This is a genomic window from Actinopolyspora mortivallis, assembly GCF_003001495.1.
GTDB lineage: Bacteria > Actinomycetota > Actinomycetes > Mycobacteriales > Pseudonocardiaceae > Actinopolyspora > Actinopolyspora mortivallis_A.
Map to the genome: position 1 here is coordinate 1 of NZ_PVSR01000021.1, position 57671 is coordinate 57671.

46 protein-coding genes and 1 pseudogene (1 of these 47 running past the window's edge) are annotated in these 57671 nt (G+C 70.1%); 17 read left to right on the plus strand and 30 right to left on the minus strand.

What is annotated here, in order from left to right; all coding sequences use genetic code 11:
* From CEP50_RS12390 to CEP50_RS12400, 3 genes are all read right to left on the minus strand, one after another.
* Window positions 1-1111 (minus strand): putative T7SS-secreted protein (locus CEP50_RS12390; protein WP_219905453.1); only part of this gene is annotated, 1111 nt, incomplete at its 3' end.
* Entirely contained in the window at window positions 1101-1571 is a 471-nt protein-coding gene (locus tag CEP50_RS12395) for a hypothetical protein (RefSeq protein ID WP_258175185.1), read from the minus strand. The genes CEP50_RS12395 and CEP50_RS12390, both read right to left, overlap by 11 nt.
* On the minus strand, window positions 1564-2043 hold the full coding sequence (locus CEP50_RS12400; protein ID WP_181188357.1) for an SseB family protein: 480 nt from the start codon (window positions 2041-2043) through the stop codon (window positions 1564-1566). The genes CEP50_RS12395 and CEP50_RS12400 overlap by 8 nt, the downstream gene beginning before the upstream one ends.
* Window positions 2044-2257: 214 nt before the next feature.
* Here CEP50_RS12400 and CEP50_RS12405 point away from each other — a divergent pair, with 214 nt between their 5' ends.
* The 5 genes from CEP50_RS12405 (at window position 2258) to CEP50_RS12425 (ending at window position 12481) form a co-directional block, all read left to right on the plus strand.
* A complete protein-coding gene (locus CEP50_RS12405; protein ID WP_106114113.1) occupies window positions 2258-4954 on the plus strand; it encodes a glycosyl hydrolase family 65 protein in 2697 nt (898 codons plus the stop codon).
* 222 nt (window positions 4955-5176) lie between these two features.
* On the plus strand, window positions 5177-6679 hold the full coding sequence (locus tag CEP50_RS12410; protein ID WP_106114114.1) for a cytochrome ubiquinol oxidase subunit I: 1503 nt from the start codon (window positions 5177-5179) through the stop codon (window positions 6677-6679).
* Window positions 6680-6766: 87 nt separating this feature from the next.
* Window positions 6767-7774 (plus strand): cytochrome d ubiquinol oxidase subunit II, encoded by a 1008-nt coding sequence (cydB, locus tag CEP50_RS12415; RefSeq protein ID WP_106114115.1) that lies wholly within the window; start codon window positions 6767-6769, stop codon window positions 7772-7774.
* A 75-nt stretch (window positions 7775-7849) separates the two neighbouring features.
* The gene (gene cydD, locus CEP50_RS12420; RefSeq protein WP_258175187.1) at window positions 7850-11260 is read left to right on the plus strand and encodes a thiol reductant ABC exporter subunit CydD; all 3411 of its coding nucleotides are present in this window, start codon (window positions 7850-7852) and stop codon (window positions 11258-11260) included.
* Between the two features lie 66 nt (window positions 11261-11326).
* The gene (locus CEP50_RS12425; protein WP_106114116.1) at window positions 11327-12481 is read left to right on the plus strand and encodes a GAF domain-containing sensor histidine kinase; all 1155 of its coding nucleotides are present in this window, start codon (window positions 11327-11329) and stop codon (window positions 12479-12481) included.
* Window positions 12482-12494: 13 nt separating this feature from the next.
* Here the strand turns inward: CEP50_RS12425 and CEP50_RS12430 are convergent, their stop codons facing one another.
* The 3 genes from CEP50_RS12430 to CEP50_RS12440 form a co-directional block, all read right to left on the minus strand.
* Window positions 12495-13127 (minus strand): response regulator, encoded by a 633-nt coding sequence (locus CEP50_RS12430; protein WP_106114117.1) that lies wholly within the window; start codon window positions 13125-13127, stop codon window positions 12495-12497.
* A gap of 50 nt (window positions 13128-13177) precedes the next feature.
* A complete protein-coding gene (locus tag CEP50_RS12435) occupies window positions 13178-13696 on the minus strand; it encodes a DoxX family protein (RefSeq protein WP_106114118.1) in 519 nt (172 codons plus the stop codon).
* A gap of 269 nt (window positions 13697-13965) precedes the next feature.
* Window positions 13966-14571, minus strand: coding sequence for a macro domain-containing protein (locus tag CEP50_RS12440; RefSeq protein ID WP_106114119.1), 606 nt, complete (start codon window positions 14569-14571; stop codon window positions 13966-13968).
* 142 nt (window positions 14572-14713) lie between these two features.
* Here CEP50_RS12440 and pheA point away from each other — a divergent pair, with 142 nt between their 5' ends.
* Window positions 14714-15637, plus strand: a complete 924-nt coding sequence (pheA, locus tag CEP50_RS12445; RefSeq protein WP_106114120.1) for a prephenate dehydratase — start codon at window positions 14714-14716, stop codon at window positions 15635-15637.
* 9 nt (window positions 15638-15646) lie between these two features.
* On the opposite strand, the gene CEP50_RS12450 is transcribed toward pheA, so the two are convergent.
* Window positions 15647-15997 (minus strand): metallopeptidase family protein, encoded by a 351-nt coding sequence (locus tag CEP50_RS12450; protein WP_106114121.1) that lies wholly within the window; start codon window positions 15995-15997, stop codon window positions 15647-15649.
* A 7-nt stretch (window positions 15998-16004) separates the two neighbouring features.
* The gene (locus CEP50_RS12455; RefSeq protein ID WP_106114122.1) at window positions 16005-17027 is read right to left on the minus strand and encodes a septum formation family protein; all 1023 of its coding nucleotides are present in this window, start codon (window positions 17025-17027) and stop codon (window positions 16005-16007) included.
* Window positions 17028-17156: 129 nt separating this feature from the next.
* Here CEP50_RS12455 and serS point away from each other — a divergent pair, with 129 nt between their 5' ends.
* On the plus strand, window positions 17157-18419 hold the full coding sequence (gene serS, locus CEP50_RS12460) for a serine--tRNA ligase (RefSeq protein ID WP_106114123.1): 1263 nt from the start codon (window positions 17157-17159) through the stop codon (window positions 18417-18419).
* Between the two features lie 64 nt (window positions 18420-18483).
* Here serS and CEP50_RS12465 read toward each other — a convergent pair whose 3' ends face one another.
* Together CEP50_RS12465 and CEP50_RS12470 are read right to left on the minus strand one after the other, a co-directional pair.
* Entirely contained in the window at window positions 18484-19128 is a 645-nt protein-coding gene (locus CEP50_RS12465) for an endonuclease (protein WP_106114124.1), read from the minus strand.
* 95 nt (window positions 19129-19223) lie between these two features.
* Window positions 19224-20117 (minus strand): LLM class flavin-dependent oxidoreductase, encoded by an 894-nt coding sequence (locus CEP50_RS12470; RefSeq protein WP_106114125.1) that lies wholly within the window; start codon window positions 20115-20117, stop codon window positions 19224-19226.
* A 123-nt stretch (window positions 20118-20240) separates the two neighbouring features.
* Here CEP50_RS12470 and CEP50_RS12475 point away from each other — a divergent pair, with 123 nt between their 5' ends.
* Window positions 20241-21053, plus strand: coding sequence for an HAD family hydrolase (locus CEP50_RS12475; protein ID WP_106114126.1), 813 nt, complete (start codon window positions 20241-20243; stop codon window positions 21051-21053).
* A gap of 46 nt (window positions 21054-21099) precedes the next feature.
* Here CEP50_RS12475 and CEP50_RS12480 read toward each other — a convergent pair whose 3' ends face one another.
* Complete coding sequence (locus CEP50_RS12480; protein WP_106114127.1) at window positions 21100-22176, minus strand: peptidoglycan recognition protein family protein; 1077 nt, start codon at window positions 22174-22176, stop codon at window positions 21100-21102.
* 234 nt (window positions 22177-22410) lie between these two features.
* Here CEP50_RS12480 and glf point away from each other — a divergent pair, with 234 nt between their 5' ends.
* The 4 genes from glf (at window position 22411) to CEP50_RS12500 (ending at window position 27661) form a co-directional block, all read left to right on the plus strand.
* Window positions 22411-23598: a UDP-galactopyranose mutase gene (gene glf / locus CEP50_RS12485; protein ID WP_106114128.1), complete on the plus strand. Its 1188-nt coding sequence runs from the start codon at window positions 22411-22413 to the stop codon at window positions 23596-23598.
* A gap of 1 nt (window position 23599) precedes the next feature.
* Window positions 23600-25711 carry a glycosyltransferase gene (locus tag CEP50_RS12490; RefSeq protein ID WP_181188358.1) on the plus strand — a complete coding sequence of 704 codons (2112 nt, stop codon included), beginning with the start codon at window positions 23600-23602 and terminating at the stop codon, window positions 25709-25711.
* A 158-nt stretch (window positions 25712-25869) separates the two neighbouring features.
* Window positions 25870-26457 carry a phosphatase PAP2 family protein gene (locus CEP50_RS12495; protein ID WP_106114129.1) on the plus strand — a complete coding sequence of 196 codons (588 nt, stop codon included), beginning with the start codon at window positions 25870-25872 and terminating at the stop codon, window positions 26455-26457.
* Window positions 26450-27661, plus strand: a complete 1212-nt coding sequence (locus CEP50_RS12500; RefSeq protein WP_106114130.1) for a decaprenyl-phosphate phosphoribosyltransferase — start codon at window positions 26450-26452, stop codon at window positions 27659-27661. The genes CEP50_RS12495 and CEP50_RS12500 overlap by 8 nt, the downstream gene beginning before the upstream one ends.
* 90 nt (window positions 27662-27751) lie before the next feature.
* On the opposite strand, the gene CEP50_RS12505 is transcribed toward CEP50_RS12500, so the two are convergent.
* The gene (locus CEP50_RS12505; protein WP_106114155.1) at window positions 27752-28231 is read right to left on the minus strand and encodes a YbaK/EbsC family protein; all 480 of its coding nucleotides are present in this window, start codon (window positions 28229-28231) and stop codon (window positions 27752-27754) included.
* Window positions 28232-28343: 112 nt separating this feature from the next.
* On the opposite strand from CEP50_RS12505, the gene CEP50_RS12510 reads away from it, so the two are divergent.
* Window positions 28344-28883, plus strand: coding sequence for a nitroreductase family protein (locus tag CEP50_RS12510; protein ID WP_219905455.1), 540 nt, complete (start codon window positions 28344-28346; stop codon window positions 28881-28883).
* A gap of 29 nt (window positions 28884-28912) precedes the next feature.
* Here CEP50_RS12510 and CEP50_RS12515 read toward each other — a convergent pair whose 3' ends face one another.
* From CEP50_RS12515 to CEP50_RS20910, 4 genes and pseudogenes are all read right to left on the minus strand, one after another.
* Window positions 28913-29341: a hypothetical protein gene (locus CEP50_RS12515; protein WP_181188359.1), complete on the minus strand. Its 429-nt coding sequence runs from the start codon at window positions 29339-29341 to the stop codon at window positions 28913-28915.
* 32 nt (window positions 29342-29373) lie between these two features.
* Window positions 29374-29682: a hypothetical protein gene (locus CEP50_RS12520; RefSeq protein ID WP_258175189.1), complete on the minus strand. Its 309-nt coding sequence runs from the start codon at window positions 29680-29682 to the stop codon at window positions 29374-29376.
* A gap of 390 nt (window positions 29683-30072) precedes the next feature.
* Window positions 30073-32976 carry an ALF repeat-containing protein gene (locus tag CEP50_RS12525; protein ID WP_258175190.1) on the minus strand — a complete coding sequence of 968 codons (2904 nt, stop codon included), beginning with the start codon at window positions 32974-32976 and terminating at the stop codon, window positions 30073-30075.
* Window positions 32977-33015: 39 nt separating this feature from the next.
* A pseudogene (locus tag CEP50_RS20910) lies at window positions 33016-33330 on the minus strand (ALF repeat-containing protein); the annotation flags it as partial.
* A gap of 223 nt (window positions 33331-33553) precedes the next feature.
* On the opposite strand from CEP50_RS20910, the gene CEP50_RS12530 reads away from it, so the two are divergent.
* Both CEP50_RS12530 and CEP50_RS12535 read left to right on the plus strand, forming a co-directional pair.
* On the plus strand, window positions 33554-34057 hold the full coding sequence (locus CEP50_RS12530) for a hypothetical protein (RefSeq protein ID WP_146134804.1): 504 nt from the start codon (window positions 33554-33556) through the stop codon (window positions 34055-34057).
* Between the two features lie 41 nt (window positions 34058-34098).
* Window positions 34099-36078, plus strand: a complete 1980-nt coding sequence (locus tag CEP50_RS12535) for an FG-GAP-like repeat-containing protein (RefSeq protein WP_181188361.1) — start codon at window positions 34099-34101, stop codon at window positions 36076-36078.
* 270 nt (window positions 36079-36348) lie between these two features.
* Here CEP50_RS12535 and CEP50_RS12540 read toward each other — a convergent pair whose 3' ends face one another.
* The 6 genes from CEP50_RS12540 to CEP50_RS12565 form a co-directional block, all read right to left on the minus strand.
* Entirely contained in the window at window positions 36349-36930 is a 582-nt protein-coding gene (locus CEP50_RS12540) for a DUF2017 family protein (RefSeq protein ID WP_106114135.1), read from the minus strand.
* A gap of 211 nt (window positions 36931-37141) precedes the next feature.
* A complete protein-coding gene (locus CEP50_RS12545; protein WP_258175191.1) occupies window positions 37142-37966 on the minus strand; it encodes an LGFP repeat-containing protein in 825 nt (274 codons plus the stop codon).
* A 238-nt stretch (window positions 37967-38204) separates the two neighbouring features.
* Window positions 38205-39842, minus strand: coding sequence for a hypothetical protein (locus CEP50_RS12550; protein ID WP_258175192.1), 1638 nt, complete (start codon window positions 39840-39842; stop codon window positions 38205-38207).
* 118 nt (window positions 39843-39960) lie between these two features.
* Window positions 39961-43056, minus strand: a complete 3096-nt coding sequence (locus CEP50_RS12555) for an arabinosyltransferase domain-containing protein (RefSeq protein ID WP_106114138.1) — start codon at window positions 43054-43056, stop codon at window positions 39961-39963.
* A gap of 128 nt (window positions 43057-43184) precedes the next feature.
* The gene (locus CEP50_RS12560) at window positions 43185-43940 is read right to left on the minus strand and encodes a decaprenylphospho-beta-D-erythro-pentofuranosid-2-ulose 2-reductase (RefSeq protein WP_106114139.1); all 756 of its coding nucleotides are present in this window, start codon (window positions 43938-43940) and stop codon (window positions 43185-43187) included.
* Window positions 43937-45304, minus strand: coding sequence for an FAD-binding oxidoreductase (locus CEP50_RS12565; RefSeq protein ID WP_219905456.1), 1368 nt, complete (start codon window positions 45302-45304; stop codon window positions 43937-43939). The genes CEP50_RS12560 and CEP50_RS12565 overlap by 4 nt, the downstream gene beginning before the upstream one ends.
* 272 nt (window positions 45305-45576) lie before the next feature.
* Between CEP50_RS12565 and CEP50_RS12570 the strand changes: the two genes are divergently transcribed.
* The gene (locus tag CEP50_RS12570) at window positions 45577-46026 is read left to right on the plus strand and encodes a GtrA family protein (RefSeq protein ID WP_106114140.1); all 450 of its coding nucleotides are present in this window, start codon (window positions 45577-45579) and stop codon (window positions 46024-46026) included.
* Between the two features lie 148 nt (window positions 46027-46174).
* On the opposite strand, the gene CEP50_RS12575 is transcribed toward CEP50_RS12570, so the two are convergent.
* From CEP50_RS12575 to CEP50_RS12600, 6 genes are all read right to left on the minus strand, one after another.
* A complete protein-coding gene (locus tag CEP50_RS12575) occupies window positions 46175-49537 on the minus strand; it encodes an arabinosyltransferase domain-containing protein (protein WP_258175193.1) in 3363 nt (1120 codons plus the stop codon).
* 209 nt (window positions 49538-49746) lie between these two features.
* A complete protein-coding gene (glfT1, locus tag CEP50_RS12580) occupies window positions 49747-50676 on the minus strand; it encodes a galactofuranosyltransferase GlfT1 (RefSeq protein WP_106114142.1) in 930 nt (309 codons plus the stop codon).
* Entirely contained in the window at window positions 50676-51503 is an 828-nt protein-coding gene (gene wzt, locus CEP50_RS12585) for a galactan export ABC transporter ATP-binding subunit Wzt/RfbE (protein WP_106114143.1), read from the minus strand. Before wzt ends, glfT1 begins: the two co-directional genes overlap by 1 nt.
* Window positions 51504-51518: 15 nt before the next feature.
* The gene (gene wzm / locus CEP50_RS12590; protein ID WP_106114157.1) at window positions 51519-52367 is read right to left on the minus strand and encodes a galactan export ABC transporter permease subunit Wzm/RfbD; all 849 of its coding nucleotides are present in this window, start codon (window positions 52365-52367) and stop codon (window positions 51519-51521) included.
* Between the two features lie 195 nt (window positions 52368-52562).
* On the minus strand, window positions 52563-53135 hold the full coding sequence (locus CEP50_RS12595) for a bacterial proteasome activator family protein (RefSeq protein ID WP_106114144.1): 573 nt from the start codon (window positions 53133-53135) through the stop codon (window positions 52563-52565).
* A gap of 102 nt (window positions 53136-53237) precedes the next feature.
* Window positions 53238-54218: an NAD(P)H-quinone oxidoreductase gene (locus CEP50_RS12600; protein WP_106114158.1), complete on the minus strand. Its 981-nt coding sequence runs from the start codon at window positions 54216-54218 to the stop codon at window positions 53238-53240.
* Between the two features lie 241 nt (window positions 54219-54459).
* On the opposite strand from CEP50_RS12600, the gene CEP50_RS12605 reads away from it, so the two are divergent.
* Entirely contained in the window at window positions 54460-55992 is a 1533-nt protein-coding gene (locus CEP50_RS12605; protein WP_258175194.1) for a M28 family metallopeptidase, read from the plus strand.
* A 107-nt stretch (window positions 55993-56099) separates the two neighbouring features.
* Here the strand turns inward: CEP50_RS12605 and CEP50_RS12610 are convergent, their stop codons facing one another.
* Together CEP50_RS12610 and CEP50_RS12615 are read right to left on the minus strand one after the other, a co-directional pair.
* A complete protein-coding gene (locus tag CEP50_RS12610; protein WP_106114146.1) occupies window positions 56100-56882 on the minus strand; it encodes an ABC transporter permease in 783 nt (260 codons plus the stop codon).
* Window positions 56879-57671 carry the 3' portion of an ABC transporter ATP-binding protein gene (locus CEP50_RS12615; protein WP_106114147.1) on the minus strand. It continues 191 nt past the right edge of the window, so only the last 793 of its 984 coding nucleotides appear in the window; the start codon falls outside the window, past its right edge; it ends in the stop codon at window positions 56879-56881. Before CEP50_RS12615 ends, CEP50_RS12610 begins: the two co-directional genes overlap by 4 nt.

Sequence of the window (57671 nt, forward strand, 5' to 3'; positions counted from 1 at the left end):
GCGGTGTGGGCGGTCCCTGAGAGGAGCGGGAGGGGTTCTGCCCGGGGGTGTTCGGCCCGTGCGGGGTTCCGTCGGGCACGCGGGCACCACCGGTGGGCACGTTGTCGAGTCCGCGTGCCGCTCGGGCGGCCCTGCTCGCCGCCGAGGCGCCCTTCGCGACAAGACCTCCGCCGCCGGCCGCGCTGGAGACCAGCCCCGGAATCATCTCCCCGGTGGCTTTGCCCGGATCGTTCTTCCAGGTGTCGATGCCGATCGAGGTTTTGAGGGTCTGGTACGGGCTCGTCGTGATCGCCTCGGCCGTGTCGTACATCCGTGCGGCGAAGGCGGCCGGGTGGGTCTGGTTCCAAGGATGTGTGGGATTGAACGTCCACAGGCCCTTGGCCATGCCGGACAGGCCGCTTCCGATGCCCTCGACGACGCTGCCGAGCACCCGCCCGGCCTGCTGGAAGCCGTCCACGACGGTCTGGCGGGTGCGGGCGAGCCAACCGGGCTTGTCCGGGGCGGTCTGGCAGGCACTGCTGATCCTGGCGGCGGCGTCGGCGGCCGCGTCGTCCACCTCGCGGCGGGCCCGCTCGATGGTGCTGCGGGCGGCCTCGCGCTGCTCGGCCGTGGGGTCCTCGAACGGCGGGGGCGGCTCAGCACCCTCCTGCCGGGCCTGCTCCACCCGCCGGTTGTGCTCCTCGGCGGCGTCCTTCGCGCGTCGTGCGGCCTCGGCCAGATCCCGCTGGGCGGCCTCCGCCCGCTGCTGCGCCTGGCGCAGCACCTGTTCGTACCGCGACAAAGCGTCACCGGCCTCGGTGAACGCGTCGGCGGCGTCGAACCATTTTCTCGGGGACTGCTCCAGGTACTCGCGTGCCGCCTCGGCGGCCTCGCCCTGCCACCCGCCGGTGTCGATGGCGCGGAAACCACGGCCGGACCGTTCGAACGCGCTGCCCAGCGCGCGGAAGTGCTCGGCCATCTCGGCCAGAGTGTCGGGATCACCGGGGATGATCCCCCGGCGGGCCTGCTTCGCGGCTACGGAGGTGGGGAGGCCGAGGTTGGCTCCCCAGTCGAGGCCGGTCTCGAGGAGCTCGTTCCAGTCCTCACGCAGCGAGGAGGTGTTACTGACCACCGGTCATCTCCCCGAGTCGTTCGCCGGCGCGGGCCAGCGTTTCCGCGTTCCGCGGGGCCGCCACGGCAGTGGGTCCGTCCTGCCGGGCCTGGTCGTAGCTCTTGACGGGATCACCGGTGACGAAGTGCTCCAGCCGTTCGAGGAACCCACCCGCCTGCCGTTCGGCCTCACGGTAGTTCTCGTTGGTCTCGGCCAGCGCGTCGGCGGTTTCCAACCCGTCCTCGACCAGGTACTTCACTCCCCACTCCCACTTCTCGCCGAAGGTGCGCAGGGCCGTTTCGAGCTTCTCGTTCCCGGCCGCGGCGGCGTTGTTGTCGACATAGCCGCGCACGCCCTTCCCGTCCGGGGCGCCGACGTCCCAGGGAACGATCTCGCGCAGTTCCCCCACCGCGTCGCGCACCCCGGTCTCGGCCCGCTTCAGCTCCTCCAGATCCACGGCGAAACGCTGGTTGTCACCCATCGTTTCCTTCCCGGCTGTCCTCGAGACGAACGGCGATCTCCGCCGGAACCACGCCCGGCAGCGGAGGCAGCACCACGGTGTGCTCGGCGGCCGGGTCCAGCAGCACACAGGTGCCCGTGGGCAGCTGCGGCAACACCTCGTCGAGCAGCTCGGCCCCGGACAGCGCGCCGTAGGACAGCGTGTCCTCCCCGCGCTGTCCCAGCACCGCGTACTCGGCCAGCTGCTGGTGACTGGAGAACACCGGCAGGCACCGCACTCCGTCCGGCGAGTCGGCCATCGTGGACACCGTGGGCCGACCGTGCTCGTCGCGCTCGGTCTCGACGAACACCTCGCTGCCGCGCAGCACCTCCACCAGTCGCTGGTCTCCCCGCCCCTGTCGCAGTTGCAGTGCCGCTCGGGCCAGCTCCTCGGCCTGGGTGGGGCTCGTCCGCTCCGGCAGGGGCAGCGTGCCGCTCCAGCCCGCTCCGCGCATGATCGGAATTTTACGGTGTTTCCCCTTTTCGGACGGAGCGGACGTTTCTCCTCGCCCTGTGATTCGCCTCATCACCGTGGCGGAGTTCGGTCCTCCTCCCGGCTTTCCGCACACCCCTCGGACGCGTGGGAATCACCGGACGCGCACCCACAGTGTTGACTGAAACACGTTCAGTGGGTTGTCTGTTGGTCGTCGACAGCGAAGTCCGACCGGGATGGACGACATGGACCTGGCACCGAGACGAACGGGCGGAACGCTCCTGGGGGCGCTGCTGGTGCTCAGCATCGCCGTGATCCCCGCCCCGGCCACGGCCGCCCCACCCGCTCCGTCCGAGGGGCACACCGCGGACTGCCGCGCGGGTGATCCGGCGTGGGAGTTCTCCACCGAGGAGTTCGACCCCACCTACACCAGACACGCCTATGTGGGCAACGGCTACCTCTCCCAACGGGTGCCGCCCACCGGAACCGGCTACGTCGCCACCGGCGGGGAAACCGGATTCCCCCTGGAAACCCCGCGTTTCGACGGGGCCTTCGTCAGCGGGCTCTACGGCAGCGGCCCCAGCGCCCAGACCGACGAGGACAAGCACGCCATCGCGGCGATCCCCACCTGGTCCACACTGACCGTCGACAACGGAACCGCGCGCTACGGGGCCGAGACCCCGGAGGAGCGGATCTCCGATTTCCGCCAGACCCTCAACGTGCGCTGCGGGATACTGCGCACCTCCCTGACCTGGACCACGCCCGACGGGCGGGCGACCGAGCTGACCTACGAGACGGTGGCCGACCGCGCCCACCCGCACGCCGGGGCCGTGCGGCTGCGCATGACCCCGCACTGGAACGGCCGGGCCACCGTCACCGCCGCGATCGACGGGGACGGGGCCCGCCGCATGGAACCCACCGGAGCGGGCGCCGACGGCAGGACCGTGCACGTCGGGTTCCGCACCGACGAGGTCGCCACCACCGGCACGGTCGCCTCGACGCTGCGCGCCGGTGGTGACCTGGCCCGCGCGGAGCCGGAACGCTCAACCAGGATCTCCGGGCTGGACGCCGAGCAGAGCCTGAGCTTTCCCGCCCGGGCCGGGCACACCTACGAGTTCGGCAAGTACGTCGGTGTGGACACCGCGCTCACCGCAGAGAACCACCGGGACTCCGCCGTGGACACCGCGCGGCGGGCCGCCGCCCGCGGCTGGGACCGGCTGTTCGCCGAACACGCCGAGCGGTGGCGCTCGCTGTGGAGCAGCGACATCCGCACCCCGGGTCGCCCGGAGATGCAGCGGTGGCTGCGGGCCAGCAAGTACGCCCTGCTGTCCAGCATCCGGCGCGGCCAGGACAACAGCATCGCCCCCGCCGGGCTGAGCAGTGACAACTACGCGGGGCTGATCTTCTGGGACGCCGAGCTGTGGATGTATCCGGCGCTGCTGGCCCAACACCCCGACATCGCCCGTTCGGTGGTGGCCTACCGGGAACGCACCCTCGACCAGGCCCGGGCCAACGCCGAGGCCGTCGGCCAGCGGGGCGCGTTCTACCCGTGGACCAGCGCCGACAGCGGCAACCTCGACGACGACTGCCACAGCTGGGACCCGCCGCACTGTCTCACCCAGAACCACCTGCAGGGCGACATCGCGCTGGCCACCTGGCAGTACTACCAGGCCAGCGGGGACCAGCGGTGGCTGCGCGAGCACGGCTGGCCGGTGCTGCGTGCCCTCGCCCGCTACTGGGAGGGGCGGGTCACCCGCAACGACGACGGCAGCTACTCCATCCACAACGTCGCCGGACCCGACGAGTACAGCAACGGGGTGGACGACGGGGTGTTCACCAACGCGGGGGCGGCGACCGCGCTGCGCAACGCCACCAGGGCCGCCGAGGTGCTCGGTGAGCCCGCCCCGGCGCGCTGGACCGAGATCGCCGACGGGCTGCGGATCCCCTTCGACGAGGAACGGGGAGTGTTCCTGCAGTACGAGGGCTACGACGGCGGCGAGATCAAGCAGGCCGACACCGTGCTGTTGCAGTACCCGCTGGAATGGCCGATGTCCGAGGAGGTCGCCACCGACACCCTGGAGTACTACGCGCCGCGTACGGACCCGGACGGGCCGGCCATGACCGACGCGGTGCACGCGGTCGACGCGGCGGCCAACGGCCAGCCGGGGTGCGTGACCAACACCTACATCAACCGGGCCATCCGCCCCTTCGTGCGCGCCCCCTTCGCCCAGTTCTCCGAGGCGCGCGGCGAGCGGGCCGGTGACGACGGGGGTTCCCCCGCGCTGAACTTCCTCACCGGCAACGGCGGTTTCCTGCAGACCTTCACCCACGGGCTGACCGGTCTGCGCTGGAGGACCGACGCGGTGCGGATGGACCCCACGCTGCCGCCGCAGTTCCCGCGCGGTGTGGAGCTGACCGGGCTGCACTGGCAGGGCAGGACCTTCGACGTGCGGATCGGGCCGGAGCGCACCCGGGTGTCGTTGCGCCACGGGGATCCGTTCACCGTGCGCACCCCGGACGGTGAGCACACGGTCGGGCGGGATGCTCCCGCCACGGTCGAGACGCGGCGTCCCGACCTGGCCCCCACCGACAACCTCGCCCGCTGCCGACCGGCCACCGCCGCCGACGCCGAACCCGGCAAGTACGCCGAGGCCGCCGTGGACGGCAGCACGGCGACCACCTGGACCCCGGCGAGCCGTCGCTCCGAGCTCACCGTGGAACTGGACCGGCCCTCCTGGGTCGGCCGGGTGCACGCCGAGTGGACCGAAACCGCCCCGAAGGAGCACCGGGTGCTGGTCTCGCTGGACGGCAGGCACTTCACCGAGTTCCACCCGGGGGGACCCGGTCGGCTCGCCCGCTACGTGCGGGTGGAGGTGACCAGCCCGCCGGAGGCCCACGCTGGGATCCGGGAGCTGCGGGTCACCGCCCGCTGAAAGCGGGATCCGGTCCCGCCGACAACCGGCGGCCCGGGGTCGGTTCCGGGCGGAACCGACCCCGGGCGGAGCCTGGCACGCGGGCCGAAGGCGTGATACAACGAGTGGTCGCGTCGTGGGTCACACCGGGACCTAGGTCCCGGTGACCTCGGGACCTTCCTCCTCACACCGAAGGACCAACGAACCTGGGAACCCGCCTTCCCCACGGGGAACCTGGACGGCGTGGATCTTCTCGATATCGCCAGGTGGCAGTTCGGGATCACGACGGTCTACCACTTCCTGATGGTCCCGCTGACGATCGGACTCGCGATCACCGTCGCGGGGATGCAGACCGCGTGGTACCGCACGGGCAACGAGCGGTATCTGAAGATGACCAAGTTCTGGGGCAAACTCATGATGGTCAACTTCGCCATGGGCGTGGTGACCGGCATCGTGCAGGAGTTCCAGTTCGGCATGGCCTGGAGCCAGTACTCCCGGTTCGTGGGGGACGTCTTCGGCGCCCCGCTGGCGATGGAGGGCATCGTCGCCTTCTTCGTGGAGTCCGTGTTCCTCGGGCTGTGGATCTTCGGTTGGGACCGGCTGTCCAAGCGGGCGCACCTGGCCTGCGCCTGGGCGTTCTCCCTGGCCACGGTGGCCTCGGCCTTCTTCATCCTGGCCGCCAACTCCTGGATGCAGCATCCCGTGGGGGTGGAGCTCGTCGACGGGCGGCCCCGGTTGACCTCCATCTGGGCCGTGCTCACCAACAGCACCCTGCTCGCCGCGTTCCCGCACACGATCTTCGGCTGCTTCGCCGTGTCCGGAACGTTCGTGCTCGGCATCGCGGCCTGGAAGGTGTGGAAACGCGACCGCGCGGGTGTGCCGCACGACGAAGACCGCCGGGTCTGGCACACCTCGATGCGGGCCGGGGCCTGGATCGCCCTGGTCGCCTTCGTCGGGCTGGCCGTGTCCGGCGACATCCAGGGCAAGCTGATGTTCTCGCAGCAGCCGATGAAGATGGCCTCGGCCGAGGCGCTGTGCCACACCGAACAGCCCGCCAGTTTCTCGGTGTTCGCCTACGGCGACGTCAGCCGCCCCAACTGCGAGAGCGTCAAGAGCCTCACCGTCCCCTACCTGCTGTCCTACCTGGCCCACGGTGACTTCGACACCGAGGTCAAGGGGGTTCAGCAGCTGCAACGGGAGTACGAGCAGCAGTACGGCACCCACTACCCAGACGACCCCCGGCTGGGTGAGCTGGCAGGGGAGCCGGTCGACTACCGGCCGAACCTCCCGGTGACCTACTGGGGGTTCCGCTTCATGATCGGGTTCGGCGCCGTCTCGGCGCTGGCCGCGGTGGCCGTGCTCTGGTTCACCCGGAAGGGGCGTTTCCCCACGGGACGCTGGTGGGGGCCGCTGGCGCTGGCCTCGATCTCCGCGCCCTTCCTGGCCAACGTCTTCGGCTGGGTGTTCACCGAGATGGGCAGACAGCCCTTCGTGGTGGTTCCCAACCCCAACCCGTCCGGAGTGGACGGGGTGTGGATGTACACAGCCCAGGCGGTTTCCTCCGGGGTGCGCCCCGGGGAGATGGTCACCTCGCTGGTCGCGCTGACCTCCGTGTACGCGGTGCTGCTCGTGGTCGAGGTCTTCCTGATGGTGCGCTACGCGCGCGGCGGGTTCGAGGCGGTGATGCCGCCGAAGGACCACGACGACTCGGACGAGGACGGGGAGGTGCTGTCCTTCGCCTACTGAGCCCTCCCGCGCCTCTTCCCGGAGGCGCTTCCCGTGCCGGACCCCCCGAGACCGCCCCTTCAGCTCCACCGACGCCGGAGGATCCCGATGGACCTGCCTACCCTGTGGTTCTGCGTCATCGCCCTGCTCTGGCTGGGCTACCTGTTCCTCGAGGGCTTCGACTTCGGCGTGGGGATGCTGCTGCCGGTCCTCGGGCGCGGGGAGCGGGAACGCCGCGTGCTGATCAACACCATCGGCCCGGTGTGGGACGGCAACGAGGTGTGGCTGATCGTGGCCGGCGGCTCCATGTTCGCCGCCTTCCCCGGCTGGTACGCCTCCCTGTTCAGCACCGTCTACCTGCCGCTCACGGTGCTGCTGATCGTGCTCATCGGACGGGGAGTGGCCTTCGAGTACCGCGGCAAGGTGGACAGCCCGACCTGGCGGCGCTGCTGGGACGTGGTCATCGTGCTCGCCTCCTGGACCGCCCCGCTGATGGTGGGGCTGATGCTGTCGGCCACCGTGTTCGGGTTGCCGCTGGACGCCAACGGCGACCGGATCGGAAGCCCGCTGGTGGTGCTCTCCTGGCCCAACCTCCTCGGGGCCCTCGCGGTGCTGGCCTTCTCCCTGCTGCACGGGGCCGCCTTCCTCGCGCTGAAGACCGAGGGGGTGGTGCGTCAGCGCGCCCAGCGCTTCGCCCGCACGCTGGGGGCTCCGCTGCTCGTCCCGCTCGTGGCGCTGTTGCTGCTCGCGCAGCTGCGGGAGGGCGCGGCATGGACCTGGATCCCGCTGCTCGCCGCCGTCGCGGCCGGGCTGGCGGCGCTGCTGCGCCACACGGCCTCCGCCGACGGGCAGGCCTTCGCCCTGCAGGGGGTGGCGCTGGCCGCCGCGGTGCTCACCCTGTTCGGGGCGCTGTGGCCGAACGTGCTTCCGTCCACCGTGGATCCGGCGTGGTCGTTGTCCGTGGCCGGGACCGCGGCGAGCCCCTACACCCTGACCGTGGTGACCTGGGTGGCCGCCTTCGGCACCCCCGCCGTGCTGGTCTACCAGGGCTGGACCTACTGGGTGTTCCGCCGAAGGATCGGCACCCGGCACATCCCCCCGGTGCACGCGCCCTAGCGCGGCGCCGCGCGGTGTCGGCGACACCCGGGACCGGGTAAGGACCGGTCCTGCTCGGACGGAAAGGAGCGGTGGTTGCCAGCTTCCGCACCGGCGCGTGTGCGCCGCGCCGTGGACACCGTGCTCTCCGGCAACGGTCCGCTCGGGGGGCTGCCGCGTCTGTCGCCGTCCACCCGGAGGGCCCTGCTGCTGGCGGCCGTGCTGGCCGTCGCCAACGCCCTGGCTCTGGTGGCCCAGGCCTGGGCGCTGGCCTCGGTGCTGGCCGACGTCGTGCTGCGTGGCCTCGACCTCCCGCAGGTCTCCGGCAGGCTCGCGGTGCTCTGCGGGGCCGTGGCGGCGCGGGCGGTGCTGCACTGGGCCACCGAGAGCGTCTCGGCGCGGGCGGCGGCCGGGGCCAAGGAGGAACTGCGGGCCCTGCTGCTGGACTCGGCGCTGCGGCGCGGGCCGGAGTGGATCGACCGCCACGGGCCGTCCGAACTGACCACACTGGCCACCAAGGAGCTGGACGCCCTCGACGCCTACTTCACCGTCTACCTGCCCGCCCTGGTCACCGCCGCCGTCGTCCCACCCCTGGTGGGGGCGGGCATCCTGCTCGCCGATCCGACCTCGGCGGTGCTCGTGCTGCTGACGGTGCCGCTGATCCCGCTGTTCGCCTGGCTGGTGGGGCGCTACACGCAGGGACGGACCGAACGTGCCGCCGAGGCGCTGCAACGCATGTCCGGGCACCTGGCCGAGCTGGTGCGGGCGCTGCCGGTGCTCACCGCGTTCGGCCGGGCCCGCACCCAGGGGGAGGCGGTGCGCCGCGTCAGCGAGCGCCACCGCCGCAGCAGCGTGGCCACCCTGCGGATCGCCTTCCTGTCCGCGCTGGTGCTGGAACTGTGCTCCTCGCTGTCGGTGGCGCTGGTCGCCGTCGGTATCGGGATGCGCCTGGTCTCCGGGGACATGGCCCTGGAGACCGGTCTGTTGGTGCTGGTGCTGGCTCCCGAGTGCTATCTGCCGCTGCGGGCGGCCGGGGCGGCCCACCACGCCAGTGAGGACGGGGTGGAGGCGGTGCGCCGTGTCGAACGGGTCCACCTCGACCCGCCGGACACGACAGTCGACGGGGAACAGTCGGCCGAGACGCCACCGGAGGGCGCGGAGCTGAGCGTGACCGGGCTCGGCGTGGCCCGGCGCGGACGACGCGTTCCCGACGGGCTGAGTTTCACCGCCAGGCCCGGCGAGATGCTGCGGTTGGACGGCTTCGCCGGGATCGGACCCAGCGGCAGCGGCAAGTCCACCACCTTCGCCGTGCTGCTCGGGTTCGTCACCCCGGAGGCCGGTACGGTGCGCTACGGCGGCACCGAGATCACCGAGCTGAGCTCGCCCCGGTGGCGTTCCCTGCTCTCCTGGATACCGCAGCACCCGGTGTTCTCCGGAGGAACCGTCGAGCAGGAGCTGCGGCTGGCGGTGTCCGACCAGCCCGAGGGAACCGCCGAGCGGCTGCACCGGGCGCTGACCGAGGCCGACGCGGAGCACCTGCGCGGCCGTCCCGTCGACACGCTGTCGGCGGGGGAGCGCCAGCGGGTGGCGGTGGCCCGGGGGCTGCTGCGCCTGCACGGCCGGGCCCGTGTCCTGCTGGCGGACGAACCCACGGCGCATCTGGACACCACCACGGCCTCCCGGGTCGAACGCGCCCTCCGGCGGGCCGCCGAAGCCGGGGCGGTCGTGGTGATGGCCAGCCACCGACCGGGGAGCTCCCCGCAGGAGGACGAGGGGACGCGGGCCACCGCGAGCACCGCCCCCCGCCTGCGGGAGCGGACCGGCCGTGCCCGCCTGGGCGAGCTGGTCACCGCGCGGGGGCTGGCCGGTGGTGGGCTGGCGGTGCTCTCCCTGGCCTCCGGGGTGGCGTTGACCGCCACCTCCGCGTGGCTGATAGCCCGCGCCGCCCAGCAGCCCCCGGTGCTGACGCTGAGCGTCGCCGCCGTGGGGGTGCGCACCTTCGCGCTGTCCCGGTCCGTGCTGCGCTATCTGGAACGGCTGATCACCCACGACGCGGCCTTCCGGCTGGCCGGGCGGCTGCGTCGGGGCCTCTGGGCCGGGCTGGTGCGGCTGGGCCCGGCCCGGGCGGCCGGGCTGTCCCGGGGAGAGGGGGCGACCCGGCTGGTGGAGGACACCGACACGGTGCGCGACCTGGCCCCGCGCGTGTTCGTCCCCCCGGTGACGGCCATGGGGGTCGGCGGGGCCGCCGTGGCGTTGCAGACCGCCCTGCTTCCTCCGGCCGGTCTGCTGCTGGCGGTGGCGTTGCTGCTCGCCGGAATCCTCGGGCCGGCCGCGGCGCTGGCCGTGCAGCGGCGTGCCGCCGCCGCGCTCACCGAGGGCAGACGGGAGGTGGCCACCCGGACGCGGGGGCTGTTCGAGGCCGCCGCCGAGCTGCTGGCCTGCGGAGCCGCCGACGGGCTGCGCGCCGAACTCGCCGAGCGGGACGCGGAGCTGGCCGCCCGCTGCCGGAGAGTGGCCTACGGGCAGGGCGCGGCCGGCGCGGTAGTCACCCTGCTCATGGGAGGGGCCGTGGTCGGATGTGCCGCCCTGGCGGCGCGGGCCGTGGCCCGGGGGGAGCTGGCGGCCGAACTCGCCGCCGTGCTGGCGCTGGTCCCCCTGGCGGTGACCGAGACCGTGGCGGGACTGCCCGCGGCGGCCCAGTACTGGCGACCGCTGCGGCGGGCCCACCGGCGGTTGTCCCCGCTGCTGCACACCGGACCGCCCGAGTCGGCGTCCGGGGAGGACGCGCGGCCCGCTCCGGCCGACCCACCGGCCTCGGACGGGCCGGAGGTGGTGCTCGACGGGGTGGACGTGCGCTGGCCGGGGGCCGCCGAACCCGCGCTGCGGGAGGTCTCGCTGCGGGTCCCGGCGGGCACCCACGTCGCCGTGGTCGGCGAGTCCGGCCAGGGGAAGTCCACCCTGCTCGCCCTGCTGGCCGGGCTGTTGCCCCCCGAACGGGGGGAGGTCACCGCGCCGGGGCGGGTCACCTGGTGCCCGCAGGATCCGCAGCTGGTGTCGACCACGGTGCGGGAGAACCTGCGCATGGCCGACCCGCGGGCCGACGACACCCGCTTGGCCGAGGCGCTGCGCTGCGCGGGACTGGCTCACTGGACCGGGCGGCTGGACGAACTGCTCGGTGCCGGGGGCACGGCGGCCTCCGGAGGGGAGGCGCGGCGGCTCGCCCTGGCCCGCGCGCTGGTGCCCGACGAACCGGGACTGGTGCTGCTGGACGAACCCACCGCCCACCTGGATCCGCCCACGGCCGAGGAGCTGTCGGCGCGGCTGCGCGACCGGTTGCGCGGGCGCACGGTCGTGCGGGTCACCCACCGGGAGTCCGAGACCGCCGACGCCGACGTGGTGTGGCGGGTGGCCGACGGCCGGATCGTGGCCGAGCCGGGTGGCGGCCCGCCCGGGCACGCGGCGCGGGACGGGAACCCACCGCCGGTGCGGGAGGGGGACCGGCTGTGATTGTGCTCGCCATCAGTGCTGGTGACCCGGACACCGGAGCACGTGGGGCCTAGTCTCGTGGTTGTCATGGACTCGATGCTGGCCAGGCGGATGCTCGCCGCGTCCACCGAGATCACCAAGGCGGCCTTGGCCTCGGAGGACCCGGACTCGGTGCTGCCGCTCGTCGTGCGGCGCGCCGCCACCCTCACCGAGGCGGACCTGGGGCTGGTCATGGTCCGGGACGGGCAGGACACCCTCACCGTCGAGGCCGCGCACACGGGCCCGCACGCCTCCGATCCCCCCAGCGACCCGGTCGGCTCGGTGCTCTCCCCGCGTTCGGCGGCCGCCCAGGTCGCCCGGGACGGGGTTCCCGTGGTGGTGGACGACCTCATCGACGACCCGCTGACAGCGCCCTATGTTCCCCGCGCGCTGCGGGTGTACGGTCCCTTCGCCGTGGCGCCCTTCGGCACCCGCGAGCGGAGACTGGGGGCGCTGGCCGTCTACCGCAGGAGGAACGCCGAGCCCTTCACCAGGGTGACGGTCGACGTGCTCACCTCCTTCGCCGCGCAGGCCGGGCTGGCACTGGTGCTGGCCGAGGGCTCCACCGCGCGTCAGCGCATCGCGGTCTACCAGGAGCGGGAGCGGATAGCCCGCGACCTGCACGACGTGATCGTGCAGCGGCTCTACGGGGCCGGGGTCCAGCTGAACGTGCTGGGACGCAGGCTGTCCGACCGGCTCGACGCCGACGACGCCGAACGGCTCACCGAGGTGACCGACCAGATCGACCAGACGATCGCGGAGGTGCGGGCCACGGTGCGCACCCTCACCTCGACCGACCCGCAGTGCTCCGAGCAGGCCCCGGACCTGACGGACTCGCTGCGTTCGGAGGTGCGCATCGCCGGGGAGCTGCTCGGCTGGTCGCCCGAGCTGGAGATCGACGGTGACCTCGGGAGCGTGCCCGTGGCCGTGGCCGACCACGCGCGGGCCGCGCTGCGCGAGGCGCTGTCCAACGTGGTGCGCCACTCCGGGGCGCGGACGGTGCTGGTGCGGGTGCGGCGCACCGACACCGGGCTGCTGTTGCAGGTCACCGACGACGGCTGCGGGATCCCGCACGACGTGAGCAAACGCGGACTGCGCAACATGGAGGAACGCGCGGTGGCCGCCGGGGGGCACTGCGAGATCAGCTCCTCCCCGGACAGCGGCAGCACGGTCACCTGGGAGGTCCCGCTCTCTGCCGGGTGAGCCCGGCAGGGGCTCAGCGCCGCCGCGCGTACCAGGCGGCCGCCTGGGTGCGGCGTTCCATGCCGAGTTTGGCCAGCACCGAGGTCACGTAGTTCTTGACGGTTTTCTCCGCGAGGAACAGCCGTTCGGCGATCTCCCGGTTGCTCAGGCCCTCACCGATCAGTTCCAGCACCCGGTGTTCCTGCTCGGTGAGCTCGGACAGCTCGTCCCGTTCCCGCGCGGAACCCTCCCGCAGCCGGTCCAGCACCCTCCTGGTGGTGACCGGGTCGAGTAGGGAACGTCCCGCCGCGACCTCCCGCACCGCGTTGACCAGGTCCTGGCCGCGCACCTGTTTGAGCAGGTATCCGGAGGCTCCCGCGTTGATGGCCCCCACCAGCGCCTGTTCGTCGTCGAAGGCGGTCAGCACCAGGCAGTGCGGGGGGTGCTCGGACTCCCTGAGTCTGCGGCACAGGTCGAGCCCGTCGCCGTCCGGCAGCCGCATGTCCACCACGGCCACGTCGGGACGTTCGGCACCGGCGCGGACGAGCGCCTCGTCCACCCCGCCGGCCTCCCCGACGACCCGGACGTCCTCCTCGGTGTCCAGCAGGTCGCGCAGACCCCTGCGGACCACCTCGTGGTCGTCGACGAGCAGCACACGTACCGGCACGCCCCCAACGCTACTGGCAGGGAGACCACCGCTGTCCGGCCAGGGGGCGCTCACCTGCCGGAAGCGCGGAACCCGCACCTGTTCCGGCGTCCGACGGCGTGCTGGGTCTGCTCGGCCACGCGGTGGGCGCCGTGGCGCGCCCGGTAGCCCACCGAGGGTTTGCCCTTGGTGTCCACAACGGTGGTGAGCAGACCTCCCAGGATTCCCAGGTTCTTGATGAAGTGGGTCTGTTGGGCCGCCCGCTGTTCCGGGTCGGAGTGTTCCCAGAACGCGTGTCCGACCAGGGTGGTCGGTACCAGGCTCGCGCTGAGCAGCAGTGCGGAGAACCTGGGGAACCTGCCCAGGGCCAGCAGCAGTCCGGCACCGATCTTGACGCCCCCGTCGATCTTGACCAGGGTCTCGGCGTCGGTGGGCATCCGCTGGGGGAGGGTGTCCCGGACGGGCTCGGTGGCGCGCTCCACCAGGGGGGCCGCGGCCTGGGCGTGACCCTGGGGGTCCCGGAACACCCCGATCCCCCCGTAGACGAAGATCGAGGCCAACAACGGACGCGCGAGCCTGCGAACCAGCATCGGCGAACCTCCCGGGAACTGTTCACGAAACGGTTGGGCGCGGCGAGGTCGCTGGGGCGGCACCTCCCGCCGGTGTCGACCGTGGACACTCCCGGGCTGCGGTCGCTCCGGGGGCCGGACGGGACGAGGCCGTTCCCGCCGCTCGGCCCGCCGGGACGCTGCCCGACAACGGACGACGAACCGAGGCTACGCCCTCGGGGCGCGGTGCGCGCGGGAGCGAAACCCGCTGTGGGGCCGTCACCCCGGCACTCACCCGGCCGGGTGAGATGTCAGCGGCTGTGCACCCGGGTGAACACCTCGTCCCAGGCGGCGGCGACCTGTTTCGCGCACAGCTCCGGGGTGGCCCCACCCACCCCGGTCCCGAGCCCGGGCAGCGCGATGGAACGGACGACCCGCCGAACCGGGATGCCGTTGTCGAGCACCGCCCCGGACCACAGCCGCAGCACCGCCCGTGCCGCCAGGTAGGGGCTCACCGTGTCCGCGGGCAGCCGCTCGCCCGGCTCGCGGACGGTCGGTGCGCTGATCAGCCAGGCCGGTACCCGCGAGCCGGTGGGCACCAGCAGCGCCTCGCCCACGGGCAGCTCCCCGCCGTGGTAGGCGAGCACGGCGCTGCGCACCTGCTGTTCCACCTCGGGGAAGGCGGTCGCGTAGACGGCGTCCACACCGCCCCGCATCCACCCGTAGGAGTTCGCCGGGCTCACCACGGCGTCCACCCGGTTGTCGAGCACCGAACCGTGGTAGACGCTGACGCCCGCACGACCGTCGGCGATGTCCCTCCACGCTGCGGCCAGCGACTCGTCCAGTGCACACAGGACCAGCCTCAGCTCCGGCGCCGCCCCGTTCCTCGAGCGCTCCGAATCCGCGGTCACGTGCACAGCATCGCAGGAAACACCCGCCGCGCGTAATCGGGTAGATCACACTTCGGGGGAAGATCTTCAAGTCCGTCCGGGTGAACACCCCGCACCGGCCGCCGGGCCGGGCGACGAGGAGACGCCGATCCGCTCGTAGCCTGAACACGTGCCCCGAATCGCCTATCTCGGTCCGCAGGGAACGTTCGCCGAACAGGCGACCCGCGCGTTGACCTCCGACATCACCCCCGAGCTGGTCCCCTACGAGTCCATCCGCGCCTCCCTGGACGCGGTGCGCGCCGAGGAGGTCTTCGCCGCCGGGGTCCCGGTGGAGAACTCGGTGGAGGGCTCGGTCTCGGCGACCCTGGACGGGCTCACCTCCGGAGACCCGTTGGTCGCCGTGGCCGAGACCGTGCTGCCGATCCGGTTCGACGTGCTGACCAGACCGGGCACCACCGAGCGGGAGGTCACCTCGGTGGCCAGCCACCCGCACGCCCTGGCCCAGGTGCGGCGGTGGAGGGCCGAGCACCTGCCCGGGGCGGACAGCGTGCCCACCTCCTCCACCGCCGCGGCAGCCGAGGAGGTGGCGGCGGGTCGTGCCGACGCGGCTGTGGTGGCCCCCGTGGCGGGCCAGCACCATCCCGAGCTGGCCCACCTGGCCCACGGGATCGCCGATGTGGACGAGGCGATGACCCGTTTCCTGCTGATCCGCCCGCCCGGGCCGCTGCCCCAGCCGACCGGCTCCGACCGGACCTCGATCGCCGTGGTGGCCCACGACGAGGTGGGCACGCTGGCCGAGATGCTGACCGAGCTGTCCCTGCGCGGGATCAACCTGAGTCGCATCGAGTCCCGCCCCACGGCCGACCGGCTGGGGGCCTACCGCTTCTTCCTCGACCTGGAGGGCCACGTGGCCGACGCCCGGGTGGGGGACGCGCTGGCCGGGTTGCACCGGCGCTGCTCCGAGGTTCGCTTCCTGGGCTCCTTCCCGAAGGCCGAGCGGGCACCGGTCAACGTGCGCCCCTCCGCCTCGGAGCAGGCCTTCCAGGAGTCGGCCTCCTGGCTGGCCCGGGTGCGCGCCGGAAGGCTGGGCTAGCCCCGCGTCTCAGCCCCAGCCGAGTTCGTGCAGCCGGGCCTCCTCGATGCCGAAGTGGTGGGCGAGTTCGTGCACCACGGTCACCGCGACCTCGTCGACCACCTCCCGCTCGTCGGCGCAGCTCTCCAACAGCGGTTCGCGGTAGATGGTGATCCGGTCGGGCAGCACCCCGCCGTAGGTGCTGTCCCGCTCGGTCAGCGCCACCCCCTCGTACAGCCCGAGCAGTGTCTCGTCCTCGGGATGGCGGTCCTGCACCAGCACCACGACGTTGTCCAGCTCGGCCATCAGCTCGTGGGGAACCAGGTCCAGGGCGTCGGAGACGAGTTCCTCGAAGCGTTGGCGGGTCATCTCGACCGGCACGGCGACATCACCTCGTTCGTGTGGCCGGAACCCCGGGGCTCGGCGGGGTGGTGGGCGCGGGCTCCTCGGAGATCGACACCTCGCCCCGGACACTACCGGTCACCGGGGCGAAGCCCTCGTCCTCGCCGAGCGTGGCCGCGACCTTGCAGTTGACCCGGCGGGAACCGGCCTGCCAGCTCGGCTGGCCGATGTTGTCCCAGTACAGCGTCAGGTCCTTGTTCTCGGCGGCGTCCGCGCTGCCCGCGAAGTCCTCCAGCCGCTGTCGGCAGGCGTCGATCAGGTACTCGTCCTGCTGCTCGGTGCCGGGGTGCTGCCCGGAGAACTCCTCACCCAGGTCGACGACCCCGGTGATCTCCACCGAGTGCGGGCGGGAGCAGTCCACCAGCGAGGACACCGCCGAGCCGCTGATGCCGAGGCAGGTGCCCACCTCGTAGACGTCCGACTGGTCGAGCTCGGCCACCTTGCCGGTGAACCGGTACAGCTTGCCCGCCGGGCCGGGCTGCTGCAACGCGCAGTGCAGGGTGCGGTCCCCGCGTTCCCAGCTCTCCTCGCTCGGCAGGAAGGCGCTGGCCTCGAACCGCCCCTCCGGGTCGAGGCGGCCGTCGAGGTACTCCCGGGCGACGTCGGTGCACCGTCGCGTCTTGAGTTCGTTGAAGACCTCGGTGTCGGGGAAGGGCGCGTCCGGGCCGAACCGCGCCCAGACCTCGCTCTTGCCGGTCATCTCGAACAGGTGCGGCTCGGAGCAGTTCACCTCGCGGATGTCGGTGGCGTCCGGCTCGGTCCAGTTCAGGCAGGTCCCGGGGGGAGCCTCGAACTCCGGCGGGGGGCTCGTGGTGGTCGGCCGCTCGCCCAGGCCGGGCTGGGCCGACTCCTCGGAGGGCCAGTTCAGGGCGGCGGCGACGGTGAAGACCAGCAGCGCACCGAGAACGGCCGAGATCATCACCAGCCGGGTGCTCGTGGTGTCGTTCCGGGAGCGTTTCGGGGAACGAGTCGGCTCGGACCGCTGGTCCGGTTCGGGGGGCTCGGCCATCACGCCTTCCATACTGCCTGGAGTCCCCGGGCACTGCCGAGGCGCGGTGCCCCGCGCCGCCGCGCGCGTGCCCCGTCGGTAGTACCCAGGCTCGGCGGGCCGTGGGCGCACAAGCTAGGCTGACCTGCCGTGATCGACCTGAAGACGCTGCGCGAGGATCCGGAGGCCGTGCGCGCCTCGCAGCGCGCCCGCGGAGAGGACCCCGCTCTGGTGGACGCACTGCTCGCCGCCGACGAGCGGCGCAGGTCGGCGGTCGCCAACGCCGACGATCTGCGTGCCGAGCAGAAGCGGATGGGCAAGGAAGTCGGCAGGGCCTCGGGGGAGGAGCGCCAGCAGCTGCTGTCCCGGGCCAAGGAGCTCGCGACGCGGGTCAAGGAGGCCGAGGCGGAGCAGAGCGCGGCCGAACAGGAGCTGGAACGCGCCCAGCGCGCCGTGTCCAACATCGTCGAGCCCGAGACCCCGCCGGGCGGCGAGCAGGACTACGTGGTGCTCAAACACGTGGGAACCCCGCCGGAGTTCGACTTCGAGGTGGCCGACCACCTCGACCTGGGGACCTCGCTGGGGGCGCTGGACATGGAGCGCGGGGCCAAGGTCTCCGGCGCGCGGTTCTACTTCCTCACCGGGGTGGGGGCGCAACTGGAGCTGGCCCTGCTGAACATGGCCGCCGACAGCGCCGTCTCCTCCGGGTTCACCCTGACGGTGCCGCCGGTGCTCGTCCGCCCCGAGGTCATGGACGGCACCGGTTTCCTCGGTGCGCACTCCTCCGAGGTCTACCACCTGGAGGAGGACGACCTGTACCTGGTCGGCACCTCCGAGGTGCCGTTGGCCGGCTACCACCAGGGCGAGATCCTCGACCTCGCCGAGGGGCCGCTGCGCTACGCGGGCTGGTCCACATGCTTCCGGCGGGAGGCGGGCTCCTACGGCAAGGACACCCGGGGGATCATCCGGGTGCACCAGTTCAACAAGCTGGAGATGTTCGTCTACTGCGCCCCCGAGGACGCCCGGCGCGAGCACGAGCGGCTGCTCGCTGCCGAGGAGGAGATGTTGGGCAGGCTGGAGCTGCCCTACCGGGTGATCGACACCGCCGCCGGGGACCTGGGGGACAGCGCCGCCCGCAAGTTCGACTGCGAGGCGTGGATCCCGAGCCAGGGGGACTACCGCGAGCTCACCTCCACCTCGAACTGCACCACCTTCCAGGCGCGGCGGCTCAACATCCGCCACCGGGACGAGGAGGGCACCAACCGCGTCGCGGCCACCCTCAACGGGACGCTGGCCACGACCCGGTGGATCGTCGCCCTGCTGGAGAACCACCAGCGCCCCGACGGGTCGGTGCGGGTTCCGGAAGGGCTGCGGCCCTACATGGGAGGACGCGAACTCCTCACCCCCCGGTGACGCGCACCGCCACCGCCGGGTGTGGCCGGTTCCGTCGCGAACCGGGCCACACCCCGGGCCGGGATCACCCGGTGGGGCTGGGTTCGGTGACCCGCTCCACCACCCCTTTCTCCAGCGTGACCCGTACGCAGGCCGCGGCGAGCCGGGCCAGGTCGGACCCGTCCACGAGCTCGGCCAGCCGGGCCGCGTCGGTGGGCAGCCCCACCCGTCCGGCGCCGGTCAGCGCCTTCCTGTCGAAGTAGGGACGCAACTCCGGCCAGACCTGCTGCGCCTCGCGGCAGAAGATCTCGGCCCCCACCGGCCCCAGGCGGGGGAACTCCCGCAGTCCGGCGCGCAGCGCGCGGAGGTCACCCTCGGCGCGGTGGCGCAGCCGCCGCAGGTCGCCCCCGTACTTCGTGCGCAACAGCTCGGCCCCTTCTCCCAGGGCGGTGGCGGTGCTCTCGTCGTAGCGCACGTAGTGCCCCCGTCCCAGGGCGTCCACCCGCTGTTGCCACTCGGCGGCCAGCATCCGGTCCGGGGTGCCGAACTCGGCCAGCTCCTTGCAGGCGGCCACCGCGATGTCGGCCTTGATCCTGGTGGAGAGCAGCACCGAGAGCACCAGCAGCCGGTACAGCGGCGCGGGCTGGTCGCGCAGCACGATGCCCGCCTGGGCGGCGTAGGTGGTGCCGGCGACCTCCAGCAGCCGGGCGGCGGTCTCCCGTTCGGACATCGCACCTCCCGTTCACGCGTTCTCCGGAATCGTCGACGCCCACAGCGGTACCCGCTCCGCGTGGCGGGAACACGGTCGGGGCGGCACCGCGGGGGCTACCGCTCCTTGAGCCCGGGCAGCACCTCGTTGGCGACCTCCTCCAGGATCGACTCCCTGCCCTCGAACGGCGCCTCGGTGCGGGGCCAGTGCACCAGCACGTCGGTGAAGCCCAGCTCGGAGGCCCGACCCAGCACGTCCCGGAAGTGTTCGACGCTGGACAGCGCGTAGGACGGCCCCGCGTCGGCGTTGAGGTAGCGCGGCACCCGGCCCGGCACCCTGCCCTGCTCGTGCAGGGCCTCGTCGAAGCGTTCGGTGTTGTCCCGCAGACCACGCCACCAGGCGGCGCTCTCGGTGACCTCGGTTCCCGGCGGCCGTCCCGTGGTGAGCCACCCGTTGCCGAAGCGCGCGGCCACCCGCATGGAGTTGCTTCCCTCCGCGGCCACCACGAAGGGAACCCGGGGGGTCTGCACGCATCCCGGGGCGCGGCGTGCCTCGACCGCCGTGTAGTACGTCCCGTGGAAGTCGGTGCTGTCCGAGGTCAGGATGCCGTCCAGCAGTTCCACGAACTCCGCGAAACGAGCGGACCGCCGCCCGGCGGACAGTGGTCGCGCACCGAAGACCCGCGCGTCGAAGCCCGGGCTTCCGGCCCCGAGGCCGAGCAGGAACCGTCCGTCGCTGACGTCGTCCAGCGCCGTCACCTCCCTGGTGAAGTGCACCGGATGCCGGAAGTTGGGGGAGCTCACCAGCGTGCCCAGCTTGATCCGGGAGGTCACGGTCGCGGCGGCGGTGAGGGTGGGAACCGCGTCGAACCAGGGTTTGTCCACCAGCTCCCGCCAGCCCACGTGGTCGTAGGTCCAGGCGTGGTCGAAGCCGTACTCCTCGGCCATCCGCCACAGGGGTTCGGCGGCCCACCAACGATGTTCGGGCAGAATCACTATCCCAACGCGCACACACGTGACCGTATACGCTCACCCGCCTCGGCTACGAGAGGTAGGCGCCGCGTCGACGCAACGTGCGGCGACAGTGTTACGGATCGCGTTCCACGCGCCCCGCTGCCCGGGCATCATGGGGGAGTGCGTCAACCGTGTCTCGTAGCCTCCGACCTCGACGGAACCCTGCTCGATCCCTCCGAGCGGGTGAGTGCCCGCACCGCCGAGCGCGCTCGGGCGGTGGACGCGGCGGGCGTGCCGCTGGTGCTGGTCACCGGACGGCCTCCCCGGTGGGTGCCGCGCATCGTCGGGGAGCTGGGTGTGGCGGGTCCGGTGGTGTGCTCGAACGGGGCGGTGCACTACGACGCGGCCACCGACACCGTCGTGGGTTCCGACCCGCTGGCGCCGGAGACGCTGCGCGAGGCCACCGGCGCGCTCCGGCGCGCCCTGCCCGGGTGCTCCTTCGGGGTGGAGCGTTCCACCGGTGCCGCGCGGGACCGCGTCGACGAGCAGTTCCTGGGCGAGCCGGACTTCCACCGGTGCTGGCCGAACCCCGACCTGCGGGTCACACCGGTCGAGAAGTTCGTGGGGGCGCCCGCCGACAAGCTGCTGGTGCTGCACGAGCACCTGAGCAGTGCCCGGATGGCGGCGGTGGCCGAACAGGTGCTGGGGGAGGGGGTGCGGGTGACCTATTCGACCGGTTCCGGGCTGTTGGAGCTGTCCGCGGCCGGGGTGGACAAGGCGAGCGGCCTGGCCCGGGTGGCCGGGCAGTTGGGTGTGGCCGCCGAGGACGTGCTGGCCTTCGGGGACATGCCCAACGACGTCCCGATGCTGGAGTGGGCGGGCCACGGGGTGGCCATGGGCAACGCCCACCCGGAGGTGCGGCAGACGGCCGACGAGGTGACCGCGGACAACGCCGCCGACGGGGTCGCCGCCGTGCTGGAGCGCTGGTGGTGACGCCGGCCGGGTGACGGTGTGGGCCGCCCACTGGAGTTCTCCGCGCTCACCCGGCCCGGTCGGCCGCGTGCTCGCGGATCCGGTCGAGCCGCGCGTACAGGTGCTCGCCGGGGCAGGCGGTCTCCCCGACGTCCCGGTGGGAGAAGATCCGGGGCAGTCGCACCGCGGTGCCCTCCGGATACCTGTTGCCCTGGCCGCCTCCCGAGACGAGGGTGGTCTCCCCTCGCGGGTCCCTGCCGGTGGTGCCCAGTTTCCACCCCGCCACGGCTCCGGCGGCGCGCAGCGCCCGCCCGGAGGGGACGGCGGTCTGGAAGTTGCCGATCAGCGCCACCCCGAAGGTCTGCGCGTTGAACCCCCGGGTGTGGCCGCCGACCACGTGCCGGTCCAGCCCGTCGGTGCGTCCCTCGAACAGCGTGCCGCACTTGTCCACCAGCACCTGGTAGCCGATGTCGCCCCAGCCCAGTTCCACCGCGTGGTAGTGGTAGAGCCCCCGGACGACACGGGCCGAGTCGGCGCAGGTGTAGTCGTTCGTCTCCACCGTGTGGTGAATCACGGCGGCCCGGGTGGTGGCGGCGTACTCCGGTGGCCAGCGCATCACGCTCTCGTCGGCTCCCCAATCGGCTCTGGTGACCACGGGTGGGCGGGGCCCGCGCGGTTCCGGTGCGGTCTCCACCGGCGTGGCAGCGGGGCTGATCGCGATCAGGCGCAGTCGCCCGGTCACGTCCCGGCCCGCCCGCTGGGCCCGGATCCGTACGGCGGTGGTGGGGCCGATCCACCGGGCACGGGTCGCCGTCGGCGGGGCGGTGCCGGTCGGGGTGTCCCGCCCGAGCGGGGCCAGTCGGTGCCACTCGCCCCGGCCGCCCGGCCGGTGGGGGCGGACCAGCATCCGGTCCGGGGCGGGGCCGCTCCAGGTGAGCGCCACCATGCTGAACGGTTTCCGGGTGCGCACCGTGCGCGTGCTCGGCTCGGCCCGGCTTCGGGGAGCCGTGGACAGGTCCACCCGCTCGGCCGTGGTGCGCTCCGGGTCCGTCCGGGCCGGATCCTGCTGTCGTTCCGTGGTCGCTGCCGTGAGCAGTGCCGTGGTGGTCAGCACCACGGTCGCGGTGGCCAGTGCGCGGAACATGCGCTACCTCGTTCTGCGGAACCGGTGGGCCGTTGGTTCCGGCGAGTATGGGACCGGGGCGTGGTGTGCGCTCGCTGGACGCGGATCGGGAGGGGGCTCGCGCGGCGGGCCCGGGCGGTGACCCGGCTGGGCAAGCGTGGTTCACCCGCGCGTGTGGGGAGCGGGGCCGTTGTCGTGACGCGGCGCAGTCCCCGCCGCCCGCGTGGTGGAACACCTCAAGCTACCCTCGCGGCTGTGAGCTTCGGAGGCTATGACCTGATCATCGTAGGTTCGGGATTTTTCGGACTTACCGTCGCTGAACGTGCCGCCAGCCAGCTGAACAAGCGGGTGCTGGTGCTGGAGAGAAGGCATCACATCGGGGGGAACGCCTATTCCGAGGCCGAGCCGGAAACGGGAATCGAGGTGCACCGCTACGGTGCCCACCTTTTCCACACCTCGAACAAGCGGGTCTGGGACTATGTGAATCTCTTTACGGATTTCACGGACTACCAGCACCGGGTCTTCACCCGTTACCAGGGACAGATCTATTCGTTCCCGATGAATCTCGGGCTGATCTGCCAGTTCTTCGGGCGCGCCTTCACCCCCGACGAGGCGAAGGCCCTGGTCGCGGAGCAGGCGGCCGAGATCGACACCGCCGAGGCCAAGAATCTCGAGGAAAAGGCGATCTCGCTGATCGGCAGGCCGCTCTACGAGGCGTTCGTGCGCGGTTACACGGCCAAGCAGTGGCAGACCGACCCGAAGGAACTGCCCGCCAGCAACATCACCCGGCTGCCGGTGCGCTACACCTTCAACAACCGCTACTTCAACGACACCTACGAGGGCCTGCCGGTGGACGGGTACACGGCTTGGCTGCGTCGGATGGCCGACCACCCCAACATCGAGGTGCGGCTCAACACCGACTACTTCGAGGTGCGCGACCAGCTGCCCGAGGTGCCGGTCGTCTACACCGGCCCGCTGGACGGCTACTTCGACTACTCCGCGGGCAGGCTCGGCTGGCGCACCCTCGACTTCGAGACCGAGGTGGTGCACACCGGGGACTTCCAGGGCACCCCGGTGATGAACTACGCGGACGAGGAGGTCCCGTACACGCGGATCCACGAGTTCCGGCACTTCCACCCCGAACGGGACTACTATCCCAAGGACAGGACCGTGATCGTCCGGGAGTACTCGCGCTTCGCGGACAGCGGCGACGAGCCCTACTACCCGATCAACACGTCCGAGGACCGGGCGAAGCTGGAGACCTATCGCGAACTCGCCAAACGGGAGGCGAAGGAGCGCAAGGTGCTCTTCGGCGGCAGGTTGGGTACCTACAAGTACCTGGACATGCACATGGCGATCGGTTCGGCGCTGAGCATGTTCGACAACAAGGTTTCCCCCTACTTCACCGAGGGCCGCTCGTTGGACGGCTCGATGGAGGACTGACGTGACTGACCGGACTACCCCAGCCGAATCGGAACCGACGGGCCCGCCGGCCACCGAGGCGGAGTCCGCGCCGGCGGGATCCCAGCGGGAGCACGGCGAGGCCGGTTCCGCGGCGGAGTCGGCCCGGGAGCAGGCCGCCTCCGCGGAGGGAGGCGACGAGACGCCCGCCCCGGAGACGTTCGACTCGCCCGAGGCGGGGGAGAGCAAGCTGAGTGACTCGGCCACGGTACGTACCGGCCACCGGAAGGTGAGTCCCACACAGATGTTGCAGCGGGTGCTGCTGCCCCGGGCCGAGGACCCGCTCGACGCCCGCCCGCTGTACCTGGACGAGCCGAGCGAGGTGTCCCAGCGGGCCACCGTGCTCTCGCGCCGCTCGGTGCGGATCCCGTCCAACTCCCGCGTCTCCTTCGCCTCGTACTTCAACGCCTTCCCGGCCAGCTACTGGAAGCGCTGGACCCGCCTGGACGAGGTGGTGCTACGGCTGAAGGCACGCGGCTCGGGGCGGCTGGACGTCTACCGCTCCAAGCCCGACGGGGACGTCGTCCACCTGGAGGGCACCCGGGTGTCCTCCCCGAAGTCGTGGCGCTGGCTGGAGTTCCGGATCTCGCTCAAACCGTTCGAGGACGGCGGCTGGATCTGGTTCGACCTGTTCACCAACGACGGCGAACTGGAGATCGACGAGGCCGCCTGGACCACCGACCTCGCCCTGCCCAGGCAGCGCGTCGTGGTGGGCACCACCACGATGCGCCCCGCCGACTGCGTGCAGACCCTGTGCACCCTGGGCGAGGACAGCCAGGTGCTCGACCTCGTCGAACGGGTGGTCGTGGCCGACCAGGGCGGGCAGAAGATCCGCGAGACCGAGGGCTTCGACGAGGCGGCCCGACGGATCGGGGACAAGCTGCACGTCATCGAACAGCCCAACCTCGGCGGCTCCGGCGGGTTCACCCGCGTGATGTACGAGGGGGTGTACAACTCCGACGCCGAGCAGGTGATGCTGTTCGACGACGACATCGCGCTGGAACCGGACGGGGTGCTGCGGGCCAACGCCTTCGCACGGGCCTCGGTGCGCCCGGTCATCGTCGGCGGGCACATGCTCAACCTCCAGGCCCGCTCCCGGCTGCACACCATGGGCGAGGTGGTCGACCTGGGCGCCGCGATGTGGCGCGCCGCCCCCGGAGCCGCCACCGACCACGACTTCGCCGCGTATCCGCTGCGCAAGAGCAGCAAGCTGCACAAACTGATCCACTCCACCTACAACGGCTGGTGGATGTGCCTGTTCCCCCGCGAGGTCATCGAGAACACCGGGCTGCCGCTTCCGCTGTTCCTCAAGTGGGACGACGCCGAGTACCACGTCCGGGCCGGGGAGTACGGCTATCCCACGGTCTCGCTTCCCGGGGCGGCCGTGTGGCACATGCCGTGGACCGACAAGAACGACGCCACGGACTGGACCGCCTACTTCCACACCCGCAACCGGCTGATCCTCGCCGCGCTGCACAGCCCGGACTCGGTGCGCGGGAACCTGCTCAAGCAGAGCTTCAAGCTCACCCTGCGGCACCTGTTCTCGATGGAGTACTCGACCGTCGCGATCCAGCTCAAGGCCGTGGAGGACTTCCTGAACGGCCCGCAGGGGTTGTTCGAGAGCCTGCGCACGGCGCTGCCCGAGGTGCGCAGGATCCGGGAGGACTACGACGACGCGCGCACCTACTCCTCGGCGGGAGAGCTGCCGCCGCCCACGGCCGACCCGATCATGGCCGAGCGGCTGCTGGACCCGCCGGTGCGCACCAGCCGGATCGCGCGGCGTGCCTCGAAGGCGCTGCTGCACAACCTCAAGCAGCCCTCCGCCGAGGCCCGGCGCCGTCCCCAGCTCAACATCCCCTCGCAGAGCGCGCGGTGGTTCCTGCTGGGGGCGCTGGACAGCGCCACCGTCTCCACCGCCGACGGCAGCGGGACCGCCTTCCGGCGACGCGACCCGGAGGAGTTCCGCAGGCTCGGGCTCAGGGCCGTGGCAGACTACCGCAGGCTGGTCCGTGAGTGGCCGAGGTTGCGGGAGGCGTATCGTTCCGCCCTGCCGGAGCTGACCAGCCCGGAGTCGTGGAAGCAGATGTACGAGTGAGCGCGGCGGCCATCCGGGAACGGCAGCGCCCGCCCGGAGGGAACCCGTTCCCGGGTGGCCGTGTCGTCGAGTACCGCCAACGGCCGAGAGCACGGAAGACCCCCTCGGTGGGCGTCGACGGTCTCCGTGCCGCCGCCCGAGAGGAAGCCGGAGAAGAAGTGGACGCAGAGCTGACCACCGCGCCCGCCGCCGAGGAGACCGAGCCGGAGCACTCGCGGCGGCAGCCGCCGCGCGAGGTCACGGCCGAGACCGTGGCCGTGCGGGGCGTGCAGGAGGTGCTGGCCAAGCAGCCTGTGGTTACGGTCGCCAGAGGTATGTCGAAGTTCGGTGACCACGCGATCGGATGGCTGGCCCTGGGCGCGCTCGGGGCCTTGTTCGACCGGGGACGCCGTGCCGAGTGGGTGGCCTCGGCAGCCGGGGTGGCCGCCGCGCACGGCGCTTCCATCGCGGTCAAGCGGGCGGTGCGGCGCAGCAGACCCGGAGACCCCGGGGTGCGGGTGCTGGTGAGCACCCCGAGCAGGCTGAGCTTCCCCTCCTCGCACGCGACCTCGACGACGACCGCGGCCGCGCTCTACGGCAGGCTGCTCGGCCGTCGGCTGAGCCCGGTCCTGGTGCCGCCGATGCTGGTCAGCAGGCTGGTGCTCGGCGTGCACTATCCGAGCGACGTGGCCGCCGGCTCCACGCTCGGCGGTGTCGTGGCGTGGGGAGTACGTCGCCACCTCGAACGGCGGAGGAACCGTGGCTGACAACAACGAAACCGGTTTTCAGCTCGACGAGGAGCCCACCGCGTCCCAGGAACGCGGACACCGGGCCGAGGAACGGGACGAGTCGGCGGGACACGGCGGCACGAAGCTGGCCACCGACCCGGGCGCCGACGGAACGGGCGCCTCCGCCGACGGCGCGGGGCCCACGCGGCAGACCGAGCGGCGGATCGAGACCGACTCGGAGGGGGTCATCGGCTCCGAGGCGGGCGGTGAGGCCGCCGCGTTGGAGGGGGACACCGGGACCTCCGGGGAGCGGGAGGCCACGGACAAGGCCTCCGAGGCCTACCACGCGAGAGTGGTCGCGGCGGCGGGAACCCTCTCCGGGCTGCTCAACGGGCTGCTCCGGGAGCTGCGTCCCAAGCAGTGGGTCAAGAACATCCTCGTGCTGGCCGCCCCGTTCACCGCCGGGGCGCTGCTGCGGGGGCCGGTGCTGCTGGACGCGGCGATGGCCTTCGTGGTGTTCTCCATGGCCGCCTCCGGGATCTACTTCATCAACGACGCGATCGACGTCGAGTCCGACCGGGCGCACCCCACCAAACGCAACCGCCCCATCGCCGCCGGGCTGGTCCCGCTGCCGGTGGCCTACGCCGTGTGCGGGCTGCTGCTGGTCGGTTCGCTCGCGCTCTCGGCGCTGGTGAGCATGCCGCTGCTGGCGGTGATGGCCGTCTACGTGGGCGTGCAGCTGGGCTACTGCTTCGGGCTCAAGCACCAGCCGGTGATCGACCTGTGCATCGTGGCCTCCGGTTTCCTGCTGCGTGCCGTGGCCGGGGGCGCCGCCGCCGGGCTGGTGATCACCCAGTGGTTCTACATCGTGGTGGCGTTCGGCTCGTTGTTCATGGTGGCCGGCAAACGCTACGCCGAGGTCAAGCTGGCCAACGAGACCGGCGCGAAGATCCGCAGGTCGCTGCGGGCCTACTCCGCCTCCTACCTGAGGTTCGTGTGGGCGATCTCGGCGGCGATCATGATCATGTCCTACAGCCTGTGGGCCTACGACATCCAGCACCAGGACAACTCGCGCTGGGGGATCATCTCCATCATCCCCTTCGTGATCGGCATCCTGCGCTACGCCGTGGACGTGGACAAGGGAGTGGCCGGCGAGCCCGAGGAGGTGGCGCTCAAGGACAGGGTGCTGCTGCTGCTGTTCGGGCTGCTCGCTGGGTGCCTCTTCCTGGCCTTCTACCTGTGACCGTTCCCGAGGGACCGGTCCGTGCCCCGAGCACGGAACCCGGGCTCGCGGGCTCCGTGCCCGGCCCGGCGGGACGGACGGGCGCGTGGTTCACCCCCGCTCGTCGACCACGGACAGGGAACGCCCCCCGGTGACGCGCACGAGCTCGTCGTGGGTGGTGGGGAAGACGGTGCGCGGGGTTCCCCCGGCCGCCCACACGCGCGGGTGCTCGGCCAGCGCGCTGTCCACCACCGTCGTCAGTGGTTCGGGATGGCCGAGGGGAGCGACCCCGCCGATGGCCTGCCCGGTGGCGCGGCGCACCTGTTCCGGCTTGGCCTGTTCCAGCCGGGGCCATCCGAGCTGTTCGGCCAGCCACCGCGTGTCGACCCGGTGACGACCGCTGGCCAGCACCAGCACCGGCTGTCCGGCGGACAGGAACACGAGACTGCTGGCGATGGCCCCGGTCTCGCAGCCGAGCGCGGCCGCGGCGTCGGCGGCGGTGCGGGTCGAGCCGGACATCTCCCGGATCTCCCCGGGCACCCCGGCGGCCCGCAGCGCCCGCGCCACCTCCTTGCTGCGTTCCGGCAGCATCTCCTCCGGCGGGACGCTCGTCTCCGACTGCACGTGGTGAACCTCCCTGGTTTCGGCCTGTGCCGGTTCGACCCGCGACGACGGGTGCACGTTAGCGCACCATACTGTTCCGGTGAACGATTCGAGTGGGCGTGGTGTTCGTTCCCCGCGACGGCGGGGGCGCTTGGACGGTCCGCCGGCGACGCGCTGGTTCACCGACGAGGACGTTTCCCGGGAGGAACTGGCCGGGATCTTCGAGGTGGCCCGTTGGACGGGCTCGGCCCGCAACCGCCAGCCGTGGCGGCTGCACACCGTGCGGGACGCGGGGCTGCGCGCCGAGCTCAGCCGCCGCGGGGACTACGCGCTGCACCTGCGCGGCGCCCCGGTGGTGGTGCTGCTGGCCCTGGACCGGCGCTGGGCCGACGCCGAGTTCGACGGGGGCAGGGTCGCACAGGTGATCATGACGGCCGCGCGGGCCGTGGGGCTGGGCAGTTGTCCCGCCACGTTCTTCCCCGAGGGCAACGTCGAGCGGGTCACCGCCCTGGCCGGTTTCACCGAGCCCTGGTCGGTGCGGACCGCGATCGCTCTCGGCAGGCCCGCCGTCGCTCCCGAGGGGACCTCGGCGGTGCCCACCGGGCGGCTGCCGTTGGAGCGGATCTGGTCGGGGGAGTGAGCCGCGCGGGCCTCCGAGGGGTGCCGGGCTCAGTCGACGACGTGCAGGGTCACTCCGTACAGCTCCTGGATGTCCTCGGCGAACTCTCTTCCGCCGTAGTAAGGCACGTAGGCGCGCCACCAGGGGTGGTGCTCGGGGTCGTCGACCGGTTGTTCGTGCAGGATCCGGCGGAAGCGTTCGTCGATCTCGGCCACTTCCCGGCGCAGCCACTCGATCCCGGGAAGGCGGTTGAGCTCCGGGTCGTTCAGGGCTTCCTCGAGAAGGCCCCGGGCGTCGAGGTCGAAGGCGTACTCGAATTCGTTGTCGTCGTAGCCTTCCTCGCACAGGGCGACGAAGTTCTGCCAGTCGCTGAGCGCGTCTTCCGGATAGGGAATTCCCGTTCTACGGGGAGATAATTCCGAGGTTTGTCTTCTCCTGGGATCTCGGATGGCAGGGCCGCCGGGGCAGTGGTGTGTCACCCCGGCGGCCCTGATTCCGGGACGATCCGGGCTCAGTCGACGACGTGCAGGGTCACTCCGTACAGCTCCTGGATGTCCTCGGCGAACTCTCTTCCGCCGTAGTAAGGCACGTAGGCGCGCCACCAGGGGTGGTGCTCGGGGTCGTCGACCGGTTGTTCGTGCAGGATGGTTCGGAGGCGTTGGTCGGCCGCGGCCACTTCGCGGCGCAGCCACTCGATCCCGGGGAGACGGTTGAGCTCCGGATCGTCCAACGCCCGTTCGAGGATGTCTCGGACCACGATGTCGTTGTAGTACTCGTACTGGTTGTCGTCGTAGCCTTCCTCACAGCCTTGGACGAACAAACGCCACCCTCTCAGGGCGTTTTCCGGTTCGGCCTGCTGCCAAGCACCTTTTTTCTCGCAGGATTTCGATGAAGCGTGATGATAATTCATTATCCTCGTTCACGGGGTCCTCCCCTCCGGGAAGCCTTCCTGTTGTTCTTGCGGACTATGTCCGGTTTGCTTCCTTCTCCTTGTTTCCTTCGTTATTCCTGTGATCGCGAGAGGGAGGGTCAGGAAGCAAATTAATGATGTCACGGTGTATGCTGTGAGATGTGTCGAGCTGAACGGATTTTCTCCATTTAGTATTCCGAAAAGTGGTATTATTCCTGTTCCTGCTCCGGTCGACACCAGTCCGACGGCGGCCATAATCGCTGAAAGGAGTGGTCTGGGTCTCATCGATATCACTTTCCTTCAGCATGAATTCACTGCTTGTCCGGCGCTCATTGCGAATCCGAACTCGGAAGCTTTGAATCCTATGGCTCCTGCTATTCCGCTAACTCCTCCGGTGGCTGGTGAGCCAGCCATGCTTATTCCTGAAGCTATGAGTCCGACGGTGGAACCTGCCATGCCAATGATCGCTTCTCCACAGTCTCCTATCCCTGGAATGTATCCTTCATCTTTTGGTGGGTATTCTTGTTCGCAGGTTGCTTTTTCTGGGTGCCCTTTCGGGAAGGATGCTATGCATCTTTCGACGCGGTTACTGACCTTCTTGATGTCCTCCTCTTTTATTTCTGGGCGATTTTTTCTCTTTTCGGCGTACTCGGCTCGCTCCTGCTCTATTTTCTCTTGGCGGGCCTGTTCGGCGGCTTTGGCGGCGGTGTCGGCGTCCTGACCGGCCTGTAGCGCCGCGTCACGAGCCTTGTCAGCGGCTTCGTAGGCTTCTGAGGCGTAGCTGCGCGCATCGGAGACGGAGCGCTGTGCCCGGACAGCGTAGACCTTCGCCTCGTGGGCGGACTGCTGTGCCGAGTCGGCCGCGTTCTGGGCGGCACTCGCCGAATCGGCCGCCTGCTGTGCCGCTGCCTGCGCCTCCTCGGCCGAACTCCGAGCCTGTTGGGCGTACTGCGCCGCCTGGTCGGCGGAGTTCGCCGCCTGCCGGGCGTATTCACCGGCCTCCTCGGCCGCTCCGCGTGCCTTCGCGGCCGCTTGCGCGGCTTCGTAGGCCTGCCGTTGTGCGTTCGCAGCCGCCTGCAGACCGCGTTCGACCAGCCGGTTCATCTCCGCGTTGTGCACAGCGGCCCGGTGGTCACGGTGTTTGGCGATGTATTGTCCACGTTGGAGGAAGGCTCGGGTCCAGGCGGACGGCCCCTGTAGTGCCGCTTCGGCCGCTGCCCGGACATGGGGACCGCCGCCGTCCTTGAGCCGTGTCGTGTTGACCCGGTCATCTGTGGCACGAGCGGTGAACTGCCCCTCGACGAGGAACCGGTGAACATCGGCTTGGCTCCCGTTGAGCGCTTCTTCGGCCGCTTCCCTGACAGCGGGTCCCGTGGCACCGTCCTTGATCTGTACCACCCGCACCCGCTCGTCCGTGGTTCGACCAGGATACTGCTGGTTCTTCAGGAAATTCTCGATCTCGGATGCCGTGCCATGCAAGGCCTCCTCGGCAGCCTGGCGCAGCTCTGCGGGTTCCCCGATTTCTGCGATGCGTGCCACACGAGACCGGTTGTCCGAGTCCGCGGCTGCTTCCCGACCCGATTCGAGCCAGTGACGTATGTCGGCCTCTGTGCCGGACAACGCGTGTTGGGCTGCCTTCCGACTCCATGGCCCACCGGTGCGCATGATGTTGACTGCGGCCTGTCTTCCTTTGTTTAGCACTGTCGACGGGGAAGCGTCGGCAGCCGTCGCCGCCTCGAGCAGTTTCCGGGTCTCCTCGTCCACCCGGGACTGTTCGAGAGCGTCCCATTGAGCCTTACTCTGGCTTTTTTGGACTTCCCGCTTGGCTCGCTGTGCCAAATCGATGAGACGTTGTTTTTCCTGGGAGAGCCGTTCGGCGTCGGCTTCGCGCGCGAGCTCGACGATCTCACGGGCCTGTTTCGCCGCCGCTGTCGAGGCGTTCGCGGCCTCGATGGAGGCATTGGCGTGTCGAGTCGCTTCGGCGGCAGCGTCGTCAGCCTCTCCCGCGTGTTGGGCCGCGTCCTCGGCCGCCTTGGCGGCGTTGTTGGCGTGTCGGGCCGCGGAATCGGCCGCCGCAGCGGCGTTGTCGGCTGCCTTGCCCGCCCGGTTGGCCAGTGAGGTCGCCGCGTTGGCCGCTTGGGTGGCTCGTTGGGCCTGCGCTCGGGCTTCGGCACCGGCTTTCCGAGCCTCGGCCGCCGCGTCCTCGGCTACGCCCACCTGCTTCGAGGCCTCATTGGCCGCAGCACCAGCGGCCTTCGCGTTGTCGGAAGCGCTGGCTGCTGCCTGAGCCGCGTTCGCGGCCTGGTCGGCCGCGTTCCCAGCACTGCGCGCGGCATCCGCGGCGCGATTCGCGCCGGCGGCCGCGTTCCTGGCGGTTTCGGCAGCGTTGCGGGCGGCTTCGGCCTGACTCGCATCCTGCGCGGCGGCCGAGGCGGCCGAGTACGCCCGTGAAGCGGCCTGTCCCGCCAGGCTCGCGGCGCTGGCGGCGCGTGACGCAGCGTTGGCCGCGACCCGTGCGGCGCGATCGGCGGCAGTGGCGGCTTTGATCGCAGTATTGGCCGCCCGGGCTGCTTCCTCGGCCAGCCTGGCCGCTTCCCGAGCTGCGGCACTTGCCCGCTGCGTGTCGCCTTGGGCGGCCTCGGTCTCCTGCTTGGCTCGTTGTGCGGCCTTCCTCGCCTCCTCCGCGGCTTTCACAGCACGTTCGCTGGCCTGCTGCGCACTGACAGTACGTTTTCGTGCCTGTTCCTCGGCCCGCTCAGCACGTTCGACCAGTTCGGTGACCGTGGCCTTCTCCTCGTCACGGGCCTGCGCGACTTCCCACTCGTAGTTGAAGAAGCGGCTCAGTGCCGCTTCGGTGCCCGCGTCCAACGCCCGCTCAGCTGCCTGCTGAACATGCGGACCACCGGCGTCTTTCGCCTGCACCACCTTCAGTCTGAGATCAGTGCGGTGCGGCTCTTTCCAGCCGGATTCGAGGAACCCCTCCAAGGCCTCGTTGGTGTCGGTGTCCAGCACCTTCTCGGCGGCACTGCGTACACTCGGGCCACCGGCAGCCTTGATCTGTACCACCCACAGCCGCAGGTCCGTGTGGTAGGGGTCCTTCCAGCCGCTGTCCAGGAAGTTCCGCAGAGCTTCCTCGGTATCCGTTTCCAGTGCCCGGTCTGCGGCTTTTTTCGTAGCAGGTCCGCCAGCATCCATGATCCGCATGGTCCGGATGCGTAAGTCCTGATGCTCGGCAGCCTCCCTGCCGTTGTTGAGAAATTCACGTAACGCGGTGTCTCCCTCCGCGAGGGCTCCGGCTGCCTCCTTTCGCGTCGTGGGACCGCCTTCCTCCCACAGCCGGACAGCTTCGGCACGATCCTGCGGGGTGATCTGACTGTCCGCTGCTACTGCGAAAGGAGCATTCCCTAATAATCCGATCAGAGTCGTGGCGACGACGCCGGTAGCTATACCAGCACGTCGACGACCTTTCCCAACGTCAACACGTCCGCTTTTTCCGGGTAGTGACACTCGCTCCTCCAAGATCAGCTTGAAAGACCCGATGGAGCACGTTCTCACCATGAACGGGGAAGGGCAACGCTTTTTCCGAAAAAATTACTTGATAACGATTCGATTAATTAAGTAGCGATGCTGCGTCAATACGAAAGAGATCAACTTCACTCTCGGTGGAGGTTTCTTTTTGGTCTTGACCGCACGAAAGAGATCGCGTAAGGTTCCTGCGGAATTTTTCGGTGGATGGGATTTGATGGAATTCCTGTTGTTTCTGGAATGAAGATGGAGAGATATGCGTAAATTCACGCGTTCGGCTTTGTTCGGTGTGACGGGCCTGTTGGCGACCTCCACCGGCGTGGCCGCCGCGTTCGCGGCCGCCGACGATGGTGATGTCACGGAGAAAGCAACGAACTCGACACCTCCTCCGATCGTGGAGGACTACAGCTATCCCGGCGCCGATGCGATCGAAGCGGAGACCGGCATCAAACTGATCGAAGGCGACGGTAACATCATCAAGACCGGCTGCGACACCGATACTCCTGTTATCAAGGTGGAAAGCGTCGATGTCGCGACCTCGTGCTACGAGGTGATCGGAGAAAGCGGTTGGCTGACGATGGAGATCCCGAGGGTCTACGCGATCCATGGGGATGACCACAGCGTCGACGCTTCTTTGACCGTCAACGGAGAAACCGAAAACGTGCAGATCTCTCCCGGAGAGTACACGCCTGTCGGAGAAGGACAACAGCCTCCCGACAATGATCCGGCCGCTCTGGTCGAGCTGCGTGTCTCCCAGTGAGGACTCAATCGAGGAAGCGAACAACGAAGGAATTGGTTTTGTTGAGATCGAGACGTGCGGCGGGGATCGCCGCCACCGCCGTGGCCGCCACGGCACTCTGCGGATTGCCCGCGCAGGCGATCAGCGGGGGCCAGCCGGTCCCGGACGGCAGTTACGGCTTTCTGGCCAAGGTGGATGTCGGTGACCAGCGCTCGTGCTCGGGAGCGTTGGTGGCACAGCAGTGGTTGGTCACGGCGGCCTCCTGTTTCGCCGAGGACCCGGCGAATCCCGGAAGCGTGCCCGCCGGTGAACCCACCACCCCCACCACGGCCACCGTCGGAGGGGGCGACGTGTCGGGGAGCAGCGGGCACACCGTCGACGTGGTCGACCTCGTGCCCCGCACCGACCGCAACCTGGTGCTGGCCAAGCTGGGCAGCGCCGTCGACGGCGTCACCCCGGTGTCGCTGAGCGAGACCGCCGCCTCCCAGGGGGACACGTTCCGTTCGGCGGGCTACGGCCGCACCGCAACCGAGTGGACCCCGAACACACCCCACACCGGCACCTTCTCGGTGGAAGCCGTCGGGGACACCTCCCTGAACGTGCTCGGCACCAGTGAGCAGGACAGCATCTGCAAGGGCGACGCGGGTGGACCGGTGCTGCGGCAGGTCAACGAGCGGGTGGAACTGGTCGGCGTCAACAGCGCCTCCTGGCAGCACGGCTGTTTCGGTGAGGACACCACCAAGCGCGGTGCCACCATCGCCCGCACCGACGACCTCGTCGGTTGGGTGAACTCGGGCATGCTCGATCTGACCGCCACACCGGCCAGCAAGCACGCCATCAACCTGAGCTGGAAGCCTTCCAACGCGGAGAAGTACCGAATCTACGCGGCCACCACGCCCGAGGTCCCCCTGACGGACTCCGCACTGGTGGGCACCACCAGCAACCACACCTACCGCCACGAGGCCCTGCGTGCCTCCCGGACCTGGCATTACCGGGTGGCTCCTGTCACGGCCTCCGGGCAGCAGCAGACCGCCACCCACACCGTGACGGCCACGACCACCCCTGAGGCCGGAACCGACTTCAACGGTGACGGTTACGAGGACATCGCCACCTTCGAGAAGGGCAACTTCTCCGTCTCGGACTCCGACGGAGTCTCCTTCTCGGCGGAGAAGAGCTGGAACACCTCGCTGATCGAGGAAACGGACACCCAGCTTTCCGGGGATTTCAACGGTGACGGAAGGTCCGATGTCGCCCTGTTCAAACAGGGCGAGTCGGGCGGAGTCTACGTCGCCCTGGGAGGCGAGTCAGGGTTCGGCGCTTTCCGGTTGTGGCACGGTTACTTCGCGCCGCAGGGTGAGCGTCCCGCCGTCGGTGACTTCAACGGCGACGGCAAGGACGACATCGTCACCTTCCTCGGCAACGACGCCACCAACAATGGTGATGTCTACGTCTCCTTGTCCACTGGTGACGCCTTCATCGAGGATGATGATAAGTGGCACGACTACTTCGGTCTGGACGACGAGCGTCCCGCCGTGGGCGATTTCAACGGCGACGGCAAGGACGACATCATCACCTTCCTCGGCAACGACACGAACAACCCCAATGACGTTTACGTCTCCCTGTCCACCGGCAGCGCATTTGTCGAAGACAATGATAAGTGGCACGACTACTTCGGTCTGGAGAACGAGCGTCCCGCCGTGGGCGATTTCAACGGCGACGGCAAGGACGACATCATCACCTTTATGAACGATGGTGAGGGTGGGGCTTATGTCGCCTTGTCCGCAGGTGACACCTTCAATACGGGAAGCAGGTGGCATGATTATTTCGCCCCGGACGGGGAGCTTCCTGCCGTGGGTGACTTCAACGGCGACGGCAAGGACGACATCATCACCTTCCGTACGGACGAGGAAGGAAGGGTCTACGTTTCTCGATCCACCGGGGACACCTTCGTCGAGGACGACGACCTGTGGGGCACCGGTGTGTGTCCTCAGTCCGAACTGAGCTGGAAACAGTGCAACGCACTTCCCGCCAGCTCGCTGTAAACCGTTTGGTCCGTTGATCTGACTTCTGGACAGTGCCCGGCGTCCCAGGGACGTCGGGCACTCTGTTCGGTATCGGCAGCGTTCGCAAGACCTGTTTTTCTCGGAAGGAAGCAGGATGTCGGGGAAGCCCCGGGAAGGACGAAGATCTTCCCGGGGCGCTACCGTCTTCTCACGTATTCCGGTCGGGGAACGCAAGGAGAGCTCCACGCGCCCAGAACCGTTCCGGGCGGAGGTACTCATCACGCTGACTCTGTGGTCGTGTACCCGCGCTCAGTAGCAGGAGTACTCCGGCAGCGGTTGGCCCGAGACCTTGCGCAGCGCCTCGGCGACCTGCTGCAACCACCACACGGCGAAGCGCGCCGGGGTCGTGGGATCGCTCCAGTCCGCGGTCTTGTCGAAGTGCTCGTCGATGGGCGGCCGGCCGGGCCCGAGGACACCGTGCTCCACCCCGTAGGCGATGCGCATGTTGACCAGCACCCAGAACCACGCCTCGACCTGTTCGGCGGTGTGCAGCACCAGCTGTTCTCCCTGGGGTGGCAGGGTGGACAGCACCAGCTCCGCGTCGTCGCGCAGCCTGCTGATCAGGTCGGCCTCCATCCAGTCCCGCAGCGCGTCGTCGTCCACCGGATCGCACCAGTTGTCCCGCAGCGCACGCAGCATCGTCGAATCCAGCGGGGTCACCGGAAGCGGGAGGGAGAGCCGTTCGCAGAGCCAGTCGTACTCGCGGTACTCGTCCAGCCTGCTCTGGATGATGTCCCGGTACCGCGGCAGTGAAGCACGCAACCACCTGAACATGGTCGGATCGAACTCAGCGACCAGCCTGTTGTCCACAATGGAGCACTTCACGGTCATATCCGAGTCTCCCATCGCCCCGGCCCTGAATCCACCGTCGATTCTCGCAGCCGACTCGAAGGGAGTCGCAACCGGCGTCCACTGTGCTGGGTAGGGGACTTCCGTCTCGGAAAACCGTCCGAAAAATCCCGTACCGGAACGGCGAGCGGCATCCACGTGGTGTCGACCCCCTTGTCGACCGCGTGGAATCGCCACCCGCCGTGTCGGGAATTCAGTAGCGGTGGGCGGTCGCCTCGCCCGTGGAGGCGTTCCAGTAGACGTAGCCGCCCTCGAAGTCGCTGCGCCTGCCTCCGGGCACGCTGTACTCGTTGGACTCCGGATACCCCAGCCAGGAGGTCTCGGCCCCGAGGTTCAACCAGAGCCGACGGATGGTGCCCCGCACCGAGTGCGCCCCCGTTTCCGGACTCCAGTACACCGAGGCCCCCGCGTGGTCCTCACCGCGGAAGTGGGTGTAGACCCCGTCGCCCTCGGCGGTGTCCGCCGTGTCCGAGGTGGGGTAGTCCAGCCTCCCCCGCTCGTAGCCGTTCTTGGCCCAGAACTGCCGTGGCGGCCCCCAGACGCCGTGCGCTCCGGTCTCCGGGGTCCAGTAGATCGAGGCGGTGCCGATCGCGTCGGTGCCCACGAAGTGGTTGTAACGTCCCACCTCGTCCGGGGTGGTCCGCTCGTCGGTGGTGGGCACCCCGTAAGTGGCGTGCCGGCCCAGCGCCTCGTAGCGGTCGGAGATGGCACCGTGCACCTCGTGTGCCCCCGTGTCCTCGGTGTGGTACATCCAGCCGTACTGGAACTCCCGGTAGGACATTCCGTTGACGTCGTACTCGGTGTCCACGGGGTTCCCCAGGATCTCCCGAAGACGCGGTTCGTTCCAGTATCTCTTCTCGATCGGGGTGAACTCAGCGGGGGACACCTCGGGAGGCTGGTTCCGTTGCTCGACATCGCCGCTGGCGGTTCCGGACAGTCCCAGGGAAAGGGTCGCCGCGAGCATCGTGGCGGTTCCCGCGGCGCTTTTTCGGAAGATCGAACCCTTGCGGAAGGTCACGGACACTCCTGTTCGTCTCGCCGGATCAGGACGACCACCAGAGTGCGCCTCCGTCGTCGAGGACCGTGGAACGAACACGGAGAAAAAATAAGGTTTTCACATTTTTTCACTCGTTCGGGAGAAAAAAGGGGGACTTCCGGGAAGGTCCCGGAAGTCCCCACACGACACCCCGGCGGGCGGCGGTTCGGAACTCACCGCGACCGGGAGCGGACGGGGAGAGGATCCCTGCCCGGCGGACTCACCAGGGCTGGTCCACGATCTTGCCGGAGTCGTAGTAGAAGCTGATGTGACCGCCCTCGAAGTGGTTCCTGCGGCCGCTACCGTCCTTGAGGTCGAACTCGCCGGTGGTCGGGTAGCCCAGGTAGGACTTCTCCCAGCCCATGCTGGCCCAGTGGTCCCGGATGCCCCCGTAGATCTCGTGGGCCCCGGTGCTGGGGGTCCAGTAGATCGAGGCGCCGCCGGCACCGTTGAAGTGGTTGAACCGGCCCCGACCGTCCGGGGTGCTGCGCTCGTCGGTGGTCGGGTAGCCCAGCACGCCGCCCGGACCGCCCAATTCGAGGTAGCGCTTCCCGATCAGTCCCTTGACCGTGTGCACCCCGGTCTCGGGGCTCCACAGGATCCCGGCCGGGTTGCCGTCGACCCCGGTGAACACGTTGAACCGGCCGATCCGGTCCTTGTCGGCCAGCTCGTCGGTGAGCGGGTAGCCCATCGGGCCGCGCTCCCAGCCGGTGGCCGCCCACTTCTCCCGGATCAGGCCCTGGACCAGGTGAGCGTCCGTCTGCTCGGTCCAGTAGATCGAGGCGTTGTTCTCGAAGTGGTTGTAGCGGCCCTTGCCGTCCGGGGTGATCCGCTGGTCGATGGTCGGGTAGCCGACAGTGCGCGCTCCACCGATCCGGTCCCACTTGTCCCGGATCTCGTCCCGGATCACGTGGGCACCACCGGTCTCGACGGTCCAGAAGATCGTGGCGTTGTTCTGGAAGTTGTTGAACGCGGCGCGTTCGTCCTCGGTGATGAAGGTGTCGCTGATCGGGTAGCCCAGCTCGTCCTGGGCGCCCACCGACCGCCACTTCTCCAGCATCGGGCCGACCAGCACGTGGGTGCCCGCCTCGGAGTGCGCGTAGATCGCGCTGGTCACCCCGTCGGCCCGGTAGACGAACTCGTTGTAGGGAGTGCCGTCCTCGGTGGTGAGCTCGTCGGTGGAGGGCACACCGAGGGTCTCGTGTCCACCCATGTTGAGGTACTTGTCCAGCACCTCGCCGAAGACGATGGTGACCTCGTACTCCGGCGTCCAGTAGAACCGCGCGTTCTCGTAGTCCTGGTAGCGCAGCGAGTCGTCGACGACGACCTCGTCGCCCTGGGCGGCACCGACGCGGTCCTTGGTCTCCTGGTCCAGGCTCTCGTAGCGCTCCTGGATCTTCCCCTCACCGGGCGCCACCTGCATGGTGGTCGCTCCGCTCCGAGGGGCGCGCTCGGCGTTGGGATTGCCGGGAGTCTTCGGGGTCTGCCCGTACACCGGCCCCCGCAGGGGGTCGCCGAGGTCGGCGGAACTCCGCTCGGTGGTGGAGGGGCTGTGCTCCGTGGTGGAGGTCTCCTCGGCCGTGTCCTCCGTCGTGGACTCCGCGGAGCTCTCCGTGCTCTCCGGCGCGGACTCCTCAGCGGCCGACTCCTGCTCCGTGGCGCTCTCCTCGGCGGAGGTCTCCGGCGCGGAGGGCGTCGTGGTGGAGCTCGTCTGCTGCTTGCCGGAGTCGGGCTGTTCGGCGTCCTCGGCGACGGCCGGGGCGGCGGTGACCAGCGCGGCCGCCGTGCTCAGGGCGACAGCGTGTCCCACAAGGTTCTTGACCTGCACTAAATTTCCCCTTTCGATCTTCGATTCCATGATCGGACGAAAGGGGGGCTTCTGTCTCGTTCTGTTATCGTTTCGCAGCCGAATTTACCCGTGCAAAGAATCCCTTTACGGGTGTAACGCGGTGACCTGAATTACACCAATTCGGCGTTCACTCCTCGTTTTCGTCCTCCTCGCTGTCGGTTCCCGCGTTGTCGGTGATGTTCGGGTAATCGTTGTCGGCCAGGGTGGGCAACCGTTCCCAGCCCCAGCGAATCCGTTCGTGCACTTCCGTGTCGAATCGTCCCACGGGGTGGCGGTAACGCAGTACGTAAACATGCCCCCACTTTTTGCGTTCCGGGCCGCTCGGGCGCAGTTCCGCGCTCAGGCGGGTCTGTTCCCATTCCCGCGCGGTCTGCACCCAGGCACCGCCCCAGGAGAGGTTGCTGATGTTGTCCGGCCAGGACGGGGGGAGCAGTTGGTCCACCGTCATCCGCACCCGAGGGGTGTCGGTGATCCCGTCGTTCACGGCGACCTGGTTGGCACACGGCCACTCGGCCGCGCCGATGTGGTTGGCCAGCACCGGGCGGTCCCGGGTGATCTCCGAGATCGGCCGTGCCGAGGTCAGCCGGGGTTCGGCGGCGGCGATCCAGGTGTGGGCACCGGTGACCCTGTCCTCCAGCGCCACGCGCACCCCCTCGGCCCGCGGGGGGATCCGCGCGCTCAGCTGCTGCCACTCCCGCAGCGGCATGCGCGTGTCCGGGGACAGTTCCCGTGAGCCCAGCACCCGCCACCGCGCGTTTTCGACGGCGCCGAACTCCACACGCAGGCGCTGGCCCCCCAGCGCCCCCGCCAGGGGGACGGTCACGTGCGTGCCCGCGCCGTTCCGGGGGATCCGGTACCAGCCCGTGGTCAGCTTCCCGGTTCCGGTGCTGGTGCCGTCCGGCACGTCGTCGTGCCAGAGCTCGGTGTGCCCGTCCCAGGGGCTGGTGGTCAACGGGACGGGACGGTCGGTGCGGAAGTCGCCCTCCAGTCGGGGAGGCCGCTCGGGCGGGGCCAGCCCACGCTCCACCGGAAGCTGCACCTCGACCGCTTCGGCCAGCCCGCACCCGTCCCCGAACATCGTGCGCACCCCGGAGGAGGCGATGGTCCATCCGGGCCACTGGGAGACCGGCGCGTAGGAGAAGCTCGCCACCAGCAGCAGCACCCCGGTCAGCGAGGCGGCTCCCAGCACGGCGCGGTCGGGGCTGAGCAGCACCGCCCTTCCCCGGCGTGCGCGCCAGTACCCCCAGGCGAGGGCCGCCCCGGCCACGCTCAGCCACACCACGGGGTTGCGCAGGTACAGCCACTCGACGTGCGGCTGGGTGTTCGCCGTGTCCGGATCCGGGTCCAGATGGTTGCCGAAGGGCTGACCCGCGTCGGAGAAGGGGATCCACCAGGTTCCCCCGGCGTAGCTCAACGAGATCACCGCGATCAGCAGCACCAGACTCGCGGTCGAGGCCACGGCCGCTCTACGACGGGGCAGCGGGGAGCGGATCAACGCCGCCGCCAGCAGGACCGTGGGCGCGGCCGCCGCGGCGTGGAAGTGGTTGACCCACTTGGTGGGGCTCAGGGACAGCAGGGCCAGCCCCACCGCGCTGGTGACGGCGCTGACCAGCAGCAGCCTGCGCACCGGGTCGCGTCCCGCCCCGGAGCGCCCGCTGCCCACCGCCACCACGGCGATCAGCGCGAGCGTGAGCAGCACCGGCAGCCGCCGGGCCCATCCCGCCGTGTCCAGCAGCGTCTCGTAGTGCTGGTACTCCTCGTACCAGGAGTACGACAGGTAGTACCACTGGTGGACGTCGTAGGCCTCCAGCACGTCCCCCAGGCTCGCGTCGGCGAAGCCGACAGGAACGATCACGCTGGCCGAGGCCAGCGCCAACAGTACCGCGCCGATCCGCGCCGACCAGGGTCTGCCGCGCAGCCAGCGGAACAGCCACGGCAGGCTCAACACCAACGGGGCGGCGGCGACCACCCCCGTGGGAGAGGCGGTGACACCGAGCACGGCGCACACCGTCGCCACCGCCAGCATCCCCACCGAACGCCGCAGCAGCGCCGCCTCGGCCAGCACCAGCGTGGCCGCCGCGCACAGCACGATCACCGGCTCGGGACGCAGCGTGGTCCCGTAGGGCAGGTACCACACCAGGTGCGCCACCAGCAGCGCCCACGGCACGATCCGCAGCCCCCCGGCCCGGCCCAGCACGGTGGCCAGCAGGATCCGCAGCAGGAACCAGGTGGCGATCCCGCAGACGGTGGGAACCACCCGCATCCACCACAGTGACCAGTCCCCGAGCCACCCCCAGAGTTGCAGCAGGTACTGGCTGAGCACGAACGGGTTCTCGGTGACGTTGAACATGTAGACGAAGTTGCCGACGTACCCGTTCTCGACGGCGTTGCGCGCCATCATCAGGTACCAGCCGTCGTCCATGTTCGTCGGGCCGAGGAAGATCCAGGCCACCGAGACGAGCACCAGCACCGCGTCGGCCGCGCCGGGGCGGGGCACCCGCAGGCGACGCATCGACCTGGTGCCGCCCCAGTGTCGCCAGGCCAGCACCAGGGTCGTCGCCAGGGCCAGCGCGTGGGCCAGCAGCAGCCCCAGCTTCAGCGCACTCGGCCGGGACTCGTAGCGCGCGTCGGTGTGCAGCCGCACCGACAGTCCCTCGGCCCCGGCGGTTCCCTCCGCGGCGGTCGACAGCTCCGCCACCTGTGGGGCGAGCAGTTCCGGCCGCCGCTGCAACGTGGTGTCCCCGCGCAGCAGCCGCACCCCGTCCCGCCCGGCCGTGATCCGGTAGGAACAGTCCCCCTCCGGGACGGGGGCGCTGTGCAGCGTCTCGCCCGAGACCCGGAAACGCACGGTGCCGTCCCCGGCGGTGACCGACAGTCCCTGCTGGCCGTCCGGGGGCTGGGTGCGCAGGACCGCCGCGCGCTCACCGGCCTCGGCGGCGCCGTTAACCTGGCGCACCGCCGCGCAGGGGACCACCGCCTCCATGCTCAACGGACGGTAGGGCGACAGCGGCACCACCGTGGAGACGGGAGGCTCCCCCTCCTCCGGCCAGGTGATCACGGGATCGTCCACCCGCACCGGGGCGAGCACCGCGAGAGCCCCCAGCAGCACCGTCAGCCCGGCCAGCAGCGCGATCCGCCGGTTCCCGCGCCGCGTGTGCCCGCCGTCGCTGGTGCCGGGGTGGGTCTCCGATGCGGGTCGTGCCGGTGGTGAGTGGTGTCCCATGCCCAGTGGTCTTCCGGCCGGCCGGTTCGTCGACCGCGCCCACGTGCGGCCCGGTCACGATCCTGGCGAGGTTGTCGGGTGGTGTTGCCCGCCCGGGGCGGGGTTTCCCGGTACCGCCCGGGACGGCTTCAGAAGGGGAGTCTGCGGAACACCGCGCGCGGCAGGTGCCGCAGCACGCTCATCACGTAGCGGAACTGGGGCGGGGCCCACACCAGTTCCCTGCCCTTGCGCACGGAGTCGACGATGATCCGGGCGACCTGCTCGGGGCTCCGGGCCAGCGGGGCCTCCTTCAGCCCCTCGGTCATCTTCGAGGTCACGTGCCCGGGACGCACCACGGTGACCTTCACGCCCGAGGGACGCAGCGCCTCGGTCAGCCCCGTGTAGAAGCCGTCCATCCCCGCCTTGGACGAGCCGTAGGCGAAGTTGGAACGCCGCACCCGCTCACCCGCCACGGAGGACAGCGCCACGATGTGGCCGTGCCCCTGCCTGCGCATCCGCTGGGCCAGCAGCACCCCCACGGTCACCGGGGCCACGTAGTTGATCTCGGCCATCTCCCGGGCCGCGTCCACGTCGGTCCACAGCCGCTCCTGGTCGCCCAGCACGCCGAAGGCCACCAGGGCGACGTCGATGTCCCCGTCGGCGAAGGCCTTGTCCAGCGCCTCGGCGTGGGTGTCGGGATCGCGCGCGTCGAACGCGACGGTGGTCACCGTGCTGCCCGTCTCCCGCAGCCGTTCGGCGGCCCGCTCCAACCGGTCGGAGGGGCGGGCGGCCAGCACGACGCGCAGCGGGCGCTGCCGGGCGTACTGCTCGGCCGTGGCCAGCGCGATGTCCGAGGTGCCGCCGAGCAGCAGCAGGGACTGGGGGTTGCCAACCGCGTCGATCACAGGTTCAGCCTCCTGGCCAGGTCGGAACGGAAGATTCCTTCGGGATCGACGGCGGCGCGTGTCCGGCGCCACTCGTCGATGCGCGGGTACATGCGTTCGATCATCTCGGGGGTGGTGCGGGACTCCTTGGCGAAGTACAGCCTGCCGCCGACCCCGAGCACGATCTCGTCGAGCTGGTCGCAGAGCGCGTGCAGCCCCGGCTTGATGGGGAAGTCCACGGTGATCGTCCAGCCCGGCGTGGGGAAGGACAGCGGAGCCCGGTTCCCCTCCCCCATGCGTTTGAGCACGTTGAGGAAGGACACGTGTCCGGAGCGGGCGATCAGCCGCATGATCCGGCGCAGCTCGTCCTCGGCGGAGAACGGGACGATGAACTGGTACTGCAGGAATCCCCTCGATCCGTAGGCCCGGTTCCACTCGCCGAACATGTCCAGCGGGTGGTAGAAGCTCGTCAGGTTCTGGATCAGCCCGCGCCCCTTCTTGGGTGCCTTGCGGTACCAGATCTCGCTCAGCGCGCTGAACGTGAACCTGTTGGCCAACCCGTTGGGGAACACGTCCGGGAAGGTCAGCAGCTGCGGGGCGTCGAACTTCAACGGGTGCGCCCGTAACTTCTTCGGAAGCTGGTCGAGGCGGGCCAGCGAGCCCCGCGAGAACACGGCGCGGCCCAGCTTCGGTCCGCTGGAGATCGCGTCGAACCAGGCCATCGAGTAGTCGTAGGACTCGTCCGAGCCGTTGCCGAACAGCTCCAGCGTTTCGTCGAGATCGGCCGTGCGGTCGTAGTCCGCGATGAAGTACGCCGACTCGGTGTGCTTCATCGCGATCCGCGCCCGGACCACGATCCCGGTCAGCCCCATGCCGCCGACCGTGGCCCAGAACAGCTCGGAGGACTCGCCGTCCGGGGTGAGCGTGCGCACCTCACCGTCGGCGGTCAGCAGGTCCAGGGAGAGCACGTGGCTGCCGAAGGACCCGTGCGAGTGGTGGTTCTTGCCGTGGATGTCCGAACCGATCGCCCCGCCCACGGTGACCTGGCGGGTGCCCGGCAGCACCGGTATCCACAGCCCGAAGGGCAGGGCCGCGCGCATCAGCCGGTCCAGGTCGACTCCCGCGTCGGTGTCCACGACGCCGCTGTCCGCGTCGATGGAGTGGATCCGGTCGAGCGCGGTCATGTCGACGACGGTGCCGCCCGCGTTCTGGGCGGGGTCCCCGTAGCTGCGGCCCAGGCCGCGCGCGATCACTCCGCGCTCGCCGGCCTCGCGCACCGCGCGGGCGATGGTGTCGACGTCCGGTGTGCTGACGACGCGGGCCGTGGTGGGCGCGGTGCGCCCCCACCCGCTCAGCCTCTTGTGCTCGTTGTTCACCGATCCCACTGGAGGGAGTCTATCGACGCGACACCGCACCGACCCGTCGGGTGACCGTGGCGCGGCGCGCCCGTCGCACCGGGTGACCGGCCCGCGGTGCGCTGCCGGGAACACGCCCCGCGGCCGTGCCGTGGCGGGCGGTGTGTCGAGGACACGTCGGTGCCGAACGGCGAGGGAGACTACACTCGCCGGGAAACCGGGGGGAGGCGGGTGTCGTGCGCGGTCTCCCGCGCCGCCCGTCGGGGAACCCGCGCGATGTCGTCGACAGCTGAGGTGAACTGGTGGCCGTGGCCGAGAGCACCGCCGAACCCGAGGTGAAGAAACTGGGGATCGTCAACCAACTGGTCCGTTTCGGACTCATCGGTGCCGTCTGCGCGTTGCTCGACTACGGCTCGTACATGACGCTGTTGGCCCTGGAGCTGCCGAACTGGCTGGCCCGGTCGCTGGCCTTCGTGCTCGGGACCTCCGCCTCCTACGTGGCCAACCGAAGACTCACCTTCGCCGGGGCCAACACCGGCAACACCAAGGCCAAGGCCGGTGCCTTCGTGGTGGTCTACGTCATCACCTTCTTCGTCAACATCGGCACCAACCAGCTGCTGTTCGTCTCCCTGCCCGAGTTCGGGTTCGGCTACGGCGAGCAGATCCGGTGGTCGCTGTGCTGGCTCGTCGGGCAGGCGCTCGGTACCGGGATCAACTTCGTGATGCTGCGCTGGGTGGTCTTCCGGGAGTGACCCCCGGCCTTCTCGGCTGAGCGGGTTTCCGGAACCGCGCTCGGCCGACGAGGGCGTCCGCCCCGCGGGGAAACCGGCTTCCGGCAGGACACCCGCCCGGCGGCCCCGGGGGTTTCCCGGGACAACCGGGCGGGTGGTGTGCGGGCACCTACTGGTTACCGGCTCCGCGCTGGTACTTCTTCCCGTCCCGGAACCCGATGTCGTCGCCGTTCGAGCTCTGCCGGGACGTGTCCCTGTTGTCGGAGCTGGGCACGTCGCCGGGCAGCTGCACCGGCCTGCTCACCGGCCCCGGGCTCCAGGTGCCCCAGTGGGTCTCCTGCTCGATCCGCATGGCCGCCTGCGCGGGAAGCGCCTCCGGGGCGTAGGGGTCCACCGCGTAGAGGGTTCCCCAGTCCCGGTGCATGTCCCCCCGCAGGTAGGTCGGCAGCTCCCGCATGCTGGTCGTCAGACTCATCCAGCCGAACGGTCCCGCCGCGTCGGGGGAGGACCAGCCCTGACCGACCGAGCGCAGCGCACCGCCGGCCGACACCCGGAAGCGGGGCACCTCGGCCACCCCGTGACTGATCTCCGGCAGTTGCAGACAGGGATGCTGGAAGGCGGCCGTCCACTCCACGAAGGTGGGGGCGTCGCCGATGAACTCGGTCATGTTCGTCAGGCGCGGGGCGCGCGGCGCGCTCACCGCCAGCCAGCCGTCCTCGCCCAGGGCCTGGTCCACGGCGATCACGCGGACCTGTTCGGCGTCCTCGGCCTTGCCGTCGACGCTGATCCGCGCGTCCCGCCACTCGGTGGTGGGGCTGGCCACCACGGGGCGACGGTCGGTGATCTCGAAGCCGTCCTCGGTCTGCTTGCCGAACTCGACGAACAGGCTGTTCGCCCCGCTCACCTTGCCCGCCAGGGCGAGCACGAGCGGCACCTCGCCGTCACGGGCACGCTCGGGCAGGTCGTACCACTGGGTGCGCAGCTCCCCGGTTCCGAGGTGGCGTTCGTCGTAGCTGCCCCACACCGGCGCCTTGTCGGTGCCCAGGCCGTAGGGGGGTTGCCAGTCGCGTTCGAACTGGTCGCTGCCGTCCCCGGGCGGGAGCCCGTTGTGGCGGTAGCCCTCCATCTTCGCCCCGAGGTACTCCTGCGGGGTCTCCCGGTCCTCGAGCCGGTCGGGTACCTCCAGGTCCGGTTCGGGGGTGCGGGGCTGTTGTCCCGCCACGGACAACATGCCCTCCAGCGGGTTCTGCTCCACGTAGACGTAGTCCGAGAGCCCGCAGCTGCGTCCGGCGAGCTGGCGGACCGAGTCCCAGCTGAGGCTGTAGCTGCCCCACTGCTCCTCGATGACCTTGCCGAAGATGGCCACCTCGCTGATGACCAGTAGCGCGCAGATCACCGACAGCGGGGCGGTGCCCAGTCGCAGAGCCCGGCTGCGGCGTTCGAGGCCGGTGCGGCCGTTGCGGTCCAGCTTCGGCGGCTTGGTCACGTGGGGCCGGTGCTCGTCGATGCGCAGGTGCTCGATGAAGGCCACCACCAGGGCGATCCCGGCGACCACCAGCAGGGCGGTGCTGGCCTCGTAGCCCGCCAGCGAGGGCGGCTTGTCGAACCAGGGAACTCCCCAACCGGAGACGTACCACCAGGCGTTCGGGCCGGTGGCCGCGAACGCGCAGATCAGCATCAGCCCGGCGAAGAAGGCCGCCCGGTTGCGGCGGGAACGCAGTACCGTGCTGCTGGTGGCCAGCGCGGTGAGCGCCGCCAGCGCACCCCCGACGGCGGCGAACACGCCGAAGTGGTGGGTCCACTTGGTGGGGGTGAGCATGAGCACGAAGAACGACAGTGCCGTGAGCCCGAGCAGCCTGCGGCTCGGCCCCAGCGCGGCTCCGCGGATGCGTCCGCGCCGCAACAGCACCACGGCGCAGGTGACCAGACACAGGATCACCAGCAGCACCGGGAAGCGCCGGGTGAGCGAGCCGTCGGCCGAGGCACTGAACAGCAGCGAGTAGCGGCTCAGTTCCTGGTACCAGCTCAGGCTGGGTCCGATCTCACCGCGCAGCTGGGTCGACTCGATCACCGACTGCCAGGTCTGGTCCCAGTAGACGATGTTGAGGATGAAGAAGCCGCAGGTCGAGATCGGAGCCAGCACAGGCAGCCAGCCGAACTCCCTGATCCGCTGGCGCACCAGTCGCAGCAGCGGTTTCAGCGCCACCACGTAGGGCAGCACCGCGATGAGCCCGTGCGGGTTCGCCCCCAGCGCCAGGGCCGCGCCGAACAGCCCCAGCGCGGCGGGCAGCAGCCTCCTGGTGGCCACGGAGCGTTCCACGGCGGCCAGGGCCAGCAGGGAGAAGAGCACCACCACGGGCTCGGGGCGCAGACCGTTGTTGTACGGCAGCCAGAAGGCGAGGAACACCGCGGCGGCGGCCCAGCCGGCAGCGCGGCTGCGCCGTACCTGCTGTCCCAGCCGGGGCAGGATCTCGCGGCTGATCAGCAGCCAGCTGACGATCCCCATCAGCAGGGCGGGCAGGCGCACCCACGGGGTGGCGGTGGAGATCCGCACCCACTGCGAGTAGAGCTCGTAGAACCACCCGAAGGGGGATTCGGGGGCGCCGAACCAGCGGTAGTAGTTGCTGATGTAGCCCGCCCCGTCCCTGGACCGGGCGATGGAGAGGATGTAGCCGTCATCGGAGGTCATCGCCCCGATGAGCCACCAGATCACCAGGGCGAGGATGACCGAGGCGTCCCGCCAGGTGGGTTTCCACCAGCCGGCGGGGACCAGCCGGGGTGCCCTGCGCCCCGCCCGTCGGTCGAGCCGGCGCAGCACGACCGCGCAGCCGACGAAGCACAGGGCCGCCAGGACGATGACCGTGAGCTTGAACGCCGTGATGGCGGTGGACCAGCGGGTGTCCACCTGGGCCCGGAAGGAGACGTCGGTCATCGGGTCCAGCTGGTCGTCGAGCTGGGAGAAGATCCCGGTGAGCTGGGGGCGCCGGTCCTCGCCCCGTACGCTGGCCAGCGTCTGGTCCCCCACCTCGGCCACCGTGCGCGAGGCGTCGGAGGAGACGGACAGGGTGCAGTCTCCGCTCGGCAGGGGAGTGGTTCCGAGCTGGCGGCCCTTGGACAGCAGGGTCAGCCTGCCGTCGTCCACCCGCAGCACCATCCCGGTGAGGTTGCCGTACTCGGCCGAGGGGGCGTTGGTGCTGAGCAGGGTGGCCGCGTTCTCGGTCCGCTCGTCCAGGCTCCGCACCGCCGCGCACGAGGCGGTGAACTCCAGCTCCACCGGCGAGTAGATCACCAGCGGCGCCGAGACCGGCTCGGTTCCCTGCGCGGTGGGCCAGCGCAGCTGCGTGATGTCGTGTCGCACGGGCAGGAACGGCACCGACAACGACAGGATCGTGCCGACGACGCCCAGCACGGCGGCGATCACACGGAGACGCTTCGCCCGTCTGGTGTTCGACGCTTCGCCACGGCCGGAGGGGTTGTCGGGTTGCTCCCCCGGATCCGGTCGCTCGTCTTCTTCCCGCCCGACGTTAAGCACGTGTGGAGAATAGTATCCCGCTCAGGCGCACTGATCCTCGGTACTGGCCGGTGTGGGGGGCGACACGAGGCGGGCGCACTGAACTGGAGTTTCACTCTTCCGGGCGGTGCGGTGCGTTTCCGTTTCGTCGTCGCCGCACCGAACGTCCGGTGTGACCGTTCGAGCCGCCTCCGCCCGGCCGAGGGACACGGCCGGGCGGAGGGCTTTCGTCAACGGCGGTAGAAGTGCTCGCGCCGTCCCTGCCGGAGCAGCCGCAGCCACTCCAGGAAGGTGCGCGGGCTCCGGCGCTGCCCCACGAAGTAGAGCCCGAAACGGACGATCTCCAGGGCTCCGATGAGCCGCATTCCCGGCTGGGCCAGCAGGTAGCCGCGGTTGCGGTAGGTGTAGTAGCGCTTGGTGGGGTTCTCGGGGTCCTGGGCGTGGAACCTGCCGCCCAGCATCGGTTTGAACTCCGCCGACCCGTCGGGGTGCAGGAAGCGGGTGCGCAGCGTCGTGCCGAACGGCAGCCCCGAGCGCACCAGCCTGCGGTGGACCTCCACCTCGTCGCCGCGGACGAACAGCCGGTAGTCGGGCACCCCGACCACGTCCAGCGTGCCGGCCCGGAACAGCGCCCCGTTGAACAGCGAGGCGATGCCGGGCAGGAAGTCCCGCTCGGAGCCCTGCCCACGCAGTTCCTCGGGGCGGCGTTTCCAGGTCAGCCCGCGCCGCAGTGGGAAGGCCAGCCGGTGGGGACGGTCGATGTCGACCACCACCGGCGAGACGGCGGCCAGCCCTCGGTCCTCGGCCTCCTCCAGCAGGGTCCGCAGGGCGTGCTCGTCGGCCGGGCGTCCGTCGTCGTCGCCGAGCCACACCCACTCGGCCCCCAGAGCCAGCGCGTGCATCATCCCGAGCGCGAAACCCCCGGCTCCGCCGAGGTTCCGCCGGGAGGGCAGGTAGGTGGACGGCACCGGGCACCGCGCCACCGTCTCCGCGGCGGGTTCCTCCGGCCCGTTGTCCACCACGACCAGGTGGTCGGGCACCCGGCTCTGGTCGGCGAGCACCTTCAGGGACTCGGCCAGCGACTCCCGACGGTTGCGGGTGACGATCACGGCCACGACCGCCCCGGCGGGCAGCGGGGCGGACTGTTCGGGTGCTGTCATCAGGTCTCGTTGCTTCCGATGGTCGCGGTCGGGTCGGACTCGTTCTGCCGCATCCGCTCCAACGCCTTGGGGCTGAGGTTCTCGAAGGGGTCCTTGCCCTTGTAATGGGTCAGCACCTCGCGCAGCGAGCCCTGCTCCTTGATCCCGCCCTTCTCCATCCAGATGGCGGAGTCGCACAGTTCGGCCAGGAACTCGTCGGAGTGCGAGGCGAACACCAGCAGCCCGGAGCGTTTCACCAGCTCGGTGAGTCTGCCCTTGGCCTTGTCCAGGAACTCGCTGTCCACGGCGCCGATGCCCTCGTCCAGCAGCAGGATCTCCGGGTCGATGGAGGTGACCACGCCCAGCGCCAGCCGTACCCGCATCCCGGTGGAGTAGGTGCGCAGCGGCATCTCCAGGTAGCGGCCCAGCTCGGAGAAGTCGGCGATGTCGTCGATGCGCTTCTCCATCTGCTTGCGGCTCATGCCCAGGAAGAGTCCGCGGATGATGATGTTCTCCAGCCCCGAGATCTCCGGGTCCATGCCCACGCCGAGGTCGAAGACCGGGGCGACCTTGCCCTCGATGCGCGCGTGTCCCCTGGTGGGCTCGTAGATCCCGGACAGCAGGCGCAGCAGGGTGGACTTGCCCGCCCCGTTGTGGCCGACCAGGGCGACGCGCTGGCCGTGCCGCAGCGAGAGGTTGATGTCGTGCAGCGCCTCGATGATCGGAACCTTGTTGTCGGTTCCGATCTTGCCTCCCGTCTTGCCCAGGACCGTTTTCTTCAGCGAGCGCGACTTCGCGTCGAAGATCGGGAAGTCGACCGCTGCGTTCCACACATCGATGCTGACCATGTGACGTGCTCCCGATCAGATCCAGTAGGTGACGCGGGCGCGGTAGTTGCGCAGCACGAGCAAGGCGATCATCCATCCGAGCACCGTGATGCCGGCGACCACGGCCCAATTGGTCCATACGATCTCGGAGCCCAGCAACGGATCGCGCACGATCTCGATGTAATGGTACAGCGGGTTGAGCTTGGCCAGGCTCAGGTCACCGCCGCGTTGTTCCAGGATCTGGGCGTTCCACACGATCGGCGTCATGAAGAAGATCAGCTGCATCAGGCTGCCGACGACCGGCGGGATGTCGCGGAAGCGGGTGCTGATGATCCCGAACAGGGTGGCCACCCAGGCGCCGTTGGCGAACAGCAGGAGCACGGCCGGTATCGCCAGGAAGAAGGACCAGCCGATCGGCATCCGCATGATCGCCAGCACGATGAAGTAGATGATCAGGTTGTGCCCGAACAACAGGATCTGCCGCCAGGTGAGCCGCAGGATGTGCACGGTCAGCGGGGCGGGCAGATGCTTCATCAGCCCCTCGTTCTGGATGAACACCTCGGTGCCGTCGGTCAGGCAGCCCGAGATGAACCCCCACACGATGAAGCCGACCGCCACATAGGGCAGGTGGGTGTGGAGGTCCTGGCCGAACAGCTTGGCGTAGAGGATCCCCAGCGCGGTGACGGTCATGCCCATGCTGATGGTGATCCACAGCGGGCCGATCACCGAGCGCCGGTAACGCTGCTTGATGTCCTGCCAGCCGAGATGCGCCCACAGTTGCCGCTGCTGCGCACCCTCGACGATGTCGGTGAACGCTTTGCGCCAGCTTCGAGATGATGTTTCCGGCGGCGCGGCCGGTCGCTCTGCCGTGCTGGTTGCCTGCACGATGTGCAGCGTACCGACCGGGGCGTGTCGCGTTGCGGTGGGCTTGCCCCCGACAGATCCGTCCTGTTCGTCCCCGAGAGGCCGGATGAGCTCCGTTCGTCCGGTTCGAGGAGGCACACCTCGCCCCGGTGCGGGGCCGGGGCGGGGCGGAAGGCCGGGGTGGTTGCCCCGGAGTGAGATCCCTCGCTTTCCCGCTCAGAGGTACTGGCCGGGGGAGCCGCGGTGTCCCTGGCCCGAGGAACCCTCCGCATCCCCGGAGGGGAGGGCACCCTGCCGCATCTTCTCCAGCTGGGTGCGGGCGGCCAGCTGCTGGGCGTACAGCGCGGTCTGCAGCCCGTGGAACAGGCCCTCCAGCCACCCCACGAGCTGGGCCTGGGCGATCCGCAGCTCGGAGTCGGAGGGGGTCTCCTCCTGGGTGAAGGGCAGCGAGAGCCTGTCCAGCTCCTCGATCAGCTCCGGGGCCAGTCCCTGCTCCAACTCACGGACGGAGGACCGGTGGATCTCCTTGAGCCGGTTGCGGCTGGCCTCGTCCAGCGGAGCGGCACGGACCTCCTCGAGCAGCTGTTTGACCATCGTGCCGATGCGCATCACCTTGGTGGGCTGTTCGACGAGCTCGCCGAGGTCCTGCTCCTGGCCCTGCTCGTCGGAGGAACCCGCGCCGGAACCACGGGCATCCCCTTCCGAGGAGGCCTCCGAGCCGGAGCCGCCCGGCGCGTTCTCCCCACCGACCACGAACATTCTTCCGGGTTCGATGTCCCTACCGTCCATGTCCCCATAGTGGCCGCCCGTGACCCCGGAGTGCGAACGCGGCCCCTCGGAAGAGGGAGGGATGCCGGTGGGAACAGCCGCCGGGCCGGCCCAGCCCGGGCCTCATCCGGTGGTGAGCAGTACCTTTCCGTGGACACCGCCGGCCTCCAACAGCTCGTGCGCCCGGGCCGCCTCGGACATGGGGTAGGTGCTGTGCACCACGGGGCGCACCTCGCCGCGCTCGATCATCGGCCACACGCGCTGCCGCACGTCGGCGACGATGCCGGCCTTGCCGTTCGGTCCGTCCAGCGGGCGACCGCGCAACCCGAGCGCGGAGACGCGTATCCGCTTGACCAGCATCTTGCCCAGGTCCAGCTCGGCCTTGCGTCCGCCCTGCAGGCCGATCACGGCCAGGTGCCCGTCCTGAGCCAGGGCGCTGAGGTTGCGGTCCAGGTAGGAGGCCCCCATGTTGTCCAGGATCACGTTGGCCCCGCCCATCTCCTTGACCTCGGCCACGAAGTCCCCGTCGCGGTAGCTGACCGTGGTTTCCGCGCCGAGCTCGGCGCACAGCCGCAGCGAGGCCTCCGAACCGGCGGTGGCCGCCACCCGTGCTCCGAGCGCGCGGCCGATCTGGATCGCACAGGTTCCGATACCGCCGGAACCGCCGTGCACCAGCAGCACCTGGTCGCGGGAGAGACCGCCCTCCTGCACCACGTTGGACCACACGGTGCACACGACCTCGGGAAGCGCGGCGGCCTCGACGAGGTCGACGCCCTCGGGGATCGGCAGTACCTGGGTGGCGGGCGCTATCACGCGTTCGGCGTAGCCGCCTCCGGCCAACAGGGCGCACACCCGGTCGCCCACCTGCCAGTTGGTCACTCCCTTGCCGAGTGCGGCCACGGTCCCCGAGCACTCCAGGCCGGGCAGTTCACTCGCCCCGGGAGGGGGTGGATAGGACCCCTGGCGTTGCGCCAGGTCCGCCCGGTTGATTCCGGCCGCCGCCACGTCGATGGCGACCTCGCCCCGTCCGGGTTCGGGGGTGGGCTGCTCCCGCCATTCCAGTACCTCGGGATCGCCGGGTTCGCGGATCGTGATCGCGTGCATGTCCCGACCGTAGCGCCGTCCGGCGGCGGTGGCGGGCACCCGTGCGATCCGGTCGGCGTGTCGGGGTTTCCGTACGAGGCACGCGGAAACGCCCTCTCGTTTTCGGGAAAAACGGGAAACGTCGTCCGGGAGGGCTTTTTTCGTGTTCCCGCCTTCCGGCGTCCGGTGTGGAACTCTTGACTTATCCGGATCGTTCCCCGAATTTTTGAGCGGCACGTATTCACCCGATACGGGGAGCATGATGACAGTGCACAGAGTTCGTAGTGGACGGTTGGCCTCCGCGCTGTTCGCGGCGGGCGCCGTCGTGGCGGCCTCGGCGGCCCCGGCCGCCGCGTTTCCGCAGCAGAGACCGGCTCCCGTGGACACACCCACGGTCAACGACGTGAACAGGCACCTGGTGGCCTTCCAGCGCATCGCCGACCGCAACGGCGGAACGCGCGCTTCGGGAACCCCCGGTTACCAGGAGAGCGTCGACTACGTCGCCAACAGCCTTCGCCGGGCCGGATTCCGGGTGTCCACACCCGAATTCGACTTCACCAAGTACCAGCTCGACTCCGTCTCCCTCGACGTGGCGGGCGAGTCGGTCGAGACCGACGCGCTGGAGTACTCCCCCGCCACTCCGGAAGACGGGATCCGGGCCCCGCTGTCGGTGACGCCCGTGGACGACTCCACCGGCTGCCAGGCCGCCGACTACGACGGTGCCGACGTGGCCGACACCATCGTGCTGATCAAGCGGGGAGCCTGCACCTTCGCCAAGAAGCAGCGTCTGGCTGCCGAGCAGGGCGCCGAGGCGGCGATCATCTACAACAACGTCGAGGGTGAGCTCAACGGAACCCTCGGCGGGGCCGACGCGGGCGTCATCCCGACCGCCGGGGTCACCAAGGCCACCGGGGCCGAGCTGGTCGAGCGCGCGGGCACCACCGCCACCCTGGACCTGCGGGCGAGCTTCGACGAGATCACCACCGAGAACGTGATCGCCGAGACCCGCACCGGCCGTGAGGACAACGTCGTGATGGCCGGGGCCCACCTGGACAGCGTGGACGAGGGAGCCGGCATCAACGACAACGGGACCGGCAGCGCCGGACTGCTGTCCACCGCGCTGAGCATGGGCGGCACCCCCGACGTGAACAACGCGGTGCGCTTCGCCTGGTGGGGAGCCGAGGAGTCCGGGCTGATCGGCTCCACCGAGTACGTCAAGGGGCTGAGCTTCCAGGAACAGCTCGACATCGCGATGTACCTGAACTTCGACATGATCGGCTCGCCCAACGCGGGCTACTTCACCTACGACGGTGACGACTCGGACGGGGTGGGCGCCGGACCCGGGCCGCACGGCTCCGCCCAGATCGAGCAGGACTTCGTCGAGGCGATGAGGAACCAGGGCATCGAGGTCGAGGGCACCGACTTCAACGGCCGCTCGGACTACGGGCAGTTCATCGCCGAGGGCATCCCCGCCGGGGGACTGTTCACCGGCGCCGGGGGTGTCAAGACCGAGGAGCAGGCCGCCAAGTGGGGCGGTGAGGCCGGAGTCGCCTACGACCCCAACTACCACACCGCTGAGGACAACCTGGACAACGTCGACCGCAGCGCGTTGATCCGCAACACCAGGGCGATGGCCGAGGTGGTGGACCACTACGGCCAGACCACCGAGGAGGTCAACGGCATGCGGAGCAGGGCCGAGCGGGCCCAGCTGCGGCGCATGGCCGCGGCCGAGCCGATGTCCCTGCACGACGCGCGGCAGTCCCACGGGCACTCCTGCCAGCTGCCGCTGAAGTGATCCGGCGAGCACGCACCGCACGGTGAGACACGGCGGGGCACATCCCGTGCCCCGCCCCCCGCGCGCGGAGGAGAGAGGAGGACTGTCCCGGTTCCTCCGCGGTCGGGTCAGTCCAGTGCGCGCCGCAGGAAGAACCTGATGCCCAGCGCACCGAAGAGCAGGCAGGCCAGCACCAGCGCCAGGACGCACACCCACGGGGGCATGTGCGGGATCCCGGGAAGCAGCGCTCCCCGCATCCCCTCGCTGACGTAGGTCAGCGGATTGAACGCGCACACCACCTGGAACCAGCGCAGATCCTCCAGTTGGGCCCACGGGAACTGGCTGGCTCCGGTGAAGATGAGCGGGGCCAGGATCACGGCGAACATGATGTTGATCCGGCGCGGCGGAACGGCGGCTCCGACGGTCAGTCCCACGGCGCCTCCGGCGAGGGAGCCCAGCACCATGCACAGCACGGCGAAGGGCAGCCCGGACAGCTCCCAGTCGACGCTGCCCAGCATGACCAGCCCGATCGGGAACATCAGCAGCGCGGCGAACAGTCCGCGCAGCGCCCCGAACAGCATCTTCTCCACGGCCACCCACGTGATCGGCAGCGGCGCCAGCAGCCGGTCCTCGATCTCCCGCGAGTAGGAGAAGTCCAGCACCAGCGGGAAGGACGTGTTCTGCAGCGCCACCAGGAAGGCGTTGAGCGCGATCATGCCGGGCAGCAGGATCTGTGCGTAGCCGGGCTGGGTGTAGCCGAGCTGGCCCAGCACCTTGCCGAAGATGAACAACAGGGCCACCGGCTGCACCAGGACCTGCGCCAGAAAGCTCGGCAGCTCCCGTCCGGTGACGAACACGTCCCGCCCGAGCACGGCGGTGAAGGCGCGAACCGATCTCGCCGTGGTGGTCAACGCAGATCCCTGCCCGTCAGTTCGATGAACACGTCCTCCAGGCTCGCCGAGCCCAGTGCCAGGTCGGTGACCGCCACCTCCTGCTCCTGCAGCCGTGCCGCCACCGGACCGAGCAGGGGACCCGCCTCCCCGTCGACGTACAGCCGCAGCCGGATCCGCTCGGTCACCTCCGTCCCCGCCGGAGGTCCCAGGTCCTCCACCCGCTGGACTCCCGGGACCTCGGACAGCATCCCGGTGATCTTCTCGGGGGCCGTCCCGTTCGGATGGACGGTGGCGTCCACCGTCCCGCTGCCGGGCAGGGACCTGATCAGCTCGTTCGGGGTGTCGACCGTGAGCATCCTGCCGTGGTCGACGATGCCCACCCGGTCCGAGAGCTTCTGTGCCTCGTCCATGTCGTGGGTGGTCAGCACCACGGTGATCCCGGCGGAGCGCAGGTCGCCGATCCTGTCGTGCAGGAACAGCCGCGCCTGCGGGTCCAGGCCGGTGGAGGGCTCGTCCAGGAAGAGCACCTCGGGGTGGTGGATCAGGGCGCGGGCGATCATCAGCCGCTGGGACTGGCCCCCGGAGAGGTCGTCCACGCGGGCCCGGGCCTTGTCCGCCAGCCCCATCCGGTCGAGCAGCTCGTCGGCGAGGGAGTGCCGTTCGCGACGCCCTATCCCGTGGTAGGTGGCGTGGAACAGCAGGTTCTGGCGGGCGTTCAGCGAACGGTCCAGGTTGACCCGTTGGGGGACGACCGCCACCTTGGTCTTGGCCGCGACCGGGTCGCGACCCACGTCCACCCCGCCGATC

Bases quoted from the DNA above. Each gene is read 5' to 3' on its own strand.
- cydB (WP_106114115.1), top strand. From the start codon at position 6,767: ATGGACCTGCCTACCCTGTGGTTCTGCGTCATCGCCCTGCTCTGGCTG.
- CEP50_RS12540 (WP_106114135.1), bottom strand. From the start codon at position 36,930: ATGACCGTGAAGTGCTCCATTGTGGACAACAGGCTGGTCGCTGAGTTC.
- CEP50_RS12465 (WP_106114124.1), bottom strand. From the start codon at position 19,128: ATGTCCGAACGGGAGACCGCCGCCCGGCTGCTGGAGGTCGCCGGCACC.
- CEP50_RS12400 (WP_181188357.1), bottom strand. From the start codon at position 2,043: ATGCGCGGAGCGGGCTGGAGCGGCACGCTGCCCCTGCCGGAGCGGACG.
- CEP50_RS12455 (WP_106114122.1), bottom strand. From the start codon at position 17,027: ATGGCCGAGCCCCCCGAACCGGACCAGCGGTCCGAGCCGACTCGTTCC.
- CEP50_RS12605 (WP_258175194.1), top strand. From the start codon at position 54,460: ATGACAGTGCACAGAGTTCGTAGTGGACGGTTGGCCTCCGCGCTGTTC.
- CEP50_RS12480 (WP_106114127.1), bottom strand. From the start codon at position 22,176: ATGTTCCGCGCACTGGCCACCGCGACCGTGGTGCTGACCACCACGGCA.
- glfT1 (WP_106114142.1), bottom strand. From the start codon at position 50,676: ATGACAGCACCCGAACAGTCCGCCCCGCTGCCCGCCGGGGCGGTCGTG.
- CEP50_RS12505 (WP_106114155.1), bottom strand. From the start codon at position 28,231: ATGCTGCCGGAACGCAGCAAGGAGGTGGCGCGGGCGCTGCGGGCCGCC.
- CEP50_RS12550 (WP_258175192.1), bottom strand. From the start codon at position 39,842: ATGGAATCGAAGATCGAAAGGGGAAATTTAGTGCAGGTCAAGAACCTT.
- wzt (WP_106114143.1), bottom strand. From the start codon at position 51,503: ATGGTCAGCATCGATGTGTGGAACGCAGCGGTCGACTTCCCGATCTTC.
- CEP50_RS12405 (WP_106114113.1), top strand. From the start codon at position 2,258: ATGGACGACATGGACCTGGCACCGAGACGAACGGGCGGAACGCTCCTG.
- CEP50_RS12600 (WP_106114158.1), bottom strand. From the start codon at position 54,218: ATGCACGCGATCACGATCCGCGAACCCGGCGATCCCGAGGTACTGGAA.
- CEP50_RS12555 (WP_106114138.1), bottom strand. From the start codon at position 43,056: ATGGGACACCACTCACCACCGGCACGACCCGCATCGGAGACCCACCCC.
- CEP50_RS12435 (WP_106114118.1), bottom strand. From the start codon at position 13,696: ATGCTGGTTCGCAGGCTCGCGCGTCCGTTGTTGGCCTCGATCTTCGTC.
- CEP50_RS12425 (WP_106114116.1), top strand. From the start codon at position 11,327: ATGGACTCGATGCTGGCCAGGCGGATGCTCGCCGCGTCCACCGAGATC.
- CEP50_RS12530 (WP_146134804.1), top strand. From the start codon at position 33,554: ATGCGTAAATTCACGCGTTCGGCTTTGTTCGGTGTGACGGGCCTGTTG.
- CEP50_RS12395 (WP_258175185.1), bottom strand. From the start codon at position 1,571: ATGGGTGACAACCAGCGTTTCGCCGTGGATCTGGAGGAGCTGAAGCGG.
- CEP50_RS12595 (WP_106114144.1), bottom strand. From the start codon at position 53,135: ATGGACGGTAGGGACATCGAACCCGGAAGAATGTTCGTGGTCGGTGGG.
- CEP50_RS12525 (WP_258175190.1), bottom strand. From the start codon at position 32,976: ATGCGGATCATGGATGCTGGCGGACCTGCTACGAAAAAAGCCGCAGAC.